The organism is Streptomyces galbus (assembly GCF_005280195.1).
In the GTDB taxonomy this organism is placed as follows: Bacteria; Actinomycetota; Actinomycetes; order Streptomycetales; family Streptomycetaceae; genus Streptomyces; species Streptomyces galbus.
On sequence record NZ_SZPR01000001.1, the window covers coordinates 1 to 56,977 of the forward strand.

Sequence of the window (56,977 nt, forward strand, 5' to 3'; positions counted from 1 at the left end):
TCCCGGGACAACACACCTAGCCCTCGTCCCCGGCGGCGCGGTACACGCACACCTCGGCACCCGTCCCGGCCGTCGTGCAGGACACCAGCTCGAAAGCGCGCCGGCCGCCGTCCTGCGGGAAGATCGACTTGCCGCCGCCGAGCACCACGGGCATCCGCATCAGGACGAGTTCGTCCACCAGCCCCGCACCGATCAGCGTGCGCGCGAGAGTCGGACTGCCCATGACGAGCAGGTCACCGCCCGCGGCGCCGCGCAGCTCCCGCAGGCGCGCCACGGCGTCGGCGCCGGGCACCAGCACCGAGTTGTCCCACGCCGACAGGTCCTCGCCGAGGGTCGCGGACACGACGTACTTGCGGATCGAGTTCATCCGGTCCGCGAACGGATCCCCCGCCCGCCCGGGCCAGGCCCCGGCCATCGCCGTCCAGGTCCGCCGCCCGAACAACAGGGCGTCCGCCTTCCGCAACGCGGCGTCGAAGGCACCGCCGACCACCTCCGGGTCGAAGTACGCGTGCGTCCACCCACCGTGCGCGAACCCCCCGTCGGTGTCCTCCTGCGGCGCACCCGGCGCCTGGACGACTCCGTCGAGACTGATGAACGAACTGATGACGATCCGCATGGGTCTCACTCCTGGGATGGGGTGCCGCGCTGTACGGCAGTGGAGACGGTGCCGGGGACGAGAACTCATCGGAGCTGCCTGCCCCCATGTCCCACGTCCACAGTGCACCAGCCCGTCCGGCGTTTGAGGACGAGGCCCGCCAGGGCCGAAGCGGGGGTCTGGGGGCGCAGCCCCCAGCACCAGCCCACGGCCACCTCACGGGAACGGACGCCCGCACTAACCCCGCGGCACCCCGGAGGACCCCCGCACCATCAACTCCCCCCGGATCATGGCGATCCCCCCGGGCGGCGGCTCCTCCCGCCCCATCGCGATCCGCCCCGCACGGGCCCCCGCCTCCGCCAGCGGCAACCGCACCGTCGTCAGCGACGGCACCGCGTCGATGCTGAACGGCAGGTCGTCGAACCCGGCGACCGACACGTCCTCCGGGATCCGCCGCCCCGACTCCCGCAGCGCCGCGCACGCCCCGAGCGCGACGGAGTCGTTCGCGGCCACCACGGCCGTGAGCGTCGGGTCGCGCCGCAGCAGCTCCAGCGTGGCCTCGTAGCCCGCGCGCCGGTCGTAGGGGCCGTGCACGGTGCGGCGCGGGTCGTCCTCGACGCCGGCCGCGGCGAGGGCGGCCCGGTGGCCCTCCAGCCGGTGCCGGGTGGTGGTGCGCTCCTCGGGGCCGGCGATGTAGCCGAGCCGGCGGTGTCCGAGCCGGATGAGGTGCTCGGTGAGTTCGCGGCCGCCGCCGCGATTGTCGAAGGTCAGCGCGACCGCGTCGGTGTCCGGCGCGGGCGGCCGCCCGCAGAGCACGATCCTCGTCCCGGCGGCGGTCAGCTTGCGCAGCTTGGCCGCGACGGCCGCCGCGTGGGGCTCGTTCTCCACGGCGCCGCCGGTGAGCACGACCGCCGCGGCCCGCTGCCGCTGGAGCAGGGTCAGGTAGGTCAGTTCGCGTTCCGGTGACCCGCCGGTGTTGCAGACCACCGCGAGCCGTTCGCCGCCGGCCCGGCCGCCGGGCCCGCCGATCTCGGACTGGATCGCGCCGGCCATGATCCCGAAGAAGGGGTCGGCGATGTCGTTGACCAGGATGCCGACCAGGTCGGAGGTGGCCGCGGCGAGGGCACTGGCGGGGCCGTTGAGGACGTAGTCCAGCTCGTCGACGGCGCGCAGCACCCGCTCGCGGGTGGAGGCGGCCACGGGGTAGTTCCCGTTCAGCACGCGCGACACCGTCGCGGGGGAGACCTGGGCGCGGGCCGCCACGTCCGCCAGGGTCACCGTCATCTCGTCGTCCTCCGGTCGCGCATCTGGTCGTACGGCGTCGTGCGCCGCCCTACGGGTCGTACGGGTGTCCTGCGTGTACGCCCTCGTAGACAGGGCGCGCGGTCCCCCGGTTCCGCGCGTGTGGAGCAGACCCTACGACCGTCGGCCCCCGTTGTTCGCCCCCTCGAACAACTCGGTCCGGACACGGTCTTGTCCGGACCGCCGTGCAGAGGTTAGCTTCTCATCAGGTAGAAAGCGCTTGCTGCAATCGCTTGCTGCACCGCTGATCAGGAGGAGGCGTACGCGGCGCGCACGACCGCGGACCGCCGCGCACCATAGCGGACGACCGCGCACGACGGCGGACGGCCGCGCACCACTGCGGACCCGCTGCGCACGACCACGGACGGCCGCATACGACGGTGGCCCGCCGCGCACGGCCGCGGGCCACCGCGCACGACTTCGACGAAGGGACCGACGTGACACGCAAGACGGTGCGGATCGCCATGAACGGCGTGACCGGGCGCATGGGGTACCGCCAGCACCTGGTCCGTTCCCTGCTGGCCCTGCGCGAGCAGGGCGGGCTCGACCTCGGCGACGGCACCGTGCTGTGGCCGGAGCCGGTCCTGGTCGGCCGCCGCGCGCCCGCGCTGAAGGCGCTCGCCGAACGGCACGGCCTGGAGCACTGGGCCACCGACCTGGACGCGGTCCTCGCCGACCCGGCCGTCGACATCTACTTCGACGCCCAGGTGACCTCGGCCCGCGAGGAGGCGATCAAGAAGGCGATCGCGGCGGGCAAGCACGTCTACACCGAGAAGCCGACCGCCACCGGCCTGGACGGCGCCCTGGAGCTGGCCCGGCTCGCCACCGCGGCCGGCGTCAAGCACGGCGTGGTGCAGGACAAGATCTTCCTGCCCGGGCTGCTGAAGCTGAAGCGGCTGATCGACGGCGGCTTCTTCGGCCGCATCCTGTCCCTGCGCGGCGAGTTCGGCTACTGGGTCTTCGAGGGCGACTGGCAGGAGGCCCAGCGCCCGTCGTGGAACTACCGCGCCGAGGACGGCGGCGGCATCGTCGTCGACATGTTCCCCCACTGGGAGTACGTGCTGCACGAGCTGTTCGGCCGGGTGAGGTCCGTGCAGGCCCTCGCCACCACCCACATCCCGCAGCGCTGGGACGAGAACGGCAAGCCCTACGACGCCACCGCCGACGACGCCGCCTACGGCATCTTCGAGCTCGAGGGCGGCGCGGTCGCGCAGATCAACTCCTCCTGGGCGGTCCGCGTCCACCGCGACGAGCTGGTCGAGTTCCAGGTCGACGGCACGGAGGGCTCCGCGGTGGCCGGTCTGCGCACCTGCCGCGCCCAGCACCGCTCGGCCACGCCGAAGCCGGTGTGGAACCCCGACATCCCCGCCACCGAGGTGTTCCGCGACCAGTGGCAGGAGGTCCCGGACAACGGGGAGTTCGACAACGGCTTCAAGGCGCAGTGGGAGCTGTTCCTCAGGCACGTCCACGCCGACGCCCCCTACCACTGGGACCTGCTCGCCGGCGCCCGCGGCGTCCAGCTCGCCGAGCTGGGCCTGAGGTCCTCGGCCGAGGGCCGCCGCATCGACGTACCGGAGATCGGGCTGTGACCCTCCGACTCCCCGACGCCCGGGGCGGGTTGCGCGCCTACGAGCCCCGCGCCGAGCCCCTCGCGGTGACCGCGGGCACGCCCTTCACCTCCCGTACGGTCTTCTCGGCGGCGCACGTCGTGGCCGACCCGTTCGCCGACACGACGCCGGACGGGCCCGCGGCCGTGGACTGGGACGCGACGCTCGCCTTCCGCCGGCACCTGTGGTCCCACGGGCTGGGCGTGGCCGAGGCGATGGACACGGCGCAGCGCGGGATGGGCCTGGACTGGGCGGGCGCGGCGGAGCTGATCCGCCGCTCGGCGGCCGAGGCGCGCTCCGTGGGCGGCCGCATCGCCTGCGGGGCCGGCACCGACCAGCTCGCGGCCGGCACCCCGGCCGAGGTGCGCGCGGCCTACGAGGAGCAGCTCGCGGTCGTGGAGGAGTCGGGCGCGCAGGCGATCCTGATGGCCTCCCGCGCCCTGTGCGCGGCCGCGTCCGGCCCCGACGACTACCTGGAGGTCTACGGCCACCTCCTGCGCCAGGCCGCCGAGCCGGTGGTCCTGCACTGGCTGGGACCGATGTTCGACCCGGCGCTGGAGGGCTACTGGGGCACGCCCGACCTGGACGCGGCGACGGAGGTGTTCCTGGAGGTCGTCGCCGCGCACCCGGACAAGGTGGACGGCATCAAGGTGTCGCTGCTGGACGCCGGGCGCGAGGTGGCCCTGCGCCGCAGGCTCCCGGACGGGGTCCGCTGCTACACCGGCGACGACTTCCACTACCCGGAGCTGATCGCGGGCGACGACCGGGGCTTCAGCCACGCCCTGCTGGGCGTCTTCGACCCGCTGGGCCCGCTCGCGGCGCGGGCGGTACGGGCGCTGGACACGGGGGACGTGACGGGCTTCCGCGCCCTCCTCGACCCCACGGTGGACCTCTCCCGCCACCTCTTCCAGGCCCCCACCCGCTTCTACAAGACGGGTGTCGTCCTCCTCGCCTGGCTCGCGGGCCACCAGAGCCACTTCACCATGGTGGGCGGCCTGCAGTCGGCCCGCTCCCTGCCCCATCTGGCCCGCGCCTACGAACTCGCCGACGGGCTCGGCCTGTTCCCCGACCCGAAGCTCGCGGAGGACCGCATGCGGACCCTCCTCTCCCTCCACGGGGTGGACCAGTGAACGCCGTCGCGGACCTGTCCCGCTTCTCCGTCAACCAGATGACGGTCAGGCAGCTCTCCCTGCCCGACCTGGTGGCCGCCTGCGTCGACCTGGGCGTCCCCGGGGTGGGCCTGTGGCGCGAACCCGTGCGGTCCTACGGCGTGGAGGCGGCGGCCGAGCTGGTGCGCGACGCCGGCCTGACCGTGACCACCCTGTGCCGGGGCGGCTTCCTGACGGCGACCGACCCGCGGGAGCGGGCCGCGGCGATCGCCGACAACCGCCGGGCCGTGGAGGAGGCGGCGACCCTAGGCACGCGGGTGCTGGTCCTGGTCTCGGGCGGACTCCCGGCCGGCTCCAAGGACCTGCACGGCGCCCGCGAACGCATCGCGGACGCCCTGGCCGACCTGGGCCCGTACGCCGAACAGCACGGCGTGCGCCTGGCCATCGAGCCCCTGCACCCCATGTTCGCCTCGGACCGCTGCGTGGTCTCGACCCTCGCCCAGGCCCTCGACCTGGCGGAACGCTTCCCCGCCCACCAGGTCGGCGTCACGGTCGACACCTACCACCTCTGGTGGGACGACACGGCCCCCGCCCAGATCGCCCGCGCGGGCGCCCAGCACCGCATCCACACCTTCCAGGTCGCCGACTGGACCACCCCCCTCCCCGAAGGGGTCCTCAACGGCCGCGGCCAACTCGGCGACGGTGTGATCGACTTCCGCACCTGGACCCACCACGTCGCATCAGCCGGCTACACGGGCCCGATCGAGGTCGAACTCTTCAACGAGACCCTGTGGTCGAGGAACGGCCGGGAGGTGCTGAGGGAGACGGCGGAGCGCTTCGCAGCCCACGTGCCGGCGTGACGGCCGTCCCGCCGGACGACGACAATGACCGCGCGAGCGGTCGCGGCGCCGGAACCCGGGACCACGAGGAGGCGAGCCGCCGTGCAACGAGTGGACATCGACAGCCCGGACGTCTTCATCGACGAAGAGGAAGTCCTCCACCACCGGGGACGCCGGTTCACGGGGGAAGCCGTCGAGTACCAGCGAGGCGCCCTGGTCAGCCTGGTCACCTACGAGGACGGAGTCGAGAACGGCCCCCTCCTCGAGTGGTACACCGACGGCACTCCCAGGTCGCGAGCCACCATGCGTGGCGGCTTCCCCGTGGGCGAGGCACACGCGTGGCACCCCAACGGCAGGCTGGCGGTACGCATCCTCATGAGCGACGACGGACTGAGACAGCTGTCCCGCCTCGAATGGGACGAAGAGGGCAACGTCGAGAGGGAGTGGCACGCGCCGGAAAGCTGAGCCGCCCGACGTCTGTGAAGGAAGATCATGCCCGTCTGACGGCCGCCTTGAAGGACCTGACCGACCTCCTGGGCGAACCTCCCCGTATGAAAGGGTGCGTGCACACGCGTACATGAGGGGCCGTTCGATGGCTGATGTCGGTGGAAACGCTGTGTCGAGCCGATTCCTTGCACTCCTCGGCACAGATTTCGACGGGCAACCTGCGCCCGATGTCGAGGACGTCATCCACCAAGCGCTGGACAACCCACGGCACCGCGAGCGCGTACCGGGCCTGACGGCGCTTCTCGCCGATTCCTCGGCTTCGCCGCGGGAGCGATTCCTGGCGTGCGTCGCACTGACGACGTGGGCTGAACCAGCCGGTTACGCCGCCGTGAGGAAGGCCGCCGAGCATCCCGCACACGCCCCTTGGTACGACCTGCTGATCGACCGGAACTTCTCGGTCGACGCCACCTTCGCCCACCTGTGTCTGGCGGTCGGCGACAGTGATGTCCTCTGCCAGATGAAGGGCACCTGGGAGCAGCGGGTCGAGGCGTTCCGCTCCCTGGTGAGGATCGCGGACACCGAGTACTTCGACGAAAAACTCGGTGACCACCTGGACGACCGGACCGTGCTGGGGATCCTTCCGGAACTGCGCGACACCGTGGCGCGGGGAGTGGCCGCGCTCTCCGCGCATCAGCGTCCTCGGTTCGACCTGGCCACCCAACTGGTCGACCTGGCTGCAGCCGTGGCCGCGGTGGACGGGAGCACGTCCGTGTCGCTCGCCTTGGCGGTCCTGTCCCAGGAGGCGAGTTCCAGGGCCCTGGTGCACGCCGTCTCGATCGTCCGACGTTCCGCAACGGAGGAGGCACGCCGTTTCGCGGAGTACCTCAGGACGGTCGGTGACGACCGGGTACGTTCGTTCGTCGATCAGGTTCTCATCTGATCACTTCCGAACACCCTCGAAAATCTTCGAACCCCGTGCAACCCACCCCCCACCCCCACGTGTCGTACAGGGCATCAGGACTTCTGGAGGGGGATCTGGGGGGATCGCAGGGGGTTCTGATCAATGGGGGGGAACAGGAGGGGCCCGGTCGACGGACCGGGCCCCTCCCATGTGTGCGGCGGGGGGTTAGAAAAACACGCCGCAGCGGAGCAGGACGTTGGCGTACGGGCGGGCCTCGCCCGTGCGGACCACCAGGCGGGACCGGTGCGAGAGGTCCTTCAGGTCGTCGTGGGGGACGTAGGCCAGGTCCGGGAAGTGGCGGGAGAGCAGGGCCGCCGCGGCCGGGTTCGCCTCGCGGACCTCCGCCGCGGCCGTCGCGCCCTCCACCACCAGCTCCGCCAGCAGCCCCTCCACGACCTCCGCGAACGACGGCACCCCGGCCCGGAAGGCGAGGTCCACCACGCGCGGTCCGTCCGGTATCGGCATGCCCGCGTCGCAGACCAGCACCCCGTCACCGTGACCGAGTTCGGCCAGCGCGCCCGCGAGGTGGCGGTTCAGGATCCCCGCCTTCTTCACGCCGCCCCGCCTCCCCGCAACGCCCCGACCTCGTCCGCCGTCGGGAACGACTCCTGCGCGCCCCGCCGGGTCACCGCCAGCGCCCCGACCCGCGCCGCGTACGCCGCCGCCTCCGCCAACGACGCCCCCGCGCCCAGCCGCCACGCCAGCGCCGCCGTGAAGGAGTCGCCCGCGCCGGTCGTGTCCACCGCGTCCACCGCCACCGCGTCGACCCGGACCACACCCTCGGACGACGCCACCAGCGCCCCGCCCGCACCCAGCGTCACGACCACCGACCGCGGCCCCTTCGCCAGCAGCAGGCGCGCCCAGTCCTCGGGCCCGGACGCCACGTCGTACGCCGAGCCCAGCAGCACCTTCGCCTCGTGCTCGTTGACGATCAGCGGGTCGCAGGCCGCCAGCACCTCGCTGTCGAGCGGCCGCGGCGGGGAGGGGTTCAGGACGAACCGCGTGTCCGGCGGCAGGGTCCGTACGACCTCCTCGACCGTCTCCAGGGGGATCTCCAGCTGCGCCGACACCACCCGGGAGGCGTGGAAGAGGCTCGTCGCCGCCCGCACGTCCCGGGGAGTGAGCCGCGCGTTGGCGCCCGGGGAGACCACGATGCTGTTGTCGCCCGACGGGTCGACCGTGATCAGCGCGACGCCGGTCGGCGCCCCGCCCACCAGCACACCCACCGTGTCGACCCCGGCCGTCCGCTGCGACTCCAGCAGCAGCCGGCCGTACGCGTCGTCGCCGACCCGCGCCAGCAGCGCCGTACGGGCCCCGAGCCGCGCCGCCGCCACCGCCTGGTTGGCGCCCTTGCCGCCCGGGTGGACGGCCAGGTCGGAGCCGAGCACCGTCTCCCCGGCCCCCGGCCGGCGCTCGACGCCGATCACCAGGTCGGCGTTGGCCGACCCCACGACCAGCAGGTCGTAGTCGTACATGAGAGAACTCCCCTGGAACCCTGGAACCCTGAAGTAGCGGACCGGGCGGACGGCCCCCGCGAGGGTGACCGCCCGCCCACTCACCTGTGCCGGCTCACCTGTGCCGGCTCACTTGTGCCGGCGCACTGTGTCAGCCGTGGAAGCCGGCCACGTTCTCCTTCGTGACCACCTTCACCGGCACCTTCACCGTCGCCGGCACGTCCTTGCCGTCCAGGGCCCGCAGCGCGTTGTCCACGGCGATCCGGCCCAACTGGGACGGCTGCTGCGCCACCGACGCGTACAGCGTGCCCTGCTCGACGGCCTTGAGTCCGTCCGGGGTTCCGTCGAACCCGACGACCTGCACCGACTTCCCGGCCTTCGCCCCGAGCGCCTTGATCGCGCCGAGCGCCATCTCGTCGTTCGCGGCGATCACGCCCTGCACGTCCGGGTGGGCCTGGAGCAGGTTCGACATCACGTCGAGCCCCTTGGTGCGGTCGAAGTCGGCCGGCTGCTGGGCCACCACCTGGATGCCCGGGTAGGCCTTCAGCCCCTTGGCGAAGCCCTCGGCGCGCTCGCGGGCGGCCGACGTACCGGCCTGCCCCTGCAGGATCACGATCTTGCCGTGTCCCCCCAGCTTCTCCGCGACGGTCTTGGCGGCCAGTTCGCCGCCGGCCACGTTGTCCGACGCCACCAGCGCGTTCACGTCAGCCTTGTTGACGCCGCGGTCCACCGCGATGACGGGGATCTTCGCCTTGTCCGCCGCCCGCACGGACGGGCCCGCCGCGTCGGAGTCCACCGGGTTCACGATGATCGCGCCCAGCCCCGAACTGGTGAAGTTCTGGAGCTGGTTGGCCTGCTGCGAGGCGTCGTTCTGGGCGTCGGTGACCGTCAGGTCCACGCCCCGCTTCTTCGCCTCGGCCTGCGCGCCGGAGCGGATCTGCACGAAGAACGGGTTGTTCAGCGTGGACAGCGACAGGCCGACCTTCGGGTTCGCCGACGACGAGGAGCCGCCGTGCAGGAAGGACGTCGCCCCGACGACCGCCACCGTGACCACGGCCGCCAGCGCGTACGTCGCCGTCTGCCGGCCCTTGCCGCCGGGGCTGTGGGTGGGCGTGGCGCCCGCCTTGCGGCGCACCGTGTCCAGCAGCACCGCCAGCGCGATGACCACGCCGATCACGACCTGCTGCCAGAAGGCCGACACCGACAGCAGGTTGAGGCCGTTGCGCAGCACCGCGAGGATCAGCGCGCCGATCAGCGTGCCGGACGCCTTGCCGGTTCCGCCCGCCAGGGAGGCGCCGCCGATGACGACGGCGGCGATGGCGTCGAGCTCGTAGCCGTCGGCGGCCTGCGGCTGCGCGGACGACAGCCGTGCGGCGAGCACGATGCCCGCGGCGGCCGCGAACACCCCGGACAGCGCGTAGATCGCGAGCTTCTGCTTCTTCACCCGCAGCCCGGACAGCCGCGCGGCCTCCTCGTTGCCGCCGATGGCGTACATCGACCGGCCGATGTAGGTGCGGCCGAGCACGAAGGCCGCGATCAGGCCCATGACCACCATGACCAGCACCGGTACCGGCAGCCAGCCGCCGAGCGTGTCGCCGAGGTGCGAGACCGAGTCGGGGAAGGCGATCGGGGAGCCTTCGGAGATCACCAGCGACAGACCGCGGCCCACCGACAGCATGGCGAGCGTCGCGATGAACGGCGGCAGCTTGCCGTACGCGATGAGGAAACCGTTCACCAGCCCGCACACGATGCCCGTGGCCAGCGCCAGCACGAGGGCGAGGACGACCGGCACGCCGTGCGAGGTGGCGCTCCAGGCGAGGACGGTGGCCGACAGGGCCGCCACCGAGCCGACCGACAGGTCGATGCCCGCGGAGACGATCACGAAGGTCACGCCGAAGGCGAGGATGGCGGTCACGGCCGCCTGGACACCGACGTTGAGCAGGTTGTCGGTGGTGAGGAAGTCGCCCGACAGCGCCGACATGGCGATGACGAGGACGATCAGCGCGGTGAGGGCGCCGTTGTCGAGCAGCAGGCGGCGCACGGCCGCGGCGCCGCCGGCGCCCACGGTGCCGCCCTTGAGCGTGTCAGTGGCCACGAGCGGCCTCCTTGTCGGTCGGGTCGGTCGGGTCGGCGGGATCGGTGGACCCGGTCGGGTCGGCGGGATCGGTGGACCCGGTCGGGTCGGCGGGATCGGTCGAGGTGGCGGTGGCGCCGGCGGAGCCGACGGCGAGGGCCATCACGGAGTCCTGGGTGGCCTCGTCGGCGGACAGCTCGCCCGCGATGCGGCCCTGGGCCATCACCAGCACCCGGTCGCTCATGCCGAGCACCTCCGGCAGGTCGCTGGAGATCATCAGCACGGCGGCGCCGGCGGCCGTCAGCCGGTTGACGAGCTGGTAGATCTCGACCTTGGCGCCGACGTCGATGCCGCGCGTCGGCTCGTCGAGGATCAGCACGCGCGTGTCGGCCAGCAGCCACTTGCCGATGACGACCTTCTGCTGGTTGCCGCCGGACAGGGTGCGCACCTGCTGGCCGAGGCCCGCCATGCGCACCCCGAGCTGCCGCGCGATGCGCTCGGCGGCCTCGTGCTGCCCCTTGCGGTCGACGAGCCCCGCGCGCGTGGCGGCCCGCAGGGTGACGAGGCCGAGGTTCTCCTCGACGGTCTGGTCCAGCACCAGCCCCTGGCCCTTGCGGTCCTCGGGCACCAGTCCGACCCCGGCCGCCAGGGCCGCGTTCACGTCGTGCCGGCGCAGCGCCCGGCCCTCGACGCGCACGGCGCCCTTGTCGTACGGGTCGGCGCCGAAGACCGCGCGGACCACCTCGGTGCGTCCCGCGCCGACCAGGCCGGCGATGCCGACGACCTCACCGGCGTGCACCTCGAAGCTGACGTCGTGGAAGACGCCGTCCCGGGTGAGGCCCTCGACGCTGAGCAGCGCGGGGCCCCGGTCGGGCCGTTCGCGCGGGTACTGCTGCTCGATCGAGCGGCCCACCATGAGCCGGACCAGTTCGTCCTCGGGCGTGGAGGCGGGCACCTGCCCGACGCTGCGGCCGTCGCGGATGACGGTGACGCGGTCGCCGAGGGCGGCGATCTCCTCCAGGTGGTGGGTGATGAAGACGATGCCGACGCCGTCCGCGCGCAGGGTGCGCACGATCGCGAAGAGCTTGTCGACCTCCTCGGAGGTCAGCACGGCGGTCGGCTCGTCCATGATGAGCACGCGCGCGTCCAGGCTCAGCGCCTTGGCGATCTCCACCATCTGCAGCCGGGCGATGCCGAGTTCGCGCACGCGTGCGCGGGGCGACACGGTCAGGCCGACCCGCCGCAGCAGCACCTCGGCGTCGGCCTCCATGCGCCTGCGGTCGATCATGCCGAAGCGGCGCGGCTGGCGGCCCAGGAAGATGTTCTCGGCGACCGTCAGGTCGGGCACCAGGTTGAACTCCTGGTAGATGGTGGCGATGCCGAGGCGCTCGGCGTCCTGCGCGCCGTGGATGCGCACCTCCCGGCCGTCGGCCAGGATGCGGCCGGCGTCGGGGCGGTAGGCGCCGGAGAGCATCTTGATCAGCGTGCTCTTGCCGGCGCCGTTCTCACCGAGCAGCACGTGCACCTCGCCCCGGCGCAGGTCGAAGTCGACGCCGTCGAGCGCGACCACGCCGGGGAAGGTCTTCCGCAGGCCCTCGATGCGCAGCAACTCGTCCGGGTTGCTCACGACTGGCTCCTGTTCGTTGCGGTCGGGGTGGCCGGCGGCGCGCCGCACGAGCGCCGTACGACGAGCCGGGCGGGCAGGGTGACGGACTCGCCGGGCCGGCCCTCGATGCGGTCGACGAGCGCCCGTACGGCGGCCCGGCCCAGTTCGGCGGTCGGCTGGGCGACGGCGGTGACCGGCGGGTCGGTGTGCACGAACCACCGGATGTCGTCGAACGCGGCCAGCGCCAGGTCGTCCGGCACGCGCAGCCCACGCGCGCGTACGGCGTCCAGGGCGCCGAGGGCCATCAGGTTGTCGGCCGCGAAGACGACCTCGGGCGGCTCGGACAGGTCGAGGAAGCCCTCGGTGACCCGCCGGCCGCTCTCGGCCTGGAAGTCGCCTTGGCCGATGTAGGCGGCGGGCAAGGGCAGCCCGTGCTCGGCGAGCGCGGCGCGGAACGCCTCCACGCGCTCGCTGCCGGTGGTGGTGGCCGCCGGGCCCGCGATGATGGCGAGCCTGCGGTGGCCGAGGCCGTACAGGTGGGCGACGAGGTCGCGCACGGCCGCGCGGCCGTCGGCGCGTACGACGGGCACGTCGACGCCGGGGATCCAGCGGTCGACGAACACCATGGGCGTGCCCGCGCGCGCGGCGTCCAGCATCAGCGGGGAGCCGCCGTCGGTGGGGGAGACCAGCAGCCCGTCGATCCGTCGGTCGAGCAGGGTGCGGACGTGGTGGTCCTGGAGGTCGGGCCGCTCGTCGGCGTTGCCGATGATCACGCTGTAGCCGAGCGCGCGGGCCTCTTCCTCGACCGCGCGGGCCAGCTCGGTGAAGTAGGGGTTGAGCACGTCGCTGATGACCAGGCCGAGGGTGCGGGTCTGGTCGGTGCGCAGCGACCGGGCGACGGCGTTCGGGCGGTAGCCCAGTGCCCGGACGGCGGTCAGCACACGCCTGCGTGCGTCCTCGCTGACCGACGGATGGTCGTTCAGGACGCGCGACACCGTGGCGACGGACACCCCCGCCTCGGCGGCGACGTCCTTGATGCTCGCCATCGCCGCACCACCTCCTCGTGGCTCGAACCGCACGCCGTGGAATCGATTACATCGGCGTGTACGGAGGATTGGAATCGATTACACGCCGATTAATCAAGCCCTCAACCAGAAGTCGAGACCGGATCGTGACCCGGCAGGCCGGGGTCGAGCTGACACCAGACGTACTTCCCGCGAGCCCCGAAGCGGGCCGAGGGTTGCCAGCCCCAGAGGTCCGCGCAGGCCGTGACGAGTCCCAGTCCCCGGCCGTCCTCCTGGAGCAGGTTCCGGTCCTGGCCTTGGTCCAGCGGTCGCGGTGGCCCGGGGGGTGCCGGGTCGGTGTCCCACGCCGCGATCCACACCGCGCCCTCCGGGTGCGCCGCACCCGGAGGGCGGCCGGCCCCTCGGTGTGACGTACGGCGTTGGACACCAGCTCCGTGGCCAGGAGTTCGGCGGTGTCCACGAGACCGATCAGGCCGTGCAGGGTCAGGATCAGGCGCAGGGTGCGACGGCACACGGTCACGGCTCTCACGTCGTTGGGGATGGAGAGGACGTAGTCCCAGGTCTCGTTCTCGGGCATGCGGAATCAACTCCGTGGGGTGGGTGAGGGCTTGCGGGCACGGTGGCTTCGCCGCGGGCGTCATGGCAGGACGGCGCGGTGCACTTCTGTGCGTGTGTGCTTCGTAACTGACGGTAGGACTAATGATTTATACAGTGCAAGCCGATCGCGTAATCTGACACCCGGACGAGTCGCGCCCACGGGCGCATTGGGAGGTGAGAGGTGCCGCTGAGGGCCGAGCCGACGGCGCGTCAGATGCGCCTGGCCGTCGAGTTGCGCAGGCTCCGCGATGCGGCCGGTCTCACGTCGCGTGAAGCGGCTGACCTGCTCGGGGTGACTCCTCCGGTCATCAGCCAGATCGAGTCCGGTATCGCGGGTGTGAGCGAGAAGAGATTGCGCCGCCTGGCGACTCACTACGCGTGTGCGGACGAGGAGTTGATCGGCGCCTTGGTGGCCATGGCGACCGACCGGACGCGTGGCTGGTGGGAGGAATACCGGCGCCGCCTGCCCACGTCGTTCCTGGATCTCGCGGAATTGGAGCACCACGCCCGGTTCCTGCGGGAAGTGGCGATCCTCTATGTGCCGGGCCTGTTGCAGACGGAGGACTACGCGCGGGCGGTCTTCTCCTCCAGGGTGCCGGAACTGACCGGGGAGGAGCTCGAACTCCGCGTACGTCACCGGCTGCACCGGCAGCGGCTCACCGTCCCGTACGAGGTGGTGATCCACGAAGCGGCCCTGCGCATCCGGGTGAGCGACCGCGCGGCTGCCAGGGCGCAACTCGCCAGGATCTTGGGAGCTTCGGAGGCGGACCACGTCAGCGTCCGCGTCATCCCGTTCGACCTGGACGGCTTCGCCGGTGCCGCGAGCGCCATGACGTACGCGGGCGGCGTCGTGCCGAAGCTGGACACCGTCGTACGCGACGGTCCACATGGTGCTGCGTTCATCGACTCCGCAGCCCAACTCGCGGCTTCTCGAACGCTCTTCCATAAGGTTGAGGCCGCGTCGCTCGACCCCAAGCGCTCGCGCGACCTCATCAACCGGCTGGCGAAGGAGCTGTGAGGCAATCCATGGACACCAACTGGCGGAAGTCGTCCTACTCCGGACCTGGCGACGGCGACGCCTGCGTGGAGATAGCCACCACCCCCACCCGCACCGCCGTCCGTGACTCCAAGGACCCCACCCGCGCCGTCCTCACGTTTCCGGCCCCCGCCTTCACCGCGTTCCTGCGCACTCTGCGGTCATCCTCCCGCCGGTAGCGCATGGGCGGCCGGTCCAACCCACCACCTACCGAACGCGAGAGCTGTGAGGCACCCCGTGGACAACTGGCGGAAGTCGTCCTACTCAGGCCCGGACGACGGCAACGCGTGCGTGGAGATAGCCACCACCCCCACCCGCACCGCCGTCCGTGACTCCAAGGACCCCACCCGCGCCGTCCTCACGTTCCCCACGGCCGCCTTCGCCGCTTTCCTGCGCTCGCTTGAGCCGGCCGGCCTTCCACCTCTGGCGCTCTGACCGCATACCTCCGCCCGGCTGGGCGGGTGAGGGCCATAAATGCCGGCCCCCTGGCCGGGGCGTCCGCCTATGCTCGGCTCGTGCAGCCGCTTTCCGACCGCAGCAATCCGTTGATCAGGGCGTTCCCGGCCGAGCTGGCAAGCGATGCCGAGGCGGTTCTGGCGGTGATGCCTGACTCTCGGCTCCAGCTGCACGGCTCGTTCTCGGTCACTGTCGAGGGCCAGCGAATTCTGATTCCCGAACGCCTCTATGCCGACGAGCCGCCGACTGACGCGGTGGCGTCGCTTTCGTCGCGCCAACAGCAGCTTCTGCACTGCCTGTACTCACGGCACTGCGACGGCATGGTCAGGCAGCGCCACTTGGAGAAGGTCGTCGGTTCCACGGAGCCATGGGTCGTCCCCTTCGTCGTGCAGCTGGTCGGCGAGTACGTCCTGGAGCTCTTGGTCGTCATCCGCGACGAGCTCCGTGATCTCGCCGCGCCCGGCACCTGCGGCCACCTCGCATACGGGCAGTTCCTCGTGGACAACCCCGCTTTCTTCGCCCGCACTCAACGGCGGGTCGTGAGCTACTGGAACTGCAACTACCGTCACGCCTACGCGAGTTTCCAGGGTTACCCGGGGTGCACGATTCTCGACCTCCTGCGGTCCGCTGCCTCCGACGCAGCAGGACGTCCCTGGCCCGACCTCGCTCCAGCCGGCGCCAGGGCGGACGGCTACCGCTAGGACTCGCCGACCAGGGGCGCCGTCGGGTCGGACCAGCCCGTGCGATCCCACGCCTAGGAGGCGGCTGACCCGTCCGCGAGCCGGTTGTTGCGGTCGATCTCCGGCATGTGCGTCTCCGCCCAGACCCGCAGAGCGGCGAGCGGTGTTTCGAGGGACAGGCCGAGGTCGGTGAGCCGGTAGTGGACGGCGGGCGGCACGGTGGGTTCCACGCGGCGCGCGACCAGGCCGTCGCGGACCAGGCTCTGCAGGGTGACGGAGAGCATCTTCTGCGAGATGCCCGGGACACGGCGCCGCAGTTCCGCGAAACGGAGCTCGCCCGGGGCCTCCTCGGCCAGGACCTTGACCGCCATGGACGTCCACTTGGTGCCGATGCGGTCGAGCAACTGGCGGGTCGGGCAACGCGGATCGAGCAGGTCACCGCGCTCGCCGGGCCGCCGGCCAGGCCCGCCGGTCTCCGACGTGGTCACCCGGGGCTCACCACCTGAAGGGAAAGTGCCGTCTTGGGCGGGCCAGCCTAGTTCCCTAGCGTGAGCTGGTCACCTTTTCTCACCATCCCTCATCACGCCCCTCACTACGCCTCCCCCCTCATCACCACCCCGGAGCCCTCCATGCCCGAGCTGCGCCGCGTGCCCGCCAACGGTGTCGAACTGAACGTCGCCCTCGCCGGATCGGGCCCGCCCGTCCTGCTGCTGCACGGCTTCCCGCACACCTGGGAGCTGTGGACGGACGTCATGGCCGATCTGTCCGGCCGTTACCGCGTCATCGCGCCGGACCTGCGCGGGTTCGGCGCGAGCAGCCGGGCCGCCTCCGGGTACGACGCGGGCACCCTGGCCGAGGACGCGGCGGCGCTTCTCACCGCGCTCGGCGTGTCCTCGGCCGCGGTGGTGGGCATCGACGCGGGCGCCGCGCCGGCCTTCCTCCTCGCGCTGCGCCGACCCGGTCTCGTCCGGCGGCTGGTCGTCATGGAATCTCTGCTCGGCAGGCTTCCCGGCGCCGAGGACTTCCTCGCCGACGGGCCGCCGTGGTGGTTCGGCTTCCACTCCGCCGCGCCCGGCCTGGCCGAGAGCGTGCTGGAGGGCCACGAGGACGCCTACGTCGACTGGTTCCTGGACGCCGGCACGCTCGGCCACGGGGTGCGCCCCGCCCTCAGGGACGCCTTCGTCCGCGCGTACACCGGCCGTGAAGCGTTGACCTGCGCGTTCTCGTACTACCGGGCCCTGCCCGAGAGCGCGGCACAGATCGAGCGGGCGGTCGCCACGGCCCGCCTGACGGTGCCGACGATGGCGCTGGGCGCCCGGCCTGTCGGTGCCGCGCTGGAACGCCAGCTCCGCCCGTTCGCCGACGCTCTCACCGGCCACGTCATCGAAGACTGCGGCCACATCATCCCGCTGCACCGCCCGCGCGCCCTGCTCGCGCTGCTGCATCCGTTCCTGGCCGGCGAGGACGCGACAGCGGCGTGACGGGTCGGGGGCCGACAGCCGATACACGGCCGGGGCCCCGCCCTGTCACACCCCCCGAGTACCGTCGGACCATGGCTCAGGAGGGGACCCCCGGCGGGGAGCGGCGGCTCGCCACGCTCGAAGGCGTGCTGGAGCGCATCACCTACGCCAACGAGGAGAACGGCTACACCGTCGCCCGCGTCGACACCGGCCGCGGCGCCGGTGACCTGCTCACCGTCGTCGGCGCGCTGCTCGGCGCCCAGGTCGGCGAGTCGCTGCGGATGGAGGGCCGGTGGGGCTCCCACCCGCAGTACGGCAAGCAGTTCCTCGTGGAGAACTACACGACGCTGCTGCCGGCCACCGTCCAGGGCATCCGCCGCTACCTGGGGTCGGGCCTGGTCAAGGGCATCGGACCGGTCTTCGCCGACCGGATCACGCAGCACTTCGGACTGGACACGCTGAAGATCATCGAGGAGGAGCCGAAGCGGCTGATCGAGGTCCCGGGCCTCGGCCCGAAGCGGACCAAGAAGATCGCCGACGCCTGGGAGGAGCAGAAGGCGATCAAGGAGGTCATGCTCTTCCTGCAGACCGTCGAGGTCTCCACCTCCATCGCCGTGCGCATCTACAAGAAGTACGGCGACGCCTCCATCTCGGTCGTCAAGAACCAGCCGTACCGGCTCGCCTCCGACGTCTGGGGCATCGGCTTCCTGACCGCCGACAAGATCGCCACCTCGGTCGGCATCCCGCACGACAGCCCGGAGCGCGTCAAGGCGGGCCTGCAGTACGCCCTGTCCCAGTCGGCCGACCAGGGTCACTGCTACCTGCCCGAGGAGCGGCTGATCGCCGACGCGGTGAAGCTGCTCGGCGTGGACACCGGGCTGGTCATCGAGTGCCTGGCGGAGCTGGCCGGGCCCGGCGAGGACGGCGAGGAGCCGGGCGTGGTCCGCGAGAAGGTGCCGGCCCCCGACGGCGGCGAGCCGGTCACCGCCGTCTACCTGGTCCCCTTCCACCGCGCCGAACTCTCCCTGTCCGCCCAGGTGCTGCGCCTGCTGCGCACCGGCGAGGACCGGATGCCGGCCTTCCGGGACGTCGCCTGGGACCGGGCGCTGACCTGGCTGAAGGGGCGCACGGGCGCGGAGCTCGCGCCCGAGCAGGAGGCCGCGGTGAAGCTGGCGCTCAGCGAGAAGGTGGCGGTGCTGACCGGCGGCCCGGGCTGCGGCAAGTCCTTCACCGTGCGCTCGATCGTGGAGCTGGCCCGCGCCAAGAAGGCGAAGGTGCTGCTGGCCGCGCCCACGGGCCGCGCCGCCAAGCGGCTGGCGGAGCTGACGGGGGCGGAGGCGTCCACCGTGCACCGGCTGCTGGAGCTCAAGCCCGGCGGCGACGCGGCGTACGACCGGGACCGGCCGCTGGACGCCGACCTGGTGGTGGTCGACGAGGCGTCCATGCTGGACCTGCTGCTCGCCAACAAGCTGGTCAAGGCCGTCCCGCCGGGCGCCCACCTGCTGTTCGTGGGGGACGTGGACCAGCTGCCCAGCGTGGGTGCGGGGGAGGTGCTGCGGGACCTGCTCGCCGAGGGCGGCCCCGTGCCCGCGGTGCGCCTCACGCGCGTGTTCCGCCAGGCCCAGCAGTCCGGCGTGGTCACCAACGCCCACCGGATCAACGCCGGGCAGCACCCGGTCACCGACGGCCTGAAGGACTTCTTCCTCTTCGTCGAGGACGACACCGAGGAGGCCGGGCGGCTCACCGTGGACGTCGCGGCCCGGCGCCTGCCGGCCCGGTTCGGGCTCGACCCGCGCCGGGACGTGCAGGTGCTCGCGCCGATGCACCGGGGTCCCGCGGGCGCCGGCACGCTCAACGGGCTGCTCCAGCAGGCCATCACCCCCGGCCGGCCGGACCTGCCCGAGAAGCGGTTCGGCGGCCGGGTGTTCCGCGTCGGCGACAAGGTCACCCAGATCCGCAACAACTACGACAAGGGCGAGAACGGCGTCTTCAACGGCACCGTGGGCGTGGTCACCTCGCTCGACCCGGTCGACCAGCGCCTGACGGTGCTGACCGACGAGGACGAGGAGGTGCCGTACGACTTCGACGAGCTCGACGAACTGGCCCACGCCTACGCGGTGACCATTCACCGCTCGCAGGGCAGTGAATACCCCGCGGTGGTGATCCCGGTCACCACGGGCGCGTGGATGATGCTCCAGCGCAACCTGCTCTACACGGCGGTGACGCGCGCCAAGAAGCTGGTGGTGCTGGTCGGTTCACGCAAGGCGATCGGACAGGCCGTGCGCACGGTGTCGGCCGGCCGCCGCTGCACGGCCCTCGACTTCCGTCTGTCGGGCGCCTGACCGGCGGATCTTCTGTGCCACCCGGGAGACGGCGCAAAAAAATGATCGATCAAACGAGTCGCAAAGGTCACAGAGCACTTCCCCCAGCGGGACCGAGGCGGCAGGATGAGCAAGTTGGCGGCACTGAGTGCCGTCGATAAGCCCAATGGCCGACCCCGAGTGCACTCTCCTGCGCCAAATGGGGGATGGTAGAGACAGTCAGGGCAACCTCGAAGATGAGGCACAACGTCGGTGAGGGAAGACGTGAGCGACAACTCTGTAGTACTGCGGTACGGCGACGACGAGTACACCTACCCGGTGATCGACAGCACCGTCGGTGACAAGGGCTTCGACATCGGGAAGCTGCGCGCCCAGACCGGTCTGGTGACCCTGGACAGCGGGTACGGCAACACCGCCGCCTACAAATCCGCCATCACCTACCTGGACGGCGAGCAGGGCATCCTCCGCTACCGCGGCTACCCGATCGAGCAGCTGGCCGAGCGCTCCACCTTCCTGGAGGTCGCCTACCTGCTGATCAACGGCGAGCTCCCGACGGTCGACGAGCTCTCCTCGTTCAAGAACGAGATCACGCAGCACACCCTGCTGCACGAGGACGTCAAGAACTTCTACAAGGGCTTCCCGCGCGACGCCCACCCGATGGCCATGCTGTCGTCGGTCGTCTCCGCGCTGTCGACGTTCTACCAGGACAGCCACAACCCGTTCGACGAGAAGCAGCGCAACCTCTCGACGATCCGCCTGCTCGCCAAGCTCCCGACGATCGCGGCCTACGCGTACAAGAAGTCGATCGGTCACCCGTTCGTCTACCCGCGCAACGACCTGGGCTACGTCGAGAACTTCCTGCGCATGACCTTCTCGGTCCCGGCGCAGGAGTACGACCTCGACCCGGTCGTCGTCTCCGCCCTGGACAAGCTGCTCATCCTGCACGCCGACCACGAGCAGAACTGTTCGACCTCGACGGTCCGCCTGGTGGGCTCGTCGCAGGCCAACATGTTCGCCTCGATCTCCGCCGGCATCAACGCGCTCTGGGGCCCGCTGCACGGCGGCGCCAACCAGTCCGTGCTGGAGATGCTCGAGGGCATCCGCGACGCGGGCGGCGACGTCGACTCCTTCATCCGCAAGGTGAAGAACAAGGAGGACGGCGTCCGTCTGATGGGCTTCGGCCACCGGGTCTACAAGAACTTCGACCCGCGCGCCAAGATCATCAAGGCGGCGGCGCACGACGTCCTCTCCGCGCTCGGCAAGTCCGACGAGCTGCTGGACATCGCGCTGAAGCTGGAGGAGCACGCGCTCTCCGACGACTACTTCGTCTCGCGCAGCCTCTACCCGAACGTCGACTTCTACACCGGCCTGATCTACCGGGCCATGGGCTTCCCGACCGAGATGTTCACGGTCCTGTTCGCCCTCGGCCGGCTCCCGGGCTGGATCGCGCAGTGGCACGAGATGATCAAGGAGCCGGGTTCCCGCATCGGCCGCCCGCGCCAGATCTACACGGGCGTGGTCGAGCGCGACTTCGTCCCGGTCGAGGAGCGCTGAGCCGCACCGCAGGCCGCCCCGCACAGCAGAAGGCGCCCTGTGTCGCCGGTCCCCCCACGGGCCGACGACCAGGGCGCCTTCCCATGTCCCGGTGCGGATTCCCCCCACGGGATCCGGCCGGGCGTTCGTGGAGACACAGCGCCTGAATCGCTGGTTGAGCTGGTTGATCTGGTTGAGCAAAACGAGCAGAACTCGCCGTACTGCGGGTATGCGGTTGTGGTCGATCGGTGATGCGGTGTGCGGTCTGCCGGGACAGCGCACGCTGGGAGGGCCGCTCAAAGCTTCCCGGTGTACGTGCCCCGGCAACGCACCTCTGGAGAAGTCCCCCAAGACATCCCCAGATGCCAGTCCGCGCCCCCCAAGACGCTTTCTGACATCGCCAACTTAGACCTTCGAACCCCTTCGATGGTTACGTTCGCATCACTGTGATCTGTGTCTCTTGCATATGTCCGTTACCTGCGCAAGGGCCCCAAACGGCGATCGGCGCCCCTGTCGTAAGGATGATGCGCGAGCCTTGTGAAGAGCTTATGTGAGGCTTGCGTCTCAGCGGAAGGCCCGCAGGCGCAGGCTGTTGCTCACCACGAACACCGACGAGAAGGCCATGGCGGCCCCCGCGATCATCGGGTTGAGCAGCCCGAGCGCGGCGAGCGGCAGCGCGGCGACGTTGTATCCGAAGGCCCACACGAGGTTGCCCTTGATCGTGGCCAGGGTCCGCCGGGCGAGGCGGATCGCGTCGGCGGCCACGCGCAGGTCCCCGCGGACGAGGGTGAGGTCGCCGGCCTCGATCGCCGCGTCGGTGCCGGTGCCGAGGGCGAGTCCGAGGTCGGCCTGGGCGAGCGCGGCCGCGTCGTTGACGCCGTCGCCGACCATGGCGACGGTGCGCCCCTCGCCCTGCAGCCTGCGGACGACGGCGACCTTGTCCTCGGGCAGCACCTCGGCGATCACCTCGTCGATGCCGACGTCGGCGGCCACGGCCTCGGCGACGGTGCGGTTGTCGCCGGTGAGCAGCACGGGCGTGAGACCGAGCGCGCGCAGCCGCCGCACCGCCTCGGCGCTCGTGTCCTTCACCGCGTCCGCGACCGCGAGCACCCCGCGCGCGTGCCCGTCCCAGCCGACCACCACGGCCGTACGGCCGCTGCGCTGGGCCTCGTCGCGGACGCGGGCCAGGTCGTCCGGCAGGGTGGCGAACAGCCGCCCCACGGCGACCTCGTGGCCCTCCACGCGCCCGCGGACGCCCCGCCCGGGCACGTTCTCGAAGTGCTCCACCGGGGGCAGCTCGTCGGCCTCTTCGAGGGCCCCGGCGGCCACCGCGCGGGCGACCGGGTGCTCGGAGGCGTGCTCCAGGGCGCCCGCGAGCCGCAGCAGCTCCTTCTCGTCGGTGCCGTCGGCGGCGTACACCTCCTGGAGCGTCATCCGGCCGGTGGTGACGGTGCCGGTCTTGTCGAGGACGACCGTGTCCACGCGGCGGGTGGACTCCAGCACCTCGGGGCCCTTGATGAGGATGCCGAGCTGCGCGCCGCGCCCGGTGCCGACCATGAGCGCGGTCGGTGTGGCCAGGCCCAGCGCGCAGGGGCAGGCGATGATCAGCACCGCGACGGCCGCGGTGAACGCGGCGGCGGTGTCGCCGGTGACGCCCAGCCAGCCGCCGAAGGTGGCGGCCGCGATCAGCAGCACCACCGGGACGAACACCCCGGCGACCCGGTCGGCCAGCCGCTGCACCTCGGCCTTGCCGTTCTGCGCCTCCTCGACGAGCGCGGCCATCCGGGCCAGCCGGGTGTCGGCGCCGATCCGGGTGGCCTCGACGACCAGCCGGCCGCCGGCGTTCACGGTGGCCCCGGTGACGGCGTCGCCCGGGCCCACGTCCACCGGTACCGACTCGCCGGTCAGCATCGACGCGTCGACCGCGCCGGCGCCCTCCACGACCGTCCCGTCGGTGGCGATCTTCTCCCCGGGCCGTACGACGAACCGGTCCCCGACCGCCAGCCGGTCCACCGGGACGCGCGTCTCCCGCCCGCCGCGCAGGACGGCCACGTCCTTGGCGCCCAGCTCCATCAGCGCCCGCAGGGCCGCGCCCGCCCGCCGCTTGGAGCGGGCCTCCAGGTACCGGCCGAGCAGGATGAACGCGGTGACGCCGGCGGCGACCTCCAGGTACAGGGTGGAGGCGCCGTCCGCGCGCGAGACGGTCAGCCGGAACGGGTGCCGCATCCCCGGCATGCCCGCGTCGCCCAGGAACAGCGCCCACAGCGACCAGCCGAACGCGGCGAGCGTGCCGACCGAGACGAGCGTGTCCATGGTCGAGGCGCCGTGCCGCAGGTTCGTCCAGGCGGCCCGGTGGAACGGCAGGCCGCCCCACACGACCACGGGCGCGGCGAGGGTCAGCGACAGCCACTGCCAGTTGTCGAACTGCAGGGCGGGCACCATCGCGAGCAGCACCACGGGCGCCGCGAGCAGCGCGCTGACGACGAGGCGCCCGCGCAGCGCGGTCAGCTCCGGGTCGGCGTCCCGCGCGTCCGCGCTCCCGCCCCGCGGCTCCTGGCGTACCGGCTCCTCGGCGGTGTAGCCGGTCTTCACCACGGTCGCTATCAGGTCGGCGACCTCGACGCCCTCCGGGTACGTCACCCGCGCCTTCTCCGTCGCGTAGTTGACGGTGGCGGTGACGCCCTCCATGCGGTTGAGCTTCTTCTCGACGCGGGCCGCGCAGGAGGCGCAGGTCATCCCGCCGATGAGCAGCTCGACCTCCGCCGTGCGCGCGGTGGTGGGCGTCGTGGTGCTGGACATGTCCGTACTCCGAGACTCCGGGGATGCGCGGGTGGTCGAAAGCCCGACGGGCCGTACGGGACCAGTGTGATCCGGTCGGTACGGCCCGTGCGGTGGGGGTCGGGTCGGACCCGACCCGGTGTGGGGTCAGGCGCGGCCGGCCAGCTCGAAGCCGGCCTCGTCGACGGCGGCGCGCACGGCCTCCTCGTCGAGCGGGGCGGCGGACACGACCGTGACCTCACCGGTCGAGGCCACGGCCTTGACCGAGCTGACGCCGGGGAGCTGGGAGATCTCGCCGGAGACGGCGCCCTCGCAGTGGCCGCAGCTCATGCCGCTCACCTGGTAGACGGTGGTGACGGAACCCGGGGTGTCGGTGTGGGCGGTCATGTCGTTGCTCCTCGTCGAGGCGTGGGTGGTGCGGGGGACCCGTGGGGGGCCCTTCCGCTTCCCGAGGTTATACCCCCAGGGGGTATTTCTCAAAGACGGACGGGCCGGGTGGGCGCGTCCTTGTCTCCATGCGTCGGTGTGCGGGTGCCCGGGGGAGCCGCCCTCGGTCAGGCGCCGGCCCGCGCGGGGGTGCCGAGGCGGGCGCCGACGAGCGGTTCGAGGTAGCGGACCAGGGCGTTCTTCAGCTCCTGCACGTACGCCTCGCGCTCGGCGCCCGCATGGCCCAGGACCAGCTCCAGGCCCGCCTTGTACATGCCGAGGCACATCTGGGCGGTGCGGGCCAGGTCGGCGGGGTCGGCGGTGTCCGGCAGCAGGGAGGAGAGCAGGTCCGTGACCCGGGCCAGCAGCGTGGCGTGCAGGGCGTCGTGCTCCTCGCTGATCCGGCCGGGGATGTCGGGGCCGTGCATCAGCGCGAAGAACACCGGGTGGTCGCAGTTGAAGGCGATGAACCGGTCGACCGCCGCGCCGACCGCCTCCTCCAGCGGGGTCGCCGGGTCCACCGGCGCGAGCGCCTCGCCGTACGTCTCGCGCATCCGGTGCATCAGGCGGTCGCCCAGCTCGATCGCGATCGCTTCCTTGTTCGGGAAGAACTGGTAGAGCGTGCCCGGCGAGACGCCGGCCTCTCGGGCGATGGCGTTGGTGCTGGCGGCCGTGTAGCCGGTGGTGCAGAAGACGTGCGCGGCGGCTTCGAGCAACTGGGCGATACGGCGCTCGCCGCGGGCCTGGCGGCGGCGCGGCTGCTCCTTCTCCTGGGCCTGCTCCTGGCGGTCGGACCCGGGTGTGTCGGGTGCGAGCTCCTGGTTGTCGGGCACGAGTGATCCCCAGCTCTCCGAATGTCATTGACAAACGCGAGTGGTCGCTCGCATTCTGGTTCCGGATGAAACGCGAGCGATCTCTCGTGTTTGTTGCTTCATGGTGCCATGGTGAAGGGGACATCGCCCGATGACCGAAGTCAAGAAGCCCCCGCAGGCCCGGGGCTGGACGCTCCCCCACGCTCGACGTCGCTCGCGCGGGTGGACTGCCCTCCTGACCGCCCGCCCGAGGCTGTCGCTGCTGGTCGCGCTGGTGCTGACGGTGCTCGCCGTGCTCGCGGGCAGCGGGGTCGCCGACCGCCTCGGCAGCGGCGGCTGGGAGGACCCGGACGCCCAGTCCACCTACGCCACCAAGGCCCTGGAGCGCGCCTTCCCGGCCTCCCAGCCGAACCTGCTGCTCCTCGTCGACGCCGGCACCGCCTCCGTGGACGACCCGCAGGTCGCCGCCGAGGCCGACCGGCTCACGGCCCGGCTGGCCGCCGAACCGGGCGTCGTCGGCGTCGGCTCGTACTGGCGCGCCGACCGCGCGTCCGCCGCCGGGCTGCGCGCCGAGGACGGCCACGAGGCGCTGATCGCCGCCCGCATCACCGGCGACGAGAAGACCATGGGCGAGACCCTCGACCGCATCGCCCCCGCCTACCGCGGCGACCACGGCCCCGTGACGGTGAAGGTCGGCGGCATGGTCGCCGTGCGGCACGAGATGCAGACGATCATCCAGGAGGACCTCACCCGCGCCGAGATGATCGCCCTGCCGATCACCTTGATCCTGCTGGTCATGGTCTTCGGCAGTGCGATCGCCGCCCTGCTGCCCCTCGGCATCGGCATCGTCGCCATCCTCGGCACCAACGCCGTCCTCAGTGGCCTCGCGGAGTTCACCGACGTCTCGATCTTCGCGATGAACCTCACCACCGCCCTGGGACTCGGCCTCGCGATCGACTACGCCCTGTTCATCGTCCGGCGCTTCCGTGAGGAACTGGCCGGCCACGGCGACCCCCTGCGGGCCGTCGCCACCACCCTGCGCACCGCCGGACGCACGGTGCTCTTCTCGGCCCTCACCGTCGCCGTCTCGCTGGCCGCGATGCTGGTCTTCCCGCAGTACTTCCTGCGCTCCTTCGCCTACGCCGGCATCGCCGTGGTCCTGCTGGCCGCCGCGGCCGCCCTGGTGCTGCTCCCCGCGGCGCTGGTCCTGCTCGGCCACCGTGTCGACTCCCTGGACCTGCGCCGGGTGCTGCGCCGCGGCCGTCCCGCGAAGGCCCCCGGCGAGGAGGGCACGGCCTGGGCGCGGGCCGCCACCCTGGTCATGCGCCGCGCCCCGCTCTTCGCCGTCGCCACCACCACCGTGCTCATCGTCCTCGGACTGCCCTTCCTGGGCGTGAAGTTCGGCACCGCCGACGACCGCCAACTACCGGCCTCCGCCGAGTCGCACGTCGTGCAGCAGCACATCAGGGACGGCTTCCCCGGCAGCCCCGGCGGCGGCCTCGAGGTCCTCGCCGAGGGCAGGGCGACCTCCGCGCAGTACGCGGCCTACAAGGCACGCGTGGAGCGCCTGCCCGAGGTGACCCGGGTCGAGGGCCCCCTGGTCGAGGGCGACACCGCCTACTTCACGGTCCAGCCCCGGGGCGAGGCGGTCGGTGACGCCGCCCAGCGGCTGGTCGGCGACCTGCGCGCCACCGAGGCGCCCTTCACCACCAAGGTGACCGGCACCGCGGCCGTCCTGGTCGACTCCAAGCACGCGATAGCCGAACGCCTGCCCTGGGCGGCCGCGTTCATCACGATCGTCACCCTGCTGCTGGTCTTCCTGCTCACCGGGAGCGTGCTGATACCCCTGCAGGCGGTGCTGCTCAACGCGCTCAGCCTCACGGCGATGTTCGGCGCGGTGGTCTGGGTCTTCCAGGACGGCCACCTGTCCGGCGCCCTGGGCTTCACCAGCCCCGGCTCCATCGAGACCACCCTGCCGGTGCTGATGTTCTGCGTGGCCTTCGGCCTCTCCATGGACTACGGCGTGTTCCTGCTCTCCCGCATCAAGGAGGAGTACGACCGCACCGGGGACCACGCCGGTGCGGTGCGCCTGGGCCTGCAGCGCACGGGCGGCCTGATCACGGCGGCGGCGGTCATCCTGGCGGTGGTGATGGTCGCCATCGGCACCTCCCGGGTCACCAACACCAAGATGCTCGGCCTGGGCATCGCCCTCGCGGTCCTCATGGACGCGATGGTGGTCCGCAGCCTCCTGGTCCCGGCGATCATGCGCCTCACCGGCCGCGCCACGTGGTGGGCCCCGGCCCCCCTGCGCCGCTTCCACACCCGCTTCGGCCTCAGCGAGGCGGAACCGGGGGAGACCCGGACGAGCGGCTCCGCCGGGCCGGCCGGGCAGACGACCGGGAGCGCGGACACCGACGGAACGGCGGCCGGGACCACCGAGGAACGGGACCCGGTGAACACCGGAGGCTGACCCCGGCCCCCCGGCCCCCCGGGCCACCGGCCCCCCGGGCCACCGGGCCCCCGGGCCACCGGCCCCCCGGGCCACCGGGCCCCCGGCCCTCCACCCGCCTGGGGCCCCTTGCCTCCGCCGCCGCGCCCCGGTCAGCGATGATCTGCGGACACGGGACGACGTGCGTGGCCGAGAGGAGCCGGGGATGCGGGCTGTGGTGTTCGAGCGGTACGGGGAGCCGGCCGAGGTGCGGGAGGTGCCCGACCCCCGGCCCGCCGAACACGGCGTGGTCGTGCGGGTCGAGGCGACCGGGCTGTGCCGCAGCGACTGGCACGGCTGGATGGGCCACGACCCGGACATCACCCTCCCGCACGTCCCGGGGCACGAACTCGCGGGCGTGGTCGAGGAGGCGGGCGCCCGGGTCACCGGCTGGCGGCCCGGGGACCGGGTGACGGTGCCGTTCGTGTGCGGCTGCGGCAGTTGCCCGTCCTGCGCGGCCGGCGACCACCAGGTGTGCGAGCGCCAGACCCAGCCCGGCTTCACCCACTGGGGCTCCTTCGCCCAGTACGTGGCCCTGGACCACGCCGACGTGAACCTGGTCGCCGTCCCGGACGACCTGTCGTACGCGACGGCGGCCTCGCTGGGGTGCCGGTTCGCCACCGCGTTCCGGGCCGTGGTGCAGCAGGGCCGGGTCGCGGCGGGGGAGTGGGTCGCGGTGCACGGCTGCGGCGGGGTGGGGCTGAGCGCGGTGATGATCGCGGCGGCCTCCGGGGCGCGGGTGGTCGCGGTGGACGTCTCGCCGAAGGCGCTGGAGCTGGCGCGTGCCTTCGGCGCGGCGCACTGCGTGGACGGGGCGGCGGCACCGGACACCGCGGCCGCCGTCCGTGAGGTGACCGGCGGCGGGGCCCACCTCTCCCTGGACGCGCTCGGCTCGCCCGCGACCTGCGCCGCGTCGGTGGCCGGCCTGCGTCGCCGGGGCCGGCACGTCCAGGTGGGCCTGCTCCCCTCGGCCGACGGCACGACTCCCGTCCCGATGGCCCGCGCGATCGCCCTGGAACTGGAGATCCTGGGCAGCCACGGCATGGCCGCGCACACCTACCCGGCGATGCTGGAGGCGGTCCGCGCGGGGGCACTGCGCCCCGACCTGCTGGTGACGTCGACGATCACCCTGGACGCCGTACCCGCCGCGCTGGCCGCGATGGGGACGGCGCCCGGAGCGGGAGTGACCGTCATCGAGCCCTGGAGCTGACGGACGCACCGGGACGGCCCTGAGCCGCCAGGTCGCGCGGGACCCGGGGCAGGGCCGTCCCGTGGCGGCCGGCGGGGTCAGCCCTCCCTGCGCCCCCGGTTGCTCGGGCGGGAGGCGACCCACGCCCGGACGGTGTCGGCGTACCAGTAGGGTTTGCCGCCCTCCACGTGGTCGGGTGGGGGCAGCAGGCCGTGTTTGCGGTAGGACCGCACGGTGTCCGGCTGGACCCGGATGTGTGCCGCGATCTCCTTGTAGGACCAGAGCCTTCGGTCGCTCATGAGTCGCACCTCCCTGCGTGCGCGGGCGGCGGCCGGGCGGCCGCCGGGGGGAGCCCGGCGCAGCGCCGTGGATCACCCGGCGGTGATCACGACGTTCGTGCCCGGTGAACGACCCTCGGTGACCGCTCGCAAGCACCTGTTGACACGCGGTGACACAAGACCCGCGTTCGCGCGACACTTGTGACAGAAGCGGGGTGTTTGTGACGCGAGCGTCACTCCGGTCCGCAGGACCGGCAAGGGGCGCGGGGAACTGCGCGACCGTCCCACACACACCCGCACCCGGCACCGCACAGCACCCGGCACCCCCTGACCCGCCCCGCCCGACCGCCGGAGACCTACGCCCCGCAGGACCGCAGGAACGCCCGCGTCCGTACCGCGATCGGCAGCGGGCGGTCCGGCTCGCACGGGTACATGTCCTGCTCCACGATCGCGAACAGGTCCACGTCCAGCCGCTGCGCGGCCTCCAGCACCGGCCCCAGCTCCGGCACCCCCGACGGCGGTTCGCACATCACGCCCTGGGCGACGGCCGGCCCGAACGGCGTCCCCTTGGCCCGCACGTCGGCCAGGACCTCCGGGTCGACCTGCTTGAGGTGCAGGTAGCCGATGCGCTCGCCGTAGGTCTCGATGAGCTTGACGCTGTCGCCGCCGCAGTACGCGTAGTGCCCGGTGTCCAGGCACAGCGACACGAGGTCGGGGTCGGTGCCGTCGAGGAGGCGGACGACGTTCTCCTCGGTGTCGACGTGGGTGTCCGCGTGCGGGTGGACCACGATCCGCAGCCCGTACCGCTCGCGCACCTCCCGCCCCAGCCGCTCGGTCAGCGAGGTGAGGTCGCGCCACTGCCCGGGCGTCAGCGTGGACGGCTCCAGCACCTCGCCCGTCTTGTCGTCGCGCCAGAAGGACGGGATGACCACGAGGTGGGACGCGCCCATCGCCCGGGTCAGCGCCGCGATGTCCGCGACGTGCGCCCAGGTCTTCTCCCAGACCGCCTCGCCGTGGTGCAGCCCGGTGAAGACCGTGCCGGCCGACACCTTCAGGCCACGCCGGGCGGTCTCCTCGGTCAGGACGGCGGGGTCGGTCGGCAGGTACCCGTACGGGCCCAGCTCGATCCACTCGTAGCCGGACTGCGCCACCTCGTCGAGGAAGCGCTGCCAGGGCACCTGCGCGGGGTCGTCCGGGAACCAGACGCCCCAGCTGTCGGGGGCCGAACCGATCCGGATGCGGGACAGCGAGGGCTGCGGTGACAACGGCGTCATGGCCGTCAGCGTGCGGTCTTCCCCCAGGGGTGTCAAGGGCTGGTCCGAATGTCTGGACAAAACATTGACAGGGCTCGGTGGGCGGGGCTAGAAAGCCGTGAGAGCCGGTACGGGGTACACCCCCGAAAACCACCCGGCCACGGACCGGGAGCGTCCTGACGTGAAGGGAACTCGATGGCGTACGACCTGATCACCATGGGGCGGATCGGGGTGGACCTCTATCCGCTGCAGACGGGTGTCCCGCTCCCGCAGGTCACGTCCTTCGGGAAGTTCCTGGGCGGCTCGGCGACCAACGTCGCGGTGGCCGCGGCGCGCCTCGGACGCGAGGTGGCCGTCATCACCCGCACCGGCGACGACCCCTTCGGCACGTACCTGCACGAGGCCCTGCGCGGCTTCGGCGTCGACGACCGCTGGGTCACCGCGGTGCCCGGGCTGCCCACCCCGGTGACGTTCTGCGAGGTCTTCCCGCCGGACGACTTCCCGCTGTACTTCTACCGGCAGCCCAAGGCCCCCGACCTGGAGATCGACGCCCACGACCTCGACCTGGACGCCGTCCGCGACACCCGCGTCTTCTGGGTGACCGGCACCGGCCTGAGCGAGGAACCGAGCCGTACGGCGACGCTGGCCGCGCTCGCCCACCGCGCCCGGTCCGGCACGACGGTCTTCGACCTCGACTGGCGGCCCATGTTCTGGCGGGACCCGGAGTCGGCCTGCCCCTTCTACGCCGAGGCACTGCGCCACACCACCGTCGCCGTCGGCAACCTCGACGAGGTCGAGGTGGCCACCGGGGTGCGCGAACCGCACGCCGCCGCCCGCGCCCTGCTGGACGCCGGCGTCGAGCTCGCCGTGGTCAAGCAGGGACCCAAGGGTGTCCTGGCCGTCAGCCGTACGGGTGAGTCCGCCGAGGTGCCGCCGCTGCCGGTGACCGTGCTCAACGGCCTCGGCGCGGGCGACGCGTTCGGCGGCTCCCTCTGCCACGGCCTGCTCGCGGGCTGGGACCTGGAGAAGACCATGCGCCACGCCAACGCGGCGGGGGCCATCGTGGCCTCCCGCCTGGAGTGCTCCTCGGCGATGCCCACCGCCGGCGAGATCGAGGCCGCGGTCGCGGCGGGAGCGGTGCTGTGAGGGCCGGCCGCGTGGAGGGCGCCACCCCGGGCCACGCGTCCACGGCCTCCGCCGCCGCCCCCGCCTCCAGCCCCGCCTCTCCCTCCACCCCCAGCCCGCCCACCGCCCCCTCCACCGCGCCCGGCATCCCCCCGGTGGACGTCGCCGAGCTGGTCCGGCTGCGCACCCGGCACCCCGAGGCGATCGCGGAGGCCGCCGCCCGCCGCACCCGGCGTCCGCTGCTCGGCCCGTCCGGGCGGCTGATGATCCTGGCCGCCGACCACCCGGCCCGCGGCGCCCTCGGTGTCGGCGGCCGGAAGTTCGCCATGGCCAACCGGGCCGACCTGCTGGGACGGCTGTGCCTGGCGCTGTCCCGCCCCGGTGTGGACGGCGTCCTCGCGACCGCCGATATCCTGGACGACCTGCTGCTGCTCGGCGCGCTGGACGGCAAGGTCGTGATGGGCTCGATGAACCGGGGCGGCCTGCAAGGGGCCTCGTTCGAACTGGACGACCGCTTCACCGGCCACCGCCCCGAGGACCTCGCGCGCCTCGGCTTCGACGCGGGCAAGCTGCTGCTGCGCATCGACTACGACGACCCGGGCTCGCTGAACACCCTGGAGTCCACCGCCCGGGCCGTCGACGAGATGGCCGCGCGCCGACTGCCGCTGTTCGTCGAGCCGTTCATCAGCCGGCGCGGCCCGGACGGCAGGCTGCGCAACGACCTGTCGGCCGAGGCCGTCACCCGGTCCATCGCCATCGCCTCGGGCCTGGGCGGCAGTTCGGCGTACACCTGGCTGAAGGTGCCGGTCACCGAGGACCCGGACGACATGGCCGAGGTGATGGCGGCCTCGACGCTGCCCGCCGTCCTCCTGGGCGGCGACATAGGGGACGCCGCCGGGAACCAGGCCGCCGCCTACGAGAAGTGGCGCGGCGCGCTGCACCTGCCGACCGTGCGCGGCCTGGTCGTGGGCCGTTCGCTGCTGTACCCGGCCGACGGGGACGTGGCCGCCGCCGTGGACACCGCCGTAGGACTGCTGTGAGGGCCGTATGAGCACAGGGCTGTATCTTCCGCGCGGCAGTGCCGCCGACGGGCACTACGCGCTCGACGTCGGCCCGGAGCGGGCCGGCTGGTCGCACAGCGCGCTGCGGGTCGTGGAGCTGGAGCCGGGGGGTACCCACACCTTCACCAGCGGGGACAGCGAGTGGATCGTGCTTCCGCTGCGGGGCGGCTGTACGGTGCGCACAGACGGCCACGAGTTCCAACTCCTGGGCCGGGACAGCGTGTTCGCCGGAGTCTCGGACTTCGCGTACGTGCCCCGGGACGCCCAGGCCCAGATCGCCTCCGGCGCGGGAGGCCGCTTCGCCCTGGCAGGAGCGAAGTGCGAGCGACGACTCCCCGCCCGCTACGGCCCCGCGCCGGAGGTTCCCGTCGAGCGGCGGGGCAGCGGCACCTGCGAGCGGCACGTCCGCAACTTCGCCTCCGCGGACGCCTTCGACTGCGACAAGCTGATCGCGGTCGAGGTGGTCACGCCCGGCGGCAACTGGTCGTCGTACCCGCCGCACAAGCACGACGAGGACCGGCCCGGCGAGGAGTCGCGGCTGGAGGAGATCTACTACTTCGAGATCGACGGCCCGGGCGGCTTCGGCTACCAGCGCGTGTTCCCCTCCCGCGAGGGCGGCGCCGACGTCCTGGCCGAGGTCCGCTCCGGCGACGCGGTCCTCGTCCCCGACGGCTGGCACGGCCCGTCGATCGCGCAGCCCGGCCACGACATGTACTACCTGAACGTCATGGCGGGTCCCGGCGCCACCCGCGAGTGGCGGATCTGCTTCCACCCGGACCACACGGAGGGGTACCGATGACCACCCGTCTGACCGTCGCGCAAGCGCTGGTCCGCTTCCTCGCCGCGCAGTACACCGAACGCGACGGCGAACGCCGCCGGCTGATCGGCGCCACCTGGGGCATCTTCGGCCACGGCAACGTCGCCGGCCTCGGCCAGGCGCTGGTGGAGTACGCCGACGTGATGCCGTACCACCAGGGCCGCAACGAGCAGTCGATGGTGCACGCGGCCGTCGGCTACGCCCGCCAGTCGAACCGGCTGTCCACCCACGCGGTGACGACGTCGATCGGCCCGGGCGCGACCAACCTGGTCACCGGTGCGGCCCTCGCCACCATCAACCACCTGCCCGTCCTCCTGCTGCCCGGCGACATCTTCGCGACCCGCCCGGCCGACCCCGTGCTCCAGCAGCTCGAGGTGCCGTACGCGGGGGACGTGTCGGTCAACGACGCCCTGCGCCCGGTGTCGCGCTACTTCGACCGGGTCGTGCGGCCCGAGGCCCTGATCCCGGCGGCCCTGCAGGCCGTGCGGGTGCTGACCGACCCGGTGGAGACGGGCGCGGTCACCCTCGCCCTGCCGCAGGACGTGCAGGCCGAGGCGTACGACTGGCCGGACGACTTCTTCGCCGAGCGGACCTGGACGGTGCGCCGCCCGGGCGCCGACCCGGCCGAGCTGGCCGAGGCGGTGCGGGCCCTGCGTGCCGCGCGGCGGCCGCTGGTCGTCGCGGGCGGCGGGGTCCACCACAGCCGCGCCGAGGAGGCGCTCGCCGCCTTCGCGGGCGCCACCGGCATCCCGGTCGCCTCCACCCAGGCCGGCAAGGGCTCGCTGCGGTACGACCACCCGCAGGACGTCGGCGGCATCGGGCACACCGGCACCGCGACCGCCGACGAACTCGCCCGCACCGCCGACCTGGTGATCGGCGTCGGCACCCGCTGGACCGACTTCACCACCGCCTCCGGCACCCTCTTCGCCCACCCGGACGTGCGCTTCCTCAACCTCAACATCGCCCCGGTCGACGGCCACAAGCTCTCCGGGACCCCGCTGGTCGCGGACGCCCGCAGCGGCCTGGAGGCGCTGACCGAGGCGCTCCTGGTGCACGGCCACCGGGTCGCCGACTCCTACGCCGCCGAGTACACCGAGGACAAGGCGCGGTGGGAGCAGCGCGTCGACGCCTGCTACGCGGCCGAGGAGCCGGACGTACGCCCCACGCAGCCGCAGGTGCTCGGCGCGTTGGACGCGCTCGTGGACGAGTCGGACGTCGTGATCAACGCGGCCGGCTCGCTCCCCGGCGACCTGCACAAGCTGTGGCGGGCGCGCTCGCGGGACCAGTACCACCTGGAGTACGGCTACTCCTGCATGGGCTACGAGATCCCGGCCGCGATCGGCGTGAAGCTGGCCGCCCCCGAGCGGAACGTGTGGGCGCTGGTCGGCGACGGCACGTACCTGATGATGCCGACGGAGATCGTCACGGCCGTGCAGGAGGGCGTCGCGATCAAGGTGCTGCTCCTGCAGAACCACGGCTACGCCTCCATCGGCGGGCTGTCGGAGGAGACCGGCGGCGAGCGCTACGGCACCGCCTACCGCTACCGGGCGGCCGACGGCACCTTCACCGGGGAGCCGCTGCCCGTCGACCTCGCCGCCAACGCCGCCAGCCTCGGCATGCGGGTGCTGCGCGCGCGTACCGTCCGCGACCTGCGCGCGGCGCTGGCCGAGGCGCGCGCCGCCGACACTCCCACTTGTGTCTACGTGGAGACCGAAACGGCAGACACTGTGTCGGGCGCGCCTCCGGCGCAGGCCTGGTGGGATGTTCCTGTGGCCGCGACCGCGACCCGACCGTCGGCGGTCAAGGCCCGTGAGCTGTACGAACGGCACGTCTCGACCCGACGCCGCCATCTGTGAAGGAGCAACTGGGCATGACGAAGATCGTCAACCACTGGATCGGCGGCAAGTCCGTCGACGGCGCGTCGGGCACGTTCGGGCCGGTCACCGACCCGGCGACCGGCGCGGTCACCACCAAGGTCGCCTTCGCGAGCGTCGACGAGGTGGACGCCGCCGTCGCGGCCGCGAAGGACGCCTTCGCGACCTGGGGCCAGTCCTCGCTGGCCCGGCGCACCGAGATCCTGTTCCGGTTCCGGGCGCTGCTGGACGCCCACCGCGACGAGATCGCCGAGCTGATCACCGCCGAGCACGGCAAGGTGCACTCGGACGCGCTCGGCGAGGTGGCCCGCGGCCTGGAGATCGTCGACCTGGCCTGCGGCATCAGCGTGCAGCTGAAGGGCGAGCTGTCCACCCAGGTCGCCACCCGCGTGGACGTGGCCGGGATCCGCCAGCCGCTCGGCGTCGTCGCGGGGATCACGCCGTTCAACTTCCCGGCCATGGTGCCGATGTGGATGTTCCCGATCGCGATCGCGTGCGGCAACACCTTCGTGCTGAAGCCGTCCGAGAAGGACCCGTCGGCGTCGGTGCGCCTCGCCGAGCTGCTCGCCGAGGCCGGGCTGCCGGACGGCGTGTTCAACGTGGTGCACGGCGACAAGGTGGCCGTCGACCGGCTCCTGGAGCACCCGGACGTCAAGGCGGTGTCGTTCGTCGGCTCCACCCCGATCGCCCGCTACATCCACACCACCGCCTCCGCCAACGGCAAGCGCGTACAGGCCCTCGGCGGCGCCAAGAACCACATGCTGGTGCTGCCGGACGCCGACCTGGACGCGGCGGCCGACGCGGCCGTCTCGGCGGCCTACGGCTCGGCCGGCGAGCGCTGCATGGCCATCTCCGCCGTGGTCGCCGTCGGCGCGGTCGGCGACGAGCTGGTGCGCCGGATCCGCGAGCGCGCCGAGAAGATCGTCATCGGCCCCGGCAACGACCCGGCCTCCGAGATGGGCCCGCTCATCACCAAGGCCCACCGCGACAAGGTGGCCTCCTACGTCGAGGGCGCGGCGGCCGACGGCGCCGAGGTCGTCCTGGACGGCACCGGCCACACCGTCGAGGGCTTCGAGGACGGCCACTGGATCGGCATCTCGCTGCTGGACAAGGTGCCCACCAGCGCCAAGGCGTACCAGGACGAGATCTTCGGCCCGGTGCTGTGCGTGCTGCGCGTCGACACCTACGAGGAGGGTCTCGCGCTGATCAACGCGTCGCCCTTCGGCAACGGCACCGCGATCTTCACCCGGGACGGCGGCGCGGCCCGCCGCTTCCAGCTCGAGGTCGAGGCCGGCATGGTCGGCGTGAACGTGCCGATCCCGGTGCCCGTCGGCTACCACAGCTTCGGCGGCTGGAAGGACTCGCTCTTCGGCGACCACCACATCTACGGCAACGACGGCACGCACTTCTACACCCGCGGCAAGGTCGTCACCACCCGCTGGCCGGACCCGTCCGAGGCCCCGGCGGGCGTGGACCTGGGCTTCCCGCGCAACCACTGACCCCACGGCGGCGGTGCGCCGCTCCACCCCGCGGGGGAGGAGCGGCGCACCGGCGTGTCACTGGCCGAGCGCCTTGTCCCGCTGCGCCCGGACCTGCTCGGTCAGGTCGGCGGTGTCGGAGGCGGGCGGCGCCGTGATCGGCCGGGTCGCGCCGAACTTCAGGAAGTCGATGGTCACGTCCATGCCCGCGCCGCTCTGCTTGACCCGCACGGGCAGGTCCTTGCCGTCGACCCAGACGTCGTAGGTGACCCTGCCGCCGCCGGCCTGCAGGGCACCCAGGGCTGCCTTCTTCTCGGCCGGGGTCAGCTTCGAGCCGTTGATCTGCTCGGCGCCGACGCTGCCCCGGTAGTGCTCGGCCCTCCGGCCGAGGACCTTCTCCTCGCCGAGGTCCTTCACGTCCTTGGACGCGCCGATGTAGCGCAGGCCCGTGGTCGGGTCGGCGTTGTCGGCGATGTTGTCCGCGCCGGCCTCGCCGACGACGGCGGAGACGTCGATGCGCATCCAGTGCTTGCCCTCGAGCGGGCCGCTCGGCTGCGGGTCGACGCCGTAGTAGTAGGCGCCGTCGACCATCTTGACCTGCGTCGTCGGGTCGTCCTGCACGGACGACATCTGGGCCGCCGCGGTGTCCATCAGGACGTCCATGGCGGCGCCGTCGCCCCAGGAGTAGGTGCCGTTCATGGTGACCGGCCGGCCGCCGGTCGCCGTCAGCGACATCGTCGTGGCGACCTGCGCCGAGCCCGCCTGCGCGGTCCGGTCGGTCGCGCGGGTCAGCGCGGCCATGATCTGGCCGGAGCTCTTCCCGACGGCCGCCCCGGCCTTCCTGCCGGTGTCCTCCGCGGTGTCCTTCGCCGACCCGCCACCGCACGCGGTGGTCGCCACCAGAGCCGCCGTGGCCATGCCCAGCCAGGCAGCCGTGTACCTCGGCCTCATGAGTCCCCCCTGCTGTGAACCGTCTGTGATCTCCGACTGTATCGGGCGCCGCCGGCAACCCCGCGCCCGGATTTTTCGTCCGCGCGCGCTGCGGTTCCCGCACGCCCCAATCCGCCGGGTGTTGCGGCCCCTCCCTGCCGAATGCGCGATCAAAGGCGCCGCCCGCCTACGGATTCCGTAGGTAAACAGCTATTGACGTGGCGGTTTTCGTCGGGGTTCGATGCGGCATCGCCCCACTCATCGGAGGCATCCGCACGAGTCGATCGGAACCGCTTGATGACCGACACGCTCCGCCCCGTCGCCACCCCCGTAGCTCAGGCCCCGGACCAGGGCCCTCAGAAGCTGAAGCGTTCCATCGGCGTCGTCGGCGGCACCCTGCTGACGCTCTCCTGCGTGACCCCCGCCTCCACCCTGTTCGTCGTCGTCCCCGACCTGTTCGGCACGCTCGGCACCGCCACCGCCGTGACCATCGCCATCGGCTCCCTCCTCTGTATCGCCGTGGCGTTCTGTTACTCCGAGCTCGGCACCCTGATCCCCAGCGCCGGCGGCGAGTACGCGATGGTGTCCACGCTGGCCGGACGGCTCGCGGGCTGGCTGGTCTTCGTGCTCTCCCTGCTGGTCGTGATGATCGTCCCGCCGGTGATCGCGATGGGCACGGCGGACTACCTCGCCCCGATCGTCCACCTCGACCCGTCGATGACGGGCGCCGGCGTCATGCTCCTCGCCACCCTCGCCGGCCTGCTCGACCTGCGGGCCAACGCCTGGATCACCGGCATCTTCCTGGTCCTGGAGGTCATCGCGGCCGCCCTCGTCGCGGTGCTCGGCTTCTCCCACGGGCACCGGGGGATGGGCAGCCTGGTGTCGATGGAGGTGGCCGGCGCGGACGGCCACGCGGACACCGTGACGGCCATGCTCGTGGTCTCCGGCCTCGCCATCGCCCTGTTCATCACCCAGGGCTTCTCGACCGCCGTCTACCTCTCCGAGGAGCTGGAGAACCCCCGCCGCTCCGTCGCCCGCACGGTCCTCGCCACCCTCGCCATCTCCTCGGTGATCATCCTGGTCCCGGTCGTCGCGATCACCCTGGGCGCCTCCGACCTCTCCGAGCTGACCGGCGGCGACATCGGCTCCATGGTCACCGCCTGGTCCAACACCGCCGTCGGCACCTTCGTCAGCCTCTGCGTGGCGCTCGCGATCATCAACGCCGGCATCGTCATGGTCATCCAGAACTCCCGCGTCCTGTTCGCCTCCGCCCGCGACAAGGCGTGGCCCGAGCCGGTCAACGCCGTCTTCTCCAAGCTCGGCCGCTTCGGCTCGCCCTGGGTCGCCACGCTCGCCGTCGGCGTCCCCGGCGCGCTGCTCTGCTTCGTCGACCTGGACACCCTGTACGGCGTGACGGGCGTCTCCGTGACCGGCATGTACCTGCTGGTCGCCGTCGCCGCCCTGCTGTCCCGGCGCGGCGCCCACCGCCACACCGCCGCCTGGCGGATGCCGCTGTGGCCCGCCGTGCCGGTGCTGCTGATCGTGGTCCTCGCCTACATCCTCACCCAGCAGGACACCAGCTACCTGCTGTGGACCGGCGGCATCACCGCGGTCGCGACCCTGTACTGGGCGCTGTACCTGCGCCCGCGCAAGGAGACCCGCTGGCTGGTGTCCCTGCCGGAGGACGAGCAGGGCTGAGCCCGCGGGGAAGGGCCGCTCGCGTACCGCGGACGCGGTACGCGACCGCCCCGCCGTACCCCGGTGGGAGGGCCCCCGGATCAGCCCCCGGTCGGCACCGCCCCGGCGGGGGCGGCCCGTACCGTTGACGCATGGATCTTCGACTGCCCCGGCTCCGCGCCCCGCGGCGGCCCCGGCGGCTGGTCGCCGCCGCGGCCGCCGTGGCCGTCCTCGCCGGCGCCGGGACGTGGACGGCCGTGGCGTCGGACGACGCGCCGCCGGTGCACCGCGCCGACCGGGTGCTGCCCGTCGACGGCGTGCGGCTGGACACCTCGTACTTCACGGCCGGCGGCCCGGGGCGCCGCCCGGCCGTCCTGCTCGGCCACGGCTTCGGCGGCAGCAAGGACGACGTCCGCGCCCAGGCCGAGGACCTGGCCCGCGACGGGTACGCGGTGCTCACCTGGTCGGCCCGCGGCTTCGGCCGCTCCACCGGGAAGATCGGCCTGAACGACCCCTCCGGCGAGGTCGCCGACGTCTCGAAGCTGATCGACTGGCTCGCCGAGCAGCCCCAGGTCCGGCTGGACGCGGCCGGGGACCCCCGGGTCGGCGTGACCGGCGCCTCCTACGGCGGGGCGGTCTCCCTGCTGGCCGCCGGGTACGACCACCGCGTCGACGCCGTCGCCCCGGCGATCACCTACTGGAACCTCGCCGACGCGCTGTTCCCCGACGGCGTGTTCAAGAAGCTGTGGGCCGGCGTCTTCTTCAGCACCGGCGGCGGCTGCGCCCGCTTCGAGCCCGCGCTGTGCGCGATGTACCAGCGCGTCGCCCAGTCCGGCACCCCGGACGCCGCGGCCCGCAGGCTCCTCGCCGAGCGCTCGCCGTCCGCCGTCGCCGGCCGCATCGAGGTGCCCACGCTGCTGGTGCAGGGCCAGACCGACTCGCTGTTCACCCTCGCCCAGGCCGACGCCGCCCAGAGGGCGATCTCCGCCAACGGCGCGCCCGTCGACGTCGACTGGATCGCGGGCGGCCACGACGGCGGCGACCTGGAGACCGGCCGCGTCCGGGCCCGCGTCACCTCCTGGTTCGACCGCTACCTCAAGGGCGACGCAAGCGCGAGCACCGGCCCCGCCTTCCGCGTCACCCGCACCGGGGGCGTCGACTCCACCGACGGCGCGGCCCTGCTGCGCGGCGCGAGCGCCGACCACTACCCGGGCCTCCACAGCGGTCCGCGCCCCGTCCCCCTCTCCGGCGGCACCCAGCGCTTCGCCAACCCGGCCGGCGCCACCCCGCCCGCCGTGTCCGCCCTGCCCGGCCTCGGCGGCACGGGCGGCCTCGCCCAGCTCTCCTCCCTCGGCATCGGCGTCTCCCTCGACTTCCCCGGCCAGTACGCCGCCTTCGAGTCCGCGCCGCTCGCCGGCGGCCTGCGCATCACCGGCTCGCCGACGGTCACCGTGCACGTCACGTCGACCAGCGAGGACGCCGTCCTGTTCGCCAAGGTCTACGACGTCGGCGAGGACCGCGCCCGCCCGGTGCTGCCCGCCCAACTGGTCACCCCGGTCCGCGTGACGGGCGCCCGCGCGGGCAAGGACGTCACGCTCACCCTCCCGGCGATCGACCACGCGGTCGAGAAGGGCCACCGCCTGCGCCTGGTCCTCGCCTCCACCGACCTCGCCTACGCCTCCCCGGCCGCCCCCGCCACCTACACCGTGTCCCTGAAGGGCGACCTCGGGGTGCCGACCGCCGCCCGGGTCACCACGGCCGCCGCCCCGCTGCCGTCCTGGGTCTGGTGGCTGCCGCTCACCGGGGCGCTCCTCGCGCTCGGCCTGCTGCTCACCATCCGCCGCCGCACCGCCGCCCCGGCCCCCGACCCCGCCCTGGCCGACGTCCCGCTGCAGATCACCGGCCTGAGCAAGAAGTACGCCAAGGGCGACCGCTACAGCGTGCGCGACCTGTCCTTCCGCGTGGAGAAGGGCCAGGTCCTCGGCCTGCTCGGCCCCAACGGCGCGGGCAAGACCACCACCCTGCGCATGCTGATGGGCCTCATCACGCCCGACGCGGGCGAGATCCGCGTCTTCGGCCATGCGGTCCGCCCCGGCGCACCGGTGCTGTCCCGGGTCGGCGCCTTCGTCGAGGGCGCGGGGTTCCTGCCGCACCTGTCCGGCCGGGAGAACCTGGAGCTGTACTGGCGGGCCACCGGCCGCCCGCCCGCCGACGCCCACCTCGACGAGGCCCTTCGGATCGCCGGCCTCGGCGACGCGCTGGCCCGCGCGGTGCGCACCTACTCCCAGGGCATGCGCCAGCGCCTGGCCATCGCCCAGGCCATGCTGGGCCTGCCCGACCTGCTGATCCTCGACGAGCCGACCAACGGCCTGGACCCGCCCCAGATCCGCGAGATGCGCGAGGTGATGATCCGGTACGCGGCCGGCGGCCGCACGGTGATCGTCTCCAGCCACCTGCTCGCGGAGGTCGAGCAGTCCTGCACCCACCTGGTGGTCATGGACCGCGGCCGGCTCGTCCAGGCGGGCCCGGTCGGCGAGATCGTCGGCGCCGGCGACACCCTCCTGGTCGGCACCGCCGCACCCGTGGAGGACCCGGTGGTGGAGAAGGTCGTCGCGCTGCCCGGCGTCGCCTCGGCCGTGCGCGCCGACGGGGGCCTGCTGGTCCGCCTCGACGCCGACGGCACGGCCCAGCGCCTGGTCGCCGACCTGGTCCGCCTCGACGTGCCCGTGGCGTCGGTCGGCCCGCACCGCCGCCTGGAGGACGCCTTCCTCACCCTGATCGGAGGTTCCGCATGAGCGCCCTCACCGAGGCCGCCTCCGGCTACCGGGCGGGCCGCACCCTGCCGCTGCGCGTCGAGCTGGTCCGCCAGCTCAAGCGGCGCCGCACGCTGGTCATGGCCGGCGTCCTCGCCGTGCTGCCGTTCGTGCTGCTCGTCGCCTTCGCCATCGGCGGCGAACCCGGCGGCCGCAACGGCCAGGTGACCCTCATGGACACGGCCACCGCCTCCGGCGCCAACTTCGCCGCGGTCAACCTGTTCGTCTCCGCGGGCTTCCTGCTGGTGATCCCGGTCGCCCTGTTCTGCGGGGACACGGTGGCCTCGGAGGCGAGCTGGTCGTCGCTGCGCTACCTGCTGGCGGCGCCCGTGCCCCGCGCCCGGCTGCTGTGGTCCAAGCTCGTGGTGGGACTCGCCATGAGCCTGGCCGCGATGGTGCTGCTGCCGCTCGTCGCGCTCGCCGTGGGCACGGCGGCCTACGGCTGGGGCCCGCTCCAGCTCCCCACCGGCGGCGCGCTCGACGCGGGCACCGCCGCCCAGCGTCTGGTCGTGGTGGTGGCGTACGTCTTCGTGTCCCAACTGGTCACCGCCGGGCTCGCCTTCTGGCTGTCCACGCGGACCGACGCCCCGCTCGGCGCGGTCGGCGGCGCGGTCGGGCTGACCATCGTCGGCAACGTCCTGGACGCGGTCACCGCGCTCGGCCACTGGCGCGACTTCCTGCCCGCGCACTGGCAGTTCGCCTGGGCGGACGCCGTCCAGCCCACCCCGGAGTGGTCGGGCATGGTCCAGGGCACCGTCGTCTCGGTCACGTACGCCACCGTCCTGTTCGCCCTGGCCTTCCGGCACTTCGCCCGCAAGGACGTGGTGTCGTAGAAGCCCCCTGAGGGCGGCCCTCCCCGCGGGCCGGTCCGGGACGCCCGTCATGACGGAGGGCGGCCCCCCGGCATCGCCGGCGGACCGCCCTCGGTCGCGCGTCCGTTACTGGCCGTTGGCCGAGAGGATCGACACGTCCTCCAGCAGGTGGGCCAGCGCGCCGTCACGCTTGGTCTGCGTCGAGTTCTCGGTGCACTGCTGGTCCAGGTCGTCCGACAGGATCGGCAGGTCGTTGATCGGGACGATGTTGAGGATCGGGATGGCGACGTCGTTCACGGCGATGCACGGCTTGTTGAAGGAGCCCTGGATCAGCGCCATCTGCGGGCTCATGTACCCGTACGTGGCCGAGTTGCCGAAGCTCTGCGCCGCACCGTTGCCGTTGGCCACGGACGGCCCGGAGTCGTCACCGATCGCCATGGCCTGCGTGGCCGAGGCAGCGGAGGCACCCACGATGGAAGCGGCGATCGCTGCAGTGGCAATAACCTTCTTGATCACTGACCAGTCCTTTCTGATGAAACCCCGTCCACCGGAGCCTCCTGGTCAACTGGGCGGGCGCCGTACGGTTTCTCACGGTCACCCTGTCGGCCGATCGCGAGACAGTTTGTGTGCTGGTCGTTCGTGATGATTTTCCGTCGGTCGGGTGCCCTGCGCCCAACCGGGTGAACACCCGCAACCAATCATCCGGCGCCGGGTTGATGTCGCCGTAGGGCATGCGTCGCTACGAGGAAAGGAACGCGAAGTGCTCAAGAAGGCAATGGTCGCCGCGGCGGCCGCCGTCTCTGTCATCGGTATGTCGGCGGCGGTCGCCCCCCAGGCTCTTGCCATCGGGGACGACTCCGGACCGTCCGTCGCCAACGGGAACGGCGCCTCGACGTCGTTCGGCAACTCGGCGACCAAGGGCGACATGAGCCCGCAGCTGTCGCTGGTCGAGGGCACGCTCAACAAGCCGTGCCTCGCCCTGGAGGACATCCAGGTCCCGATCATCAACATCGTGCCGATCAACGATGTGCCGATCCTGTCGGACGACCTGGACCAGCAGTGCTCCGACAACTCCACCAACGGCAAGCGCGACGGCGCGCTGTCGCACATCCTGGAGGACCTGTCGGTCCTGTCGGCGAACGGCCAGTAGTTTCCGTATCGCAGGCAGTCCGGGCGGCCCGTCGGAGAACCGGCGGGCCGCCCGGCCGCTTTTCCGGAAGAAGCCTTTCTCTTACTGCGATCCGCCGATTATATGGGGGCGTTCGGGTGAATTCGGGGGCGACACGCGTGGGTGGGTTTCCTCGGCTGTCTATGACTCGTTTGCAGCCTGCAGGTCATGGTGCGAGCCTCTCCGGCTGTGCTCGCTCGGTTTCCTACCGTCATTCGATGCATGACCGCAGAGAAGGGAAAGTCATGAAGAAGAGCGCTGCTGTCGTCGCGGGCCTCGTCCTGGCTCTGGGTGGGGCCGCGCCGGCCTTCGCCGACGCCGGTGCCGAAGGGGTGGCCGTCGGTTCTCCCGGTGTCCTGTCGGGCAACGTGATCCAGGTCCCGATCCACGTGCCGATCAACGTCTGCGGCAACACGATCAACATGATCGGTCTGCTGAACCCGGCGTTCGGCAACACCTGCGTCAACGACTGACGACGCCTCACCAGCTCCGGCTGGGTCTGGGCCGGCCTTGGACACGTACCGCGTCTCCGAGGCCGGCTTTTTCCACCTCTCCGAGCAGGAAGACCACGAGATTGCGACAGACCCTGAGCAGGGGAGTGGTCGCGGCGGCGGCCGCGACCGGCATCCTGTCCCTGTGCGGCAGTTCCGCACTCGCCGACACGCAGGCGAACAGCGTCGCCGAGGGATCACCCGGCGTCCTCGCGGGCAACAGCGTCGAGGTCCCCGTCGAGGTCCCGGTGAACGCCTGCGGCAACACCGTCGACCCGGCCGGCGCCCTCAACCCCGCGTTCGCCAACGCCTGCGCCCAAGCGGCCGCGGCACGCTCCACGTCCCGCGGTTCCGACGCCATCGGTGACGCCTGGGGCCGCGACCACCACGACTGGACCCACGGCGTCCCCAGCGTCCCGGACGACACGCCCGAGCCCCAGGACCAGGGCGGCGGCCACGAAGCGTCCGGCGACGCGTCGAGCCATGACTCGGACGACACGTCCACGCAGGCCGCGCAGACCGGCGGTCACGACGCGTCCGGCGGCGACGAGGGCTACGGCTCCCACGACGCCCCCGAGTCCCCGGGCAAGGACCACGAGGGCTCGGGCCACGACGCGGGCTACGGCTCCGACGAGACCCCGAAGTCCCCGGGCAAGGACCACGGCGACTCGGGCTACGGCTCCGACGACTCCGGCTACGGTTCCCCCGGCGACGACCAGGGCCACCCCCCGGCCGGCGGCCACACCCCGCCCGACGAGGACTGCGAGGAGACCCCGCCCGGCGGCGGGGACCACACGCCTCCCGGCGGTGGGGACCACACGCCTCCCGGCGGTGGGGACCACACGCCTCCCGGCGGCGGTGGCGAGACCCCGCCCGGCGGTGGCGACCACACGCCCCCCGGTGGTGGCGAGACCACCCCGCCCGGCGGCGGTGACCACACCCCGCCCGGAGGGCAGCAGGAGCAGCCGCCCCAGCTGCCCCACACCGGGGCCGAAGGGCTGCTGGCCGCCTCCGGGTTCAGCGCGGCGCTGATCACCTCAGGCGCCCTGCTGTACCGGCGCGGCAGGTCGGCGTCCCGGCGCTGACCCCCCGGGGTGCCGGACGCCTCGCGCCCGGCACCCCACGCCCCGCTCCCCGTCGGCCGCCGTGCCTCACGCGGGCCCGGCGACCCCCACGCCCTCCCGCAGGTCCCGGTCCACCGGGACGTGCACCGCGCCGCCCGGCCGGGAGCCGCGCAGGTGGCGCAGTACCCCGCGGAGCAGGGTGCGCGCCGTGAAGGTGGCGCCGTGCACGAAGCGCATGGACGGGCCGAAAGCGGGGGCGGTGATCAGCCCGGCCAGGAACAGGCCGGGGTAGGTGGTCTCGAACGCGTGGTCCACCACCGGGGCGCCGTCCGGCGTCGTGGCCAGGTCCGCGCGCAGGCCCGGTGACAGCAGGGCCAGTCGGTCGCGGGTCGCCCGGAAGCCCGTGGCGGCGATGACGTGCTCGGTCTCCAGGGACCGGGACGGGCGGCCCGCGCCCGCGTCCAGCTCCAGGCGGACGCCGCCCGGCACCGGCCGTGCCGCGGTGACCCGGTGGGACGTGAGCACCTCGACGGCGCCCTCCACACGGTCGCGGATCCACCACGCGCCGGCCGGCCCCAGGGCCGTGGCCGCGATCCGGGACCGGGTGGTCCCGGGCAGGCGGCGGTACAGGCCCTGCCGTTCGGCGTAGAACCAGTTGCGCCAGCCGCACCCCAGCCCGCTGTGCGGGGCGCGCAGCGCACGCGTGCGGGGACGGTCCAGGGGCGGCGGGACGTCGTTCCAGCGCAGCCGGTCCGCGCGGGCCAGGACCCGTACCCGGGTGCCCTGTTCGGCCAGCAGCGCCGCCGTCTCCAGGGCCGCCTGGCCGCCGCCGACCACCGTGACGTCCCGGCCGCGGAAGCGGTCCAGGTCGGCGTGGTGGCTGCTGTGCGAGACCAGGGCGGGGTCCAGCGGGCGCAGGACCGGGGGGATCTCCACGAACGGCAGCACGCCGACCGCGAGCACGACCGCGCGGGCGGCCACCCGCTCGCCGTCGTCCGTCACCGCCTCGAAGCCGCCGGGCCGGGCCGCGATCCAGGTGATCGTGCGCTCGTCGACCTCGGGGACGGCGTGGCGGGCGAACCACTGCCCGTACGCCGCGAACGTCTCCACCGGGATCGGCGTCCCGTGCCGGGCCGGTGTCCCCAGTTCGGCGCAGTACGTCTCCAGCCGCAGGCGGCCGGCCGGGTCGGAGAGGTCGGACGCCCACGGCTCGGACTTCAGGAACATGCCCCGGGGCATGTGGTCGCGCCACGACGCCATGGGCCGCCCGAAGACCCGCGGGCCGAGCCCCGCGGCCGCGGCGTGGGCCGCGACGGACAGGCCGTACGGGCCGGCGCCCACCACCAGCAGGTCGTGCATCAGCGACTGCCCGCCTTCTCGTCGTCGGTCGGTCCGGACGCGTCCCCGCGACCGGCCGGTGCCGTCTGCCGTACCACCCGCGGAGTCCCACCGGGGTGCGCCGCGGCGGCACCGCGGCGCAGCCGCGCCAGCAGCCGTCCGCCGGCGTGCCGGCTCCACAGGCCCCACATCGCGCGGCCGGGCGCGGTGTCGTCACGGGCGCCCCAGGCCAGCTCGCGGCCGGCCGGGGCGGGGCGCAGCGCGGTCAGCGGGGCGTAGTTCTCCACCACGAACAGCCGCCCGGGCAGCGGTCGTCCGTCGGGCAGGGGACGGTGTGTCAGGTCGAGGTGCTGGGCGCGGACGACGTCCAGCCCGGCCGTGTCGGTGAAGAGCCGGAACTGGGCGCCGGGCCGGGGGTTGAAGTCGAGCAGGTGGTAGCGGCCGGTCGTGCCGCAGCGGCGGAAGTCCAGGTCGAAGATGCCCCGGTAGCCCAGTCCCGCGGCGAGCCGCTCGGCCAGCGCCTGCACCTGCGGGTTGGGCGTCCACGTGCCGGCCGCCGTCAGCCCCGCCGCGCGCGGCCAGGCCAGGAGCTTGCGCCCGGGGCCGCCCGCGCGCACCGCGCCGGACCGGTCGGCGTACCCGTGGAAGAACCAGTCGCGGCCGGCGCCCGGCGGCAGGAACTCCTGGAGGAGCAGCCGGCTGCCCGCCTCGGCGCCGCGCGCGTACAGCTCGCGTGCCTCCCGCGGGCTGCGCACCACCAGCGTGCTGCGCAGCCCCGCCCCGGCGGGCAGCAGCCAGGGGCGGCTCCACTTGGCGACCACCGGCAGCCCCAGCCGCCAGGCGGCCGCGGCGGCCTGGGCCGCGCTGTCGGGGACGACGGTCGTCGGGTGCGGGACGTCCGCCGCGGCGCACAGCTCCGCCAGCTCCGCCTTGTCGGCGACCCGCTCGGGCAGGTCGCCGGGCTGCTGCGGCAGCAGGAACGCGGGCGTCAGCCGCGCGCGCAGCCGGCTGACCGCGACCGCGCCCGCGTCGTCCATCGGGATCAGCACGGCGGGCCGTGCGACGCGCGCGGCCACCCGCAGCAGCGTGGCCGCGACCTCGTCGGGGCCGGCGCCGGGCGGCGGCGGGGGATGCAGCTCGCGCACGAACCGGGAGGCGCGTACGGGACTTCCCGTCACGTCCGCGACGAGGTGCACGTCGACGTCGGCTCTGCCGAGCGAGCGCACGGCCCCCAGCGTTCCGTGGTGAAAGGGATTCCGGTCGATCCGCAGCAGTACGGCGGGGACACGGGTGTCGAGCAGGGACACGTACCAATTTCCTTCGGTCGGTTCACCGGAGCGGCCGAGCGGAACACTCGAAAGCCGTAGCGGCGGTGGCGTACTTCCTTTTCGTGTGACTTTCATGTGACTGGCCGTCAGTAATTCGGCGTGAGGAAGGAGCAGGCATGACCCCACAGCAGCGCGGCGTCCGCTCGCAGCGGCTGGCCGTCGTGGCGGCGGCGCTCGTCGCGTCGGCCGCCCTGGCGTGCGGACCCGGATTCGCCGCGGGCGCGGGGGTGACGCGGGCCGACGACCCGCCCGCTCCCACCCCCGCCGTCCCGGCCCCGCCCGCCACCGCGCAGACCCCGGTCCCGCAGGCTCCCGTCCCCCTGGCTCCGGCCCCGGAGCCCCCGGCCCCGCAGAACCCCGCCCCGCAGCCCCCGGCACCCGTGACGCCGGCCCCGCAGCCCCCGGCACCCGTGACGCCGGCCCCGGTGACGCCGGCCCCCGTGCCCCCGGCCGTGACCCCGGCGCCCGAGCCGCCCGCCGCTCCCGCTCCGGCGCCGCCGCAACGCCCCGCCTTCGGCGCCTACCTCGACTACGGCCCCCTCGGCGTCGCCCGGATGGCCCAGCTCAGCACCTGGCTCGGCGGCGCCGAGCTGCGCGTCGGGCACACCTACCTGCCGGGCGACCGGTGGAGCAATATCGAGGGCCGGCCCGGCTTCCTCGACGTCTGGGCGCACTGGCGCCGGGAGAAGGCCGACCGGATGTTCGTCCTCAATGTGCCGATGATGGAGCGCAACGAGGACGGCGTGTCCGACGCCGAGGTGCGCCGCCTGCTGCGCCGGGGCGCCGCCGGGGAGTTCGATCAGCACTTCAGGGCCCTCGCCGAACGGCTGGTCGAGCTGGACGTGCCGGACACGGTGCTGGTGCTCGGCTGGGAGATGAACGGCATCACGTACACCCATCGCTGTGGCCCCGACCCCGAGGCCTGGAAGACGTACTGGAACAGGATCGTCACCACCATGCGGTCGGTGCCCGGGCAGAAGTTCAAGTTCGACTTCGCGCCGAGCCGCGGCCGGGACGCCGTTCCGTGGACGCAGTGCTATCCGGGTGACGACACGGTCGACATCGTGGGAATGGACTCCTACGACCAGCCGAGCGGCCTCACCTTCGACGAACAGGTGAAGGAACCGTACGGCCTGCAGGAACACGTGGAGTTCGCCGAGAAGCACGGCAAGGCCATTTCCTATCCCGAATGGGGCCTTTTCCGCAACGGCGACAACTCCACCTACATGCGGGGCATGCTCGCCTGGATGGACGCGCACAAACCGCTGTACAACACACTGACCGACTACTGCCCGCACGGCGTGTGGCAGTGCCGGCAGAACCCGAAGGCGTCGGAGATCTACCGCGCCGTCCTCTCCGGCCGCCCCGCCGTCCCGACCCTGCTGCCGTCCGTCCCGGCCCCGCTGCCGTCCCCGGCCGTACCGAGCGCCCAGCCCGCGACGCCGCAGCCCGCGGGACAGCCGCTGCCCCAGCCGTCGCCGACCGCGGCGCCCGTCCGCTGCTCGCCGCTCGACCTGGGCGACTGGGTCGAGCACTGGCTCGGCGGCAAGCTGTGCGTCCGCCTCGACTGGTACTCCCGTCACCGCTGACCGTGCCGCGGGTGGCGGCGGGTCCGGCTCAGGGTCTGCCGCCACCGGTGTGCTCCCTCGACTGCCCGCGCGCCTCCCACCGGCGCACCACCTCCTTGCCCCGCCGCCGCGCCGCCGCGTCGCACAGGGCCGCCTGCAGCAGCGGGGCGGTGCGCCGACGGGCCATCAGCAGCCGCTGGCTGACCACCGTGTCGGGCCGCCAGTGGTGCTTGTACGGCTCGTCGCCGCGCAGCAGGCTCAGCGTGTCGTGGCCGCCGTCGCGGGTGTGCTCGGTGCAGGCGTCCAGCAGCATCACCGCCACGTCGGCCTTGCGCTCGCGCAGCCGGGGGTGGGCGCCGTACAGGTAGCCCCCGGCCAGCCGCGGCGACAGCAGCGTCAGGTCGACGGCCACCACCTCGCCCTCCAGCAGGAACTCGGTGACCACCGCGTCCCCGGAGCGCACCATCGCCTCGGCCGCGCGCACCAGGTGCGTACGGAACCGGGGCCGCAGGTGCTCGCCCGTCACCTTCCGCCCCTGCCACTGCAGCGCGTGCAGCTCCAGGAGCCGGCCCAGGGCCCGGTCCACCTCCCGCGGGCCGACCGGCCGGCGCTCCACGCCCAGCGCGGCCAGCTTGCGCAGCTTGGCCCGCACCCGCTGGGCCTTCGCCGACGGCAGCCGCGCCAGCAGCTCGTCCATCGGCACCGCGGGCAGCTCCAGGCACACCGAGTCGTCCACCCGGTGCCGGGGCCCGCGCCAGCGCGCGTAGACCCGCTCGACCGCGCCGCCGGGGCGGACCTCGCGGAAGTCGACGAGCGCGGTGCGGGCGGCGGCGGCCAGCCCCTCGGTGAGCGCGGCGACGGCCTCCTCGCCGCGCTCGTCGTCGACCAGCACGTCCGCGTAGTCGGAGACGGCCCCGCCGAGCGGCACGAGCGCGGGCAGCGGACGGCGCACGGCCGTCAGCGGGGCCGCGGCCAGCAGTTCGCCGCCGTCGCGCACCACCAGCAGCCGCAGCCGCCCGGGCGTGCCGTACGAGCGCCACCAGGCGTGCAGCCAGGCGTGGTGCTGGAACGGGGTGGCTGTGGCACAGCGCCGGTACAGCCGCCCCCAGACGGGCGCGAGGTCGGCGAACGCGGCCTCGTCGGTGAGCAGTTCGCACACCGCCCCGGAGCGGCGCGCCGAGCGTGCGGTGTCCGGGAACGTGCCCGTGAGCGCCGCGTTCACAGTGCCCCGTGCGCGTCGGCGGCCACGGCCGGCCCGGGCACCGCGGCCGGCCGGCCGGACTCCTCCTCGCGGGCCCGCCGCGGCCGGACCAGCAGCACCAGGCCGCCCAGCAGCCCGCCCGCGCTCGCGCCGACCAGGCCGGTCACCGCGGGCGACGCGGACGACGGCCCGGACGGCTCGACGGCGCGGGCGAACTGCTGGAGCCGGACGTTGGTGGCGCTCTGGGTGTGCGCCGCGTACTGGGTCAGGGCGCGCGAGACGGCGTTGGCCATGTCGGCGGCCACGTCCGCCCGGTCGGAGTTCGCGGTGACGGCGACCATCGGCGCGTCCGGCGAGGTCGCGGTCTGCACGTCCCGCTGGAGCGTCGCCGCCGGCACCCCGGCCCACACCTGCGCGTCGCCGAGCACCGCGAGCTGGGTGGCGACCCGCCCGTACGCCTGCGCGAAGCCCAGCGCGGACGCCGGGTCGGACTTCTCGGTGGGGACGGCGACCACGTAGGCCGTCGCCGTGTAGACGGGCGGCTCCAGCGCGCCGTACGCGGCGCCGAGCAGACCGCCCGTGACGACGCCCGCCGCGAGCAGCGACCACGGCGGGAGCGTCCTGACCCGCGCGAGCCGACGGGACCGGCCGTGCTGCCGGGTGGTGTTCTCGGTCATGACGAACTGACTCCCTGGGGTGACGGGGACGGGGACGTGCGGGAGGCGGGGGAGACGGCGGCCGCGGGGGCCGTGCGGGGCCTTCCGGCAGCGGACGGCAGCGGGCGGCCCTCGACCACCGCGGCGTACACCTCCGTCAGGCGGGCCGCGCTGCGGGCGATGTCGTAGTGCCGGGCCGCCTCGGGGGCCTCACGCGGGTGCGGGCCCCGGGCGCGGGTGCTGGCGACGGCCCGGGCGAACGCGTCGGGGCCGCCGGTGACACGCCGGGCGCCGGGCGCGGCGTGCGGGGGCAGGTCCTCGACCGCCGGGCAGGAGGTGTACAGCACGGGCAGCCCGGCCGCGAGCCCCTCCACCACCGCCAGCCCGAACGCCTCCTCGGCGGACGGCGAGGCGAGCAGGTCCATCGCCGAGACGAGGGACGGCAGGTCGGGGCCCGGGCCGCCGTCGGGCAGGCCGGGCCGCTCGCCGGTGAACAACACCCGGTCGGCGACGCCGGCGTCGTGGGCGGTGCGCCGCAGCACGTTCTCCTCGGGCCCGCCCCCGACCAGGACCAGCCAGTGGTCCTCGGGCAGCCGGGCCAGGGCGCGCACCAGGACGTCGAAGCGCTTGCCCGCGGCCAGGCGCCCGATCCCGCCCACGACGAAGGCGCCCCCGGGCAGCCCGAGCCGCTGCCGGGTGCGCTCCCGGGCCGCCGGGTCGAAGCGGAAGCGGGCCAGGTCGATGCCGTTGGGCACCACCTCGACGCGCGAGGCGGGCACGCCCCAGCGGGTGAGCCGTGCGGCGACCGTCGGCGACACGGCGACCGTGGCCCGGCCCAGCCGCTCCCCGGCCAGGTACAGCGCCCGCACGCCCCGGGTCAGCGGGCGCCCCTCCATCTGGGAGTCGCCGAGGGAGTGCTCGGTGGCCACGACCGCCCGCACCCCCGCCAGCCGCGCGGCCAGCCGGCCGTACAGACAGGCCCGGTACAGGTGGGTGTGCACGAGGTCGTAGCGGCCGGAGCGCACCAGCCGGGCCAGCCGGGGCAGGGCGGCCAGGTCGCGGTTGCCGGCCATGCCGAGGTGGGTGACGCGGACGCCGTCGGCGGTCAGCCCGTCGGCCACCGCGCCCGGGTGGGTGAGCGTCACCACGTCGCAGTCGACGGGCAGGTGCCGCAGCAGCAGCCGCAGTTGCTGCTCGGCGCCGCCCACCCCGAGCCCGGTGATGACGTGCAGCGCCTTCACCGCGGCTCCGCCACGGGACGCCGGCGCAGCCGGTGCAGCCGGTACTTCAGGAACAGCCGCAGGGCCGTGTCGCGCTCGCCGACGTGCAGCCGCGGCAGGGCGTACGGGCCGGTCAGCGGGCCCGGGTCGATGGCGCACGCGTACGCGTACCCGGCGGCGCGCACGGCGTCGACGACGCGCCGGTCGACGGTGCCGTACGGGTAGCAGAAGCCCGCGGGCTCGGCGCCGAGCAGGTCGCGCAGCGCGGCGCGGCTGCCCGCGGTCTCCGCCGCGAGGGTGGCGTCGTCGACACGGGTGAGGTCGAGGTGGGTGAGTCCGTGCGAGCCGATCTCGGTGCCCGCGTCGGCCGCCGCGCGGATGCCGTCGGCGGTCAGCAGCGGCTTGCACGGGCCGGGCCGGTCCCAGGCGTTCTCCCCGCCGAGCCGGCCGGGCAGCACGAACAGGGTCGCGGTGCAGCCGTGGCGGGTGAGCAGGGGCAGCGCGTCGCTGAGGAAGTCGGCGTACCCGTCGTCGAAGGTCAGCCCGACCAGGTCGTGGCCCTCGCCCCGGGCGCGGGCGGCGAGCAGTTCGGCCATGGACACCCCGCGCAGGCCCCGGCCGCGCAGCCACGCGAGCTGCCGGTCCAGCCGCTCGGGCGTGACCGTCACCAGGTAGGGGTCGTGGGTGCGGTCGCCCACCGAGTGGTACATCGCCACCCAGGGGACCGGGCCGGGCGTCTGCGCCGGGCGTCGTGCGGTGTCAGCGGGAACGGACATGCGGCAGCCTCCGGAACGCGGAACGGACGGAACTCAGTGCGGCGTCGACGCCCTGGGCGCCCAGCGCCCGGCCGAGCACCACGAAGACGGCGGTCACGGTGAGCGCCCCCGCCGCCAGGCCGGCGAGCGGGTCGCCCGAGCGGCCCGCGACGAGCGCCCCGGTGACGGTGGCGGCCACGGCCGCCAGGACCGGCCGGGCCAGCTCGCGCAGCAGGGCGCGGACCCGGACCGGCACGGCCCGCGGGCGGCCGTGCCGGCCCGTGCTCCTGGTGCCGGTCAGCAGGACCAGCGCGGTGGCGGTGATGCCGGCCGCGTTGGCGGCGGCGATCCCGTACACGCCCCAGGGCCCCACGGTCAGCGCGCCGGCCACGCAGGTGACGGCGATCCCGACGCTCATCGCGCCGACCGGGTACCAGGTGGCGCGGCCCGCCGAGAAGTAGGAGCGGGTGAGCGCCCCCACCAGCGTCTGGCCGAGCAGCCCGAGCGCGTACACCCGTATCACCCCGGCCGTCGCGGCGGTGTCCCGCGCGGTGAACGCGCCGCGCTGGAACAGCACTTCGATGATCTGCGGGGCGCACGCGATGACCGTGGCCGTGCCCAGCAGCACCACGCAGGCGGCCAGCGCCACGTCCCGTTCCACCCGGTCGCGGGCCCGTTCGGTGTCCCCGTCGGCGAGGGCGCGCGCGACCACCGGAAAGGTGACCGTGCACAGCATCAGCGACAGGATCATCGGCATCTGCGCGACCTTCTGCGCGTAGTTGAGGTGCGAGATGGCCCCGGCGGGAAGCTGCGAGGCGAGGAACCGCTCGACCAGCACCTGCGACTGGCGGCACAGCGCGAACAGCAGCACGCTCGCCACCAGCGCCGTGTCGAGCGGACGCGGCTCCTCGGCGGGCGCACCCGCCCGCTGCCCGCCGCGCCGCCCCAACTGCCGCACCAGCGAGGGCACCTGGACGGCCACCATCAGGCAGCCGCCCACCGCCACACCGGCCGCCGCCGCGCGCACCCCCCACCGCCCTCCGAGGGCGAGCATGCCGGTGATGATCCCGGCGTTGTACGCCACGTAGATCGCCGCCGGCGCCACGAACCTCCGGTGGGCGCGCAGGGCGGCGGAGCAGTACCCGGCGAGGCCGAAGCTGACCACGCAGGTGGCGGTGAGCCGGGTGCAGTCGACGGCGAGACCCGCGTCGGGCAGCCCCGGCGCGAGCACGTCCACGAGCTGCGGCGCGGTGAGGACCAGGAGCGCGCCGACGGCGGCGAAGGCCAGCGACAGCCGGGGCAGCGTGCCCGCGACCAGGGCCCGCACCGGGTCCCCGCCGGCGCCCCGCGCCCGCCGCGACAGGGCCGCGCTGAAGGCCGGGATCAGCGCGAACGCCAGCCCGTCCTCGATCAGCAGGGTGGCCGCGAACTCCGGCACGGTCCACGCCACCAGGAAGGCGTCGGTGTCGCTGCCCGCCCCGAACAGCCGGGCCAGCGCCTGGTCACGGACCAGCCCGAGCAGCGACCCCGCGAGCGACAGCCCGGCCGTGACGAGCGCGGCCCGCGCGAGGAAGCCCCGCGAGGGGGCGGGGAGTTCGGGTCCCCCGGAGGACGGCTCGGCGGGCAGCCCGGGCGTTCCCGATGGTCCGGGTGCTCCCGGCGCCCCCGGCGCTCCTGATGCTCCGGGCGTTCCGGGGGACGACACGGTGGACGGCGGCCGTGCCGGCGGCACGGACGCGGGTCCGTCGGCCGGGGGTGTCCGGGAGGGCGTCACCGTCATCGCGCGACGGCCTCCGGGTCACCCTGGGCCCCGGTGACCGGCCGCCCGGCGGCGGCCGGCGCGGGCGGGCCGTCCGGCTCGGCCAGCGCCCACCAGGCGACGAGCCCCAGGCAGACGGCGGTCAGCACGGTCGAGGGGCCGCCGATGTCGGCGTACACGAAGTCGGTGAGCTGCCACAGGAGCAGCCCGCAGGCGACCAGCGCGCAGTCGCGGCCCGGCGCGCGGGAGCGGTGCGCGCGGCGCAGCCGGCCGAGCGCGCACACCAGCAGGGCCAGCCAGCCGCCCGCGAGGGCCAGCAGCCCGACCAGGCCCTGCTCGCCGAGCACGAGCAGGTACATGTTGTGCGGGGACAGCAGCGGCTGCCGTACGAAGCCGGAGCCCGCGCCGTCGGTGTCGCTGCCCGAGGACAGGGCCAGCGAGGCGTGCGCGTCCCGGTGCTCGGGGAAGCCCTTCAGGCCGACGCCGGTCAGCGGGTGCTCGCGCCACATGCCGACCGCGGCCGCCCACATCGTGTACCGGTCGGTGACCGACTGGTCGGGGGTGTCGGTGACCTGGGTGATGCTGCTGATCCGCTCTTGCAGCATCGCCGAGCCGACGCCCAGCCCGCCGACCAGGACCACGCCCAGCGCGGCCACCACCGCGGCCACGGTCAGCGCCCGCCGCAGCCCCGCCAGCACCAGTTGGGCCGAGCAGGCCACCGCGGTCGCGATCCAGGCGCCCCGGCTGAACGACACCGCCAGGGGCAGCAGCAGGGCGCCCGCACAGACGGTCGCGACCAGCCGCTGCCGTACGTCGGCGCGGCCGAGCGCCAGACCGACCGCGCAGACCAGGCCGAACGACACGACCGTCGCCATCCCCATCACGTCCTGCGGCCCGAAGGTGCCGACCGCGCGCAGGTCCTCGCCCTGGTAGGAGGCGCCGGTGTGGGTGACGTACTGGTGCACGCCGACCGCGCCCTGCCAGCCGGCGAGCGCCACGAACGACCAGGCCAGCAGCCGGAAGTCGGAGCGGTCGCGGACCAGCAGCAGCACGGCCGCGGGCACCAGCACGAAGACCTGCAGGTAGCGGCCGAGGCCGGCCAGGCCCTCGCCCGGCGAGGACGCGCCCAGCGCCGCCAGGGTCAGCCCGGCCACCGGAAGGCCCAGCACCACCGCGGCCCTGCGGGACAGCGGGCGCCTGCGCCGCCGCAGCAGCCGGACGGCGCAGTACAGCACGGCGAGCGCGGAGAGCGCGTCCGCCGGGCCCGCGCCGCCCTCGCCGCCGGGGGTGACGGGCAGCGCGACCAGCGCGATCACGGCCACCACGGGCAGCACCGGCGGCCAGGGCCGGGGCGACTTCAGCGGCAGGGCGAGGGCCATCGGTGTCAGCTCCCGGTCGGCCGCACCAGGGCGGCCGCGGTGCGCAGCAGGATGCAGACGTCCTGCCACAGCGACCAGTTGTCGATGTAGGCGTTGTCGAACCGGGCCCGGTCCTCGATCGAGGTGTCGCCGCGCAG

The 56,977-nt window shown here is 73.5% G+C and carries 50 protein-coding genes and 1 pseudogene (1 of these 51 cut by a window edge); 26 read left to right on the forward strand and 25 right to left on the reverse strand.

Annotated features, from left to right (window positions below; all coding sequences use genetic code 11):
• Positions 1-16 precede the first annotated feature (16 nt).
• Positions 17-616, reverse strand: a complete 600-nt coding sequence (locus E4U92_RS00005; protein WP_137298129.1) for a dihydrofolate reductase family protein — start codon at positions 614-616, stop codon at positions 17-19.
• A gap of 216 nt (positions 617-832) precedes the next feature.
• The gene (locus E4U92_RS00010) at positions 833-1,879 is read right to left on the reverse strand and encodes a LacI family DNA-binding transcriptional regulator (protein ID WP_137298130.1); all 1,047 of its coding nucleotides are present in this window, start codon (positions 1,877-1,879) and stop codon (positions 833-835) included.
• A 455-nt stretch (positions 1,880-2,334) separates the two neighbouring features.
• On the opposite strand from E4U92_RS00010, the gene E4U92_RS00015 reads away from it, so the two are divergent.
• From E4U92_RS00015 to E4U92_RS00035, 5 genes are all read left to right on the forward strand, one after another.
• Positions 2,335-3,486, forward strand: a complete 1,152-nt coding sequence (locus E4U92_RS00015) for a Gfo/Idh/MocA family protein (RefSeq protein ID WP_137298131.1) — start codon at positions 2,335-2,337, stop codon at positions 3,484-3,486.
• Positions 3,483-4,634: a dihydrodipicolinate synthase family protein gene (locus E4U92_RS00020; RefSeq protein WP_137298132.1), complete on the forward strand. Its 1,152-nt coding sequence runs from the start codon at positions 3,483-3,485 to the stop codon at positions 4,632-4,634. The genes E4U92_RS00015 and E4U92_RS00020 overlap by 4 nt, the downstream gene beginning before the upstream one ends.
• Before the next feature lie 38 nt (positions 4,635-4,672).
• Positions 4,673-5,473 carry a sugar phosphate isomerase/epimerase family protein gene (locus E4U92_RS00025; protein ID WP_137298236.1) on the forward strand — a complete coding sequence of 267 codons (801 nt, stop codon included), beginning with the start codon at positions 4,673-4,675 and terminating at the stop codon, positions 5,471-5,473.
• Between the two features lie 81 nt (positions 5,474-5,554).
• Positions 5,555-5,917 carry a toxin-antitoxin system YwqK family antitoxin gene (locus E4U92_RS00030; protein WP_137298133.1) on the forward strand — a complete coding sequence of 121 codons (363 nt, stop codon included), beginning with the start codon at positions 5,555-5,557 and terminating at the stop codon, positions 5,915-5,917.
• 127 nt (positions 5,918-6,044) lie between these two features.
• On the forward strand, positions 6,045-6,839 hold the full coding sequence (locus tag E4U92_RS00035; RefSeq protein ID WP_229863409.1) for a hypothetical protein: 795 nt from the start codon (positions 6,045-6,047) through the stop codon (positions 6,837-6,839).
• A gap of 186 nt (positions 6,840-7,025) precedes the next feature.
• On the opposite strand, the gene rbsD is transcribed toward E4U92_RS00035, so the two are convergent.
• The 6 genes and pseudogenes from rbsD to E4U92_RS36405 all read right to left on the reverse strand — a co-directional run bounded on the left by rbsD (position 7,026) and on the right by E4U92_RS36405 (position 13,596).
• On the reverse strand, positions 7,026-7,415 hold the full coding sequence (rbsD, locus tag E4U92_RS00040; protein WP_137298134.1) for a D-ribose pyranase: 390 nt from the start codon (positions 7,413-7,415) through the stop codon (positions 7,026-7,028).
• Positions 7,412-8,335, reverse strand: coding sequence for a ribokinase (locus tag E4U92_RS00045; protein WP_137298135.1), 924 nt, complete (start codon positions 8,333-8,335; stop codon positions 7,412-7,414). Before E4U92_RS00045 ends, rbsD begins: the two co-directional genes overlap by 4 nt.
• Positions 8,336-8,465: 130 nt before the next feature.
• Positions 8,466-10,409 carry an ABC transporter permease/substrate-binding protein gene (locus tag E4U92_RS00050; protein ID WP_137298136.1) on the reverse strand — a complete coding sequence of 648 codons (1,944 nt, stop codon included), beginning with the start codon at positions 10,407-10,409 and terminating at the stop codon, positions 8,466-8,468.
• The gene (locus E4U92_RS00055; protein WP_137298137.1) at positions 10,399-12,015 is read right to left on the reverse strand and encodes a sugar ABC transporter ATP-binding protein; all 1,617 of its coding nucleotides are present in this window, start codon (positions 12,013-12,015) and stop codon (positions 10,399-10,401) included. The genes E4U92_RS00050 and E4U92_RS00055 overlap by 11 nt, the downstream gene beginning before the upstream one ends.
• Positions 12,012-13,040 carry a LacI family DNA-binding transcriptional regulator gene (locus E4U92_RS00060; RefSeq protein ID WP_137298138.1) on the reverse strand — a complete coding sequence of 343 codons (1,029 nt, stop codon included), beginning with the start codon at positions 13,038-13,040 and terminating at the stop codon, positions 12,012-12,014. The genes E4U92_RS00055 and E4U92_RS00060 overlap by 4 nt, the downstream gene beginning before the upstream one ends.
• 101 nt (positions 13,041-13,141) lie before the next feature.
• Positions 13,142-13,596: pseudogene (locus E4U92_RS36405) on the reverse strand (ATP-binding protein).
• A 201-nt stretch (positions 13,597-13,797) separates the two neighbouring features.
• On the opposite strand from E4U92_RS36405, the gene E4U92_RS00070 reads away from it, so the two are divergent.
• The 4 genes from E4U92_RS00070 to E4U92_RS00085 all read left to right on the forward strand — a co-directional run bounded on the left by E4U92_RS00070 (position 13,798) and on the right by E4U92_RS00085 (position 15,809).
• The gene (locus E4U92_RS00070; protein WP_137298139.1) at positions 13,798-14,634 is read left to right on the forward strand and encodes a helix-turn-helix domain-containing protein; all 837 of its coding nucleotides are present in this window, start codon (positions 13,798-13,800) and stop codon (positions 14,632-14,634) included.
• Positions 14,635-14,642: 8 nt separating this feature from the next.
• The gene (locus E4U92_RS00075; RefSeq protein ID WP_137298140.1) at positions 14,643-14,831 is read left to right on the forward strand and encodes a DUF397 domain-containing protein; all 189 of its coding nucleotides are present in this window, start codon (positions 14,643-14,645) and stop codon (positions 14,829-14,831) included.
• Positions 14,832-14,889: 58 nt separating this feature from the next.
• Positions 14,890-15,087 (forward strand): DUF397 domain-containing protein, encoded by a 198-nt coding sequence (locus E4U92_RS00080; protein ID WP_137298141.1) that lies wholly within the window; start codon positions 14,890-14,892, stop codon positions 15,085-15,087.
• Between the two features lie 80 nt (positions 15,088-15,167).
• Complete coding sequence (locus E4U92_RS00085; protein WP_137298142.1) at positions 15,168-15,809, forward strand: hypothetical protein; 642 nt, start codon at positions 15,168-15,170, stop codon at positions 15,807-15,809.
• Between the two features lie 53 nt (positions 15,810-15,862).
• On the opposite strand, the gene E4U92_RS00090 is transcribed toward E4U92_RS00085, so the two are convergent.
• On the reverse strand, positions 15,863-16,276 hold the full coding sequence (locus tag E4U92_RS00090) for a winged helix-turn-helix transcriptional regulator (protein ID WP_137298143.1): 414 nt from the start codon (positions 16,274-16,276) through the stop codon (positions 15,863-15,865).
• Between the two features lie 141 nt (positions 16,277-16,417).
• Between E4U92_RS00090 and E4U92_RS00095 the strand changes: the two genes are divergently transcribed.
• From E4U92_RS00095 to E4U92_RS00105, 3 genes are all read left to right on the forward strand, one after another.
• Positions 16,418-17,269, forward strand: coding sequence for an alpha/beta fold hydrolase (locus E4U92_RS00095; protein ID WP_137298144.1), 852 nt, complete (start codon positions 16,418-16,420; stop codon positions 17,267-17,269).
• A gap of 71 nt (positions 17,270-17,340) precedes the next feature.
• Positions 17,341-19,590 carry an SF1B family DNA helicase RecD2 gene (gene recD2 / locus E4U92_RS00100; RefSeq protein WP_137298145.1) on the forward strand — a complete coding sequence of 750 codons (2,250 nt, stop codon included), beginning with the start codon at positions 17,341-17,343 and terminating at the stop codon, positions 19,588-19,590.
• Positions 19,591-19,833: 243 nt separating this feature from the next.
• Complete coding sequence (locus E4U92_RS00105; protein WP_067236337.1) at positions 19,834-21,123, forward strand: citrate synthase; 1,290 nt, start codon at positions 19,834-19,836, stop codon at positions 21,121-21,123.
• 543 nt (positions 21,124-21,666) lie between these two features.
• On the opposite strand, the gene E4U92_RS00110 is transcribed toward E4U92_RS00105, so the two are convergent.
• The 3 genes from E4U92_RS00110 to E4U92_RS00120 form a co-directional block, all read right to left on the reverse strand.
• Positions 21,667-23,901: a heavy metal translocating P-type ATPase gene (locus E4U92_RS00110; RefSeq protein WP_137298146.1), complete on the reverse strand. Its 2,235-nt coding sequence runs from the start codon at positions 23,899-23,901 to the stop codon at positions 21,667-21,669.
• Positions 23,902-24,027: 126 nt separating this feature from the next.
• Positions 24,028-24,267, reverse strand: a complete 240-nt coding sequence (locus tag E4U92_RS00115; RefSeq protein WP_137298147.1) for a heavy-metal-associated domain-containing protein — start codon at positions 24,265-24,267, stop codon at positions 24,028-24,030.
• A 167-nt stretch (positions 24,268-24,434) separates the two neighbouring features.
• Positions 24,435-25,139 carry a TetR/AcrR family transcriptional regulator gene (locus tag E4U92_RS00120; protein WP_137298148.1) on the reverse strand — a complete coding sequence of 235 codons (705 nt, stop codon included), beginning with the start codon at positions 25,137-25,139 and terminating at the stop codon, positions 24,435-24,437.
• 130 nt (positions 25,140-25,269) lie between these two features.
• Here E4U92_RS00120 and E4U92_RS00125 point away from each other — a divergent pair, with 130 nt between their 5' ends.
• Together E4U92_RS00125 and E4U92_RS00130 are read left to right on the forward strand one after the other, a co-directional pair.
• Positions 25,270-27,588 carry an MMPL family transporter gene (locus E4U92_RS00125; protein ID WP_137298149.1) on the forward strand — a complete coding sequence of 773 codons (2,319 nt, stop codon included), beginning with the start codon at positions 25,270-25,272 and terminating at the stop codon, positions 27,586-27,588.
• A gap of 184 nt (positions 27,589-27,772) precedes the next feature.
• Positions 27,773-28,816: a zinc-dependent alcohol dehydrogenase family protein gene (locus E4U92_RS00130; protein ID WP_137298150.1), complete on the forward strand. Its 1,044-nt coding sequence runs from the start codon at positions 27,773-27,775 to the stop codon at positions 28,814-28,816.
• A gap of 77 nt (positions 28,817-28,893) precedes the next feature.
• On the opposite strand, the gene E4U92_RS00135 is transcribed toward E4U92_RS00130, so the two are convergent.
• Together E4U92_RS00135 and E4U92_RS00140 are read right to left on the reverse strand one after the other, a co-directional pair.
• Entirely contained in the window at positions 28,894-29,094 is a 201-nt protein-coding gene (locus tag E4U92_RS00135; RefSeq protein ID WP_137298151.1) for a helix-turn-helix transcriptional regulator, read from the reverse strand.
• Between the two features lie 335 nt (positions 29,095-29,429).
• The gene (locus E4U92_RS00140; RefSeq protein ID WP_137298152.1) at positions 29,430-30,347 is read right to left on the reverse strand and encodes a sugar phosphate isomerase/epimerase family protein; all 918 of its coding nucleotides are present in this window, start codon (positions 30,345-30,347) and stop codon (positions 29,430-29,432) included.
• A 174-nt stretch (positions 30,348-30,521) separates the two neighbouring features.
• On the opposite strand from E4U92_RS00140, the gene iolC reads away from it, so the two are divergent.
• From iolC to mmsA, 5 genes are all read left to right on the forward strand, one after another.
• Entirely contained in the window at positions 30,522-31,472 is a 951-nt protein-coding gene (gene iolC / locus E4U92_RS00145) for a 5-dehydro-2-deoxygluconokinase (RefSeq protein ID WP_137298153.1), read from the forward strand.
• 134 nt (positions 31,473-31,606) lie between these two features.
• Positions 31,607-32,491: a Cgl0159 family (beta/alpha)8-fold protein gene (locus E4U92_RS00155; RefSeq protein WP_137298238.1), complete on the forward strand. Its 885-nt coding sequence runs from the start codon at positions 31,607-31,609 to the stop codon at positions 32,489-32,491.
• A 7-nt stretch (positions 32,492-32,498) separates the two neighbouring features.
• Positions 32,499-33,311 (forward strand): 5-deoxy-glucuronate isomerase, encoded by an 813-nt coding sequence (gene iolB / locus E4U92_RS00160; protein WP_137298154.1) that lies wholly within the window; start codon positions 32,499-32,501, stop codon positions 33,309-33,311.
• A complete protein-coding gene (gene iolD / locus E4U92_RS00165; RefSeq protein WP_137298155.1) occupies positions 33,308-35,185 on the forward strand; it encodes a 3D-(3,5/4)-trihydroxycyclohexane-1,2-dione acylhydrolase (decyclizing) in 1,878 nt (625 codons plus the stop codon). The genes iolB and iolD overlap by 4 nt, the downstream gene beginning before the upstream one ends.
• Positions 35,186-35,199: 14 nt before the next feature.
• Complete coding sequence (mmsA, locus tag E4U92_RS00170; RefSeq protein ID WP_137298156.1) at positions 35,200-36,702, forward strand: CoA-acylating methylmalonate-semialdehyde dehydrogenase; 1,503 nt, start codon at positions 35,200-35,202, stop codon at positions 36,700-36,702.
• Between the two features lie 57 nt (positions 36,703-36,759).
• Here mmsA and E4U92_RS00175 read toward each other — a convergent pair whose 3' ends face one another.
• Positions 36,760-37,632 (reverse strand): SCO4651 family lipoprotein, encoded by an 873-nt coding sequence (locus E4U92_RS00175; RefSeq protein WP_137298157.1) that lies wholly within the window; start codon positions 37,630-37,632, stop codon positions 36,760-36,762.
• 276 nt (positions 37,633-37,908) lie between these two features.
• Here E4U92_RS00175 and E4U92_RS00180 point away from each other — a divergent pair, with 276 nt between their 5' ends.
• From E4U92_RS00180 to E4U92_RS00190, 3 genes are all read left to right on the forward strand, one after another.
• Positions 37,909-39,309: an APC family permease gene (locus tag E4U92_RS00180; RefSeq protein ID WP_137298158.1), complete on the forward strand. Its 1,401-nt coding sequence runs from the start codon at positions 37,909-37,911 to the stop codon at positions 39,307-39,309.
• A 131-nt stretch (positions 39,310-39,440) separates the two neighbouring features.
• A complete protein-coding gene (locus E4U92_RS00185) occupies positions 39,441-42,083 on the forward strand; it encodes a CocE/NonD family hydrolase (protein WP_168725006.1) in 2,643 nt (880 codons plus the stop codon).
• Positions 42,080-42,934, forward strand: coding sequence for an ABC transporter permease (locus tag E4U92_RS00190; protein ID WP_137298159.1), 855 nt, complete (start codon positions 42,080-42,082; stop codon positions 42,932-42,934). Before E4U92_RS00185 ends, E4U92_RS00190 begins: the two co-directional genes overlap by 4 nt.
• A 105-nt stretch (positions 42,935-43,039) precedes the next feature.
• On the opposite strand, the gene E4U92_RS00195 is transcribed toward E4U92_RS00190, so the two are convergent.
• Positions 43,040-43,429 carry a rodlin gene (locus E4U92_RS00195; protein ID WP_137298160.1) on the reverse strand — a complete coding sequence of 130 codons (390 nt, stop codon included), beginning with the start codon at positions 43,427-43,429 and terminating at the stop codon, positions 43,040-43,042.
• A gap of 244 nt (positions 43,430-43,673) precedes the next feature.
• Between E4U92_RS00195 and E4U92_RS00200 the strand changes: the two genes are divergently transcribed.
• The 3 genes from E4U92_RS00200 to E4U92_RS00210 all read left to right on the forward strand — a co-directional run bounded on the left by E4U92_RS00200 (position 43,674) and on the right by E4U92_RS00210 (position 45,657).
• Complete coding sequence (locus E4U92_RS00200) at positions 43,674-44,063, forward strand: rodlin (protein WP_137298161.1); 390 nt, start codon at positions 43,674-43,676, stop codon at positions 44,061-44,063.
• Positions 44,064-44,326: 263 nt separating this feature from the next.
• The gene (locus E4U92_RS00205; protein WP_137298240.1) at positions 44,327-44,554 is read left to right on the forward strand and encodes a chaplin; all 228 of its coding nucleotides are present in this window, start codon (positions 44,327-44,329) and stop codon (positions 44,552-44,554) included.
• A gap of 101 nt (positions 44,555-44,655) precedes the next feature.
• On the forward strand, positions 44,656-45,657 hold the full coding sequence (locus tag E4U92_RS00210) for a chaplin family protein (protein WP_137298162.1): 1,002 nt from the start codon (positions 44,656-44,658) through the stop codon (positions 45,655-45,657).
• A gap of 66 nt (positions 45,658-45,723) precedes the next feature.
• Here the strand turns inward: E4U92_RS00210 and E4U92_RS00215 are convergent, their stop codons facing one another.
• Positions 45,724-46,995 carry an FAD-dependent oxidoreductase gene (locus E4U92_RS00215; RefSeq protein WP_137298163.1) on the reverse strand — a complete coding sequence of 424 codons (1,272 nt, stop codon included), beginning with the start codon at positions 46,993-46,995 and terminating at the stop codon, positions 45,724-45,726.
• Positions 46,995-48,281, reverse strand: coding sequence for a carboxylate--amine ligase (locus E4U92_RS00220; RefSeq protein ID WP_137298164.1), 1,287 nt, complete (start codon positions 48,279-48,281; stop codon positions 46,995-46,997). The genes E4U92_RS00215 and E4U92_RS00220 overlap by 1 nt, the downstream gene beginning before the upstream one ends.
• Before the next feature lie 137 nt (positions 48,282-48,418).
• Between E4U92_RS00220 and E4U92_RS00225 the strand changes: the two genes are divergently transcribed.
• Positions 48,419-49,891 (forward strand): glycoside hydrolase family 26 protein, encoded by a 1,473-nt coding sequence (locus tag E4U92_RS00225; protein ID WP_174863620.1) that lies wholly within the window; start codon positions 48,419-48,421, stop codon positions 49,889-49,891.
• Positions 49,892-49,919: 28 nt separating this feature from the next.
• Here the strand turns inward: E4U92_RS00225 and E4U92_RS00230 are convergent, their stop codons facing one another.
• The 7 genes in view from E4U92_RS00230 to E4U92_RS00260 are tightly spaced (at most 59 nt apart) and all read right to left on the reverse strand, a layout consistent with a single transcriptional unit that may run on beyond the window.
• On the reverse strand, positions 49,920-51,029 hold the full coding sequence (locus E4U92_RS00230) for a GNAT family N-acetyltransferase (RefSeq protein WP_229863449.1): 1,110 nt from the start codon (positions 51,027-51,029) through the stop codon (positions 49,920-49,922).
• Positions 51,030-51,088: 59 nt separating this feature from the next.
• Entirely contained in the window at positions 51,089-51,748 is a 660-nt protein-coding gene (locus E4U92_RS00235; RefSeq protein WP_137298166.1) for a YveK family protein, read from the reverse strand.
• Positions 51,745-52,968, reverse strand: a complete 1,224-nt coding sequence (locus E4U92_RS00240; protein ID WP_137298167.1) for a glycosyltransferase — start codon at positions 52,966-52,968, stop codon at positions 51,745-51,747. The genes E4U92_RS00235 and E4U92_RS00240 overlap by 4 nt, the downstream gene beginning before the upstream one ends.
• Positions 52,965-53,723: a polysaccharide deacetylase family protein gene (locus E4U92_RS00245; protein WP_137298168.1), complete on the reverse strand. Its 759-nt coding sequence runs from the start codon at positions 53,721-53,723 to the stop codon at positions 52,965-52,967. The genes E4U92_RS00240 and E4U92_RS00245 overlap by 4 nt, the downstream gene beginning before the upstream one ends.
• A complete protein-coding gene (locus E4U92_RS00250) occupies positions 53,707-55,482 on the reverse strand; it encodes a lipid II flippase MurJ (protein WP_137298169.1) in 1,776 nt (591 codons plus the stop codon). The genes E4U92_RS00245 and E4U92_RS00250 overlap by 17 nt, the downstream gene beginning before the upstream one ends.
• Complete coding sequence (locus tag E4U92_RS00255) at positions 55,479-56,840, reverse strand: O-antigen ligase family protein (protein ID WP_137298170.1); 1,362 nt, start codon at positions 56,838-56,840, stop codon at positions 55,479-55,481. Before E4U92_RS00255 ends, E4U92_RS00250 begins: the two co-directional genes overlap by 4 nt.
• A gap of 5 nt (positions 56,841-56,845) precedes the next feature.
• Positions 56,846-56,977 carry the 3' portion of an exopolysaccharide biosynthesis polyprenyl glycosylphosphotransferase gene (locus E4U92_RS00260; RefSeq protein WP_137298171.1) on the reverse strand. 1,287 nt of this gene lie beyond the right edge of the window, so only the last 132 of its 1,419 coding nucleotides appear in the window; its start codon lies beyond the right edge, outside the window; it ends in the stop codon at positions 56,846-56,848.

What these genes read in the sequence shown, in the direction of transcription:
- E4U92_RS00005 (WP_137298129.1), bottom strand. Translation starts at nt 616, where the DNA reads ATGCGGATCGTCATCAGTTCGTTCATCAGTCTCGACGGAGTCGTCCAG.
- E4U92_RS00010 (WP_137298130.1), bottom strand. Translation starts at nt 1,879, where the DNA reads ATGACGGTGACCCTGGCGGACGTGGCGGCCCGCGCCCAGGTCTCCCCC.
- E4U92_RS00025 (WP_137298236.1), top strand. Translation starts at nt 4,673, where the DNA reads ATGACGGTCAGGCAGCTCTCCCTGCCCGACCTGGTGGCCGCCTGCGTC.
- E4U92_RS00035 (WP_229863409.1), top strand. Translation starts at nt 6,045, where the DNA reads ATGGCTGATGTCGGTGGAAACGCTGTGTCGAGCCGATTCCTTGCACTC.
- E4U92_RS00045 (WP_137298135.1), bottom strand. Translation starts at nt 8,335, where the DNA reads ATGTACGACTACGACCTGCTGGTCGTGGGGTCGGCCAACGCCGACCTG.
- E4U92_RS00060 (WP_137298138.1), bottom strand. Translation starts at nt 13,040, where the DNA reads ATGGCGAGCATCAAGGACGTCGCCGCCGAGGCGGGGGTGTCCGTCGCC.
- E4U92_RS00075 (WP_137298140.1), top strand. Translation starts at nt 14,643, where the DNA reads ATGGACACCAACTGGCGGAAGTCGTCCTACTCCGGACCTGGCGACGGC.
- E4U92_RS00095 (WP_137298144.1), top strand. Translation starts at nt 16,418, where the DNA reads ATGCCCGAGCTGCGCCGCGTGCCCGCCAACGGTGTCGAACTGAACGTC.
- recD2 (WP_137298145.1), top strand. Translation starts at nt 17,341, where the DNA reads ATGGCTCAGGAGGGGACCCCCGGCGGGGAGCGGCGGCTCGCCACGCTC.
- E4U92_RS00110 (WP_137298146.1), bottom strand. Translation starts at nt 23,901, where the DNA reads ATGTCCAGCACCACGACGCCCACCACCGCGCGCACGGCGGAGGTCGAG.
- E4U92_RS00115 (WP_137298147.1), bottom strand. Translation starts at nt 24,267, where the DNA reads ATGACCGCCCACACCGACACCCCGGGTTCCGTCACCACCGTCTACCAG.
- E4U92_RS00125 (WP_137298149.1), top strand. Translation starts at nt 25,270, where the DNA reads ATGACCGAAGTCAAGAAGCCCCCGCAGGCCCGGGGCTGGACGCTCCCC.
- E4U92_RS00130 (WP_137298150.1), top strand. Translation starts at nt 27,773, where the DNA reads ATGCGGGCTGTGGTGTTCGAGCGGTACGGGGAGCCGGCCGAGGTGCGG.
- E4U92_RS00135 (WP_137298151.1), bottom strand. Translation starts at nt 29,094, where the DNA reads ATGAGCGACCGAAGGCTCTGGTCCTACAAGGAGATCGCGGCACACATC.
- E4U92_RS00140 (WP_137298152.1), bottom strand. Translation starts at nt 30,347, where the DNA reads ATGACGCCGTTGTCACCGCAGCCCTCGCTGTCCCGCATCCGGATCGGT.
- iolC (WP_137298153.1), top strand. Translation starts at nt 30,522, where the DNA reads ATGGCGTACGACCTGATCACCATGGGGCGGATCGGGGTGGACCTCTAT.
- iolB (WP_137298154.1), top strand. Translation starts at nt 32,499, where the DNA reads ATGAGCACAGGGCTGTATCTTCCGCGCGGCAGTGCCGCCGACGGGCAC.
- iolD (WP_137298155.1), top strand. Translation starts at nt 33,308, where the DNA reads ATGACCACCCGTCTGACCGTCGCGCAAGCGCTGGTCCGCTTCCTCGCC.
- mmsA (WP_137298156.1), top strand. Translation starts at nt 35,200, where the DNA reads ATGACGAAGATCGTCAACCACTGGATCGGCGGCAAGTCCGTCGACGGC.
- E4U92_RS00175 (WP_137298157.1), bottom strand. Translation starts at nt 37,632, where the DNA reads ATGAGGCCGAGGTACACGGCTGCCTGGCTGGGCATGGCCACGGCGGCT.
- E4U92_RS00180 (WP_137298158.1), top strand. Translation starts at nt 37,909, where the DNA reads ATGACCGACACGCTCCGCCCCGTCGCCACCCCCGTAGCTCAGGCCCCG.
- E4U92_RS00185 (WP_168725006.1), top strand. Translation starts at nt 39,441, where the DNA reads ATGGATCTTCGACTGCCCCGGCTCCGCGCCCCGCGGCGGCCCCGGCGG.
- E4U92_RS00190 (WP_137298159.1), top strand. Translation starts at nt 42,080, where the DNA reads ATGAGCGCCCTCACCGAGGCCGCCTCCGGCTACCGGGCGGGCCGCACC.
- E4U92_RS00205 (WP_137298240.1), top strand. Translation starts at nt 44,327, where the DNA reads ATGAAGAAGAGCGCTGCTGTCGTCGCGGGCCTCGTCCTGGCTCTGGGT.
- E4U92_RS00215 (WP_137298163.1), bottom strand. Translation starts at nt 46,995, where the DNA reads ATGCACGACCTGCTGGTGGTGGGCGCCGGCCCGTACGGCCTGTCCGTC.
- E4U92_RS00225 (WP_174863620.1), top strand. Translation starts at nt 48,419, where the DNA reads ATGACCCCACAGCAGCGCGGCGTCCGCTCGCAGCGGCTGGCCGTCGTG.
- E4U92_RS00235 (WP_137298166.1), bottom strand. Translation starts at nt 51,748, where the DNA reads ATGACCGAGAACACCACCCGGCAGCACGGCCGGTCCCGTCGGCTCGCG.
- E4U92_RS00245 (WP_137298168.1), bottom strand. Translation starts at nt 53,723, where the DNA reads ATGTCCGTTCCCGCTGACACCGCACGACGCCCGGCGCAGACGCCCGGC.
- E4U92_RS00250 (WP_137298169.1), bottom strand. Translation starts at nt 55,482, where the DNA reads ATGACGGTGACGCCCTCCCGGACACCCCCGGCCGACGGACCCGCGTCC.
- E4U92_RS00255 (WP_137298170.1), bottom strand. Translation starts at nt 56,840, where the DNA reads ATGGCCCTCGCCCTGCCGCTGAAGTCGCCCCGGCCCTGGCCGCCGGTG.